This window comes from Mycolicibacterium llatzerense, from assembly GCF_000878195.1.
Classification (GTDB): domain Bacteria; phylum Actinomycetota; class Actinomycetes; order Mycobacteriales; family Mycobacteriaceae; genus Mycobacterium; species Mycobacterium llatzerense.
Genome location: NZ_JXST01000017.1, coordinates 1 through 56658 on the forward strand (window position 1 = coordinate 1; position 56658 = coordinate 56658).

Consider the following 56658-nt stretch of genomic DNA (forward strand, 5'->3'; position numbering starts at 1 on the left):
ATGCCCATCCGGCGCCGCACCCGCGCCCAGACCCAAGCCCAGCGCGTCGCCTACGAACGCGCCCTCAACGAAGCCGACCTCCAAGCGATAGCGGCCGGCCAAGAAGCCGCCGACCGACGCCACGCAGCCCGCGAAGCAGCCCGCGAGGCCGGCGAAAACGACAAACCACCACCGCACTGAACAAAACGGAATGCCCCTGAAAAATCACGACTTTCAGGGGTATTCGCGCGGGTTCAACTCGGCTTGCGGGCCAAACGGCAGCATTCGACCTGGAGCTCGGGAGCTGGTGGCAGCTACCCGAGCTCCAGTAGTGGAGCGAGTGACGGGATTCGAACCCGTGTGAACGGCTTTGCAGGCCGGTGCCTAGCCACTCAGCCACACCCGCACTGATGACCACAGTGCCAGCAGAGGCTGCGTGTGCCCATGGTTGGGATCGCGGTGATTACTACCCCTCGCAGCACTCCCCCACCGGCCGACCCACCACCGGGCCGCCCTGCGGCCAGCCGGCCGGCGAGTCCTCCCACGGCTCCTGACGTCCGTACGGGGTCAGATCCAGGAACGGATAGCCCACTGCCGAATGATCGAGCCCGCGCGCGTACGCCGAATAGGTATGGAACACCTCGTCGCCGCGGCGCAGAAAGACGCTCGCACCGGGCCAGTCTCCGCGCAGGTCATCGTCGGTCCAGCCGTCGGCGTACAGCTCGCCGAGCGACTTGTAGTTGTACTCGATCGGCGCCCGCGCCGGGTCGAGCGTCACGTGGAAGTCGTAGGTGAAGTCGCCGTCACGCGACGAGTACCACGGAAACGTCCAGCCGTGCTGGTCGCGGTACCGGGCGATGCTCGCGTAGGGCGCGCGAGACACGCACGCGAACGTGACACCCTTGCCGTGCAACAGCTTTCGATCCTCGTCGGTGAACGTCAGATCGGCCGCGGCGGTGCAGCTCGGGCAGCCGGCATCGATCGCGTCGACCCACATGAAGTGGTGGATGTAGAGCTGGCTGCGACCCTCGAACATGTCAAGCAAGCTGACGGCGCCGTCGGGTCCGTCGAACACGTAGTTCTTCTCCATCTTCACCATCGGCAGCCGACGGCGTTCGGCGTTGACCGCGTCGCGCAGATGTGTCGCCTCCCGTTCCCTGGCGAGGAGCTTCGTGCGAGCCCCGATCCATTCCTCCCGGGTTACGACATCGGGGTAAGCGGTTGGTTGCGCGGGCATGGCATCACTCCTCGTCAGATATCGGCTCCATAAGACAGACTTCGACTCCCGCCAAAAGTCATCGGAGCGCGTTAGTTTGTCCCCCATGGAATGGCTGGCAGATCCCGCCTTTTTCGGCGGGCCCGGGCAGGGCTCGCGGCAGATCATCGAACTCGTGGTCGCGTTCGGCCTGACCTCACTCATCGGACTGGAACGCGAAATCCAGGGCAAGAGCGCTGGTTTGCGCACACAGACCATCGTCGGCACGGCAGCGGCGCTGATCATGCTGGTGAGCAAGTACGGCTTCGGCGACGTGCTGACCCCAGGGCTGGTGGTCGTCGACCCGTCCCGCGTCGCGGCCCAGATCGTCTCGGGCATCGGCTTTCTCGGTGCGGGCATCATCATCGTGCGCCGGGGCTCGGTGCATGGACTGACCACCGCGGCCTCGGTGTGGGAGTCGGCGGCGATCGGCATGGCGGCCGGTGCCGGCTTGCTGCTGCTGGCCAGCGTGATGACCGGGATGCACCTGCTGATCATCGTGGGGTTCATGCCGTTGGCCCGGCGGCTGGCCTCGCGCCTGGGCGCGACCGTCCGGCTCCACATCACCTATGCAGACGACCGCGGTGTCCTACGGGACGTGTTGCAGGCGTGCGGCCGGCGTGACTGGCAGGTCACCGACTTGGAGACCGACCCCGCCGGCGAACCCCTCGAGGCGCCACCTGGCCACGTCGGTGTCCAGGTGACGCTGGCCGGTTCCGGGGTCATCGGGGCCGCCGCCGTGCTGGCTCAGGTCGAAGGGGTCATCGGTGTGCGTCAAATCACAGAAGATCCCGACTGACGCACGCGGAGGCGCGCCGGCACCCGATGTTCCTGTACGTTTCGCAGAACTAACGGGGTGACGGGACGTATGACGCGCGAATTGACTGATTCTGACTACTTGGCCGAGCTGGAGCCGGTAGCCGCCGACGCCCTCAACCAGCATCTGTCGAGGTCGGTGCACTGGTATCCGCATGATTACGTGCCGTGGGCCAATGGGAAGAACTTCGCAGCGGCAGGCGGCGAGGAGTGGGATCCCGAGCAGTCACAACTGAGCGAGCTGGCCAAAGCCGCCATGATCACCAACCTGCTCACCGAAGACAACCTGCCGTCCTACCACCGCGAAGCCATGACGCATTTGTCGCTGGACAGCGCGTGGGGCACCTGGGTCAACCGCTGGACCGCCGAAGAGAACCGGCACGGCATCGCCCTCCGCGACTATCTGGTGGTGAACCGAGGGGTTGACCCGGTGGCACTGGAGCAAGCCCGGATGGAGCACGTAGCCAACGGATTTGCGCCGACCGCCGAAGAGGAAGAAGCCATCGGCGCCGGGGTGCTGATGGCCATCGTGTATCCGACGTTCCAGGAGCTGGCCACCCGAGTCAGCCATCGCAACACCGGCAAGGTCTGCAACGACCCGGTGGCTGACCGGCTGCTGCAACGGGTGGCGGCCGATGAGAACCTGCACATGATCTTCTACCGCCAGATGAGTGCGGCAGCACTCGATCTGGCACCGGACCAGACCCTGCACTCGGTCGCCTCGGTGATCGAGAAGTTCCGGATGCCCGGCACAGGCATGCCGAACTTCCGGCGTTACGGCGTCCTGATGGCCAAGCACGGCATCTACGATCTGCGCCAGCATCTGGAGGAAGTCGTCCTGCCGCCGCTGCGCCAGTGGAAGATCTTCGATCGCACCGATTTCACCGCTCGCGGCGAGAAGCGCCGCGAAGAGCTGGCCGCCTACCTCGAGACCATGTCGAAGCAGGCCAGCAGGTTCGAGGAGCAACGCGACCGGCTGCTGGCACGGGAAGCTGCTCGCGCCGAGCAGCGCGATTCCGCCGTGGTGGGCTAGCTGCGGCTCCCCTGGCCGGCCCGATACGACGCCACACACCCCAGCGCAGCCAAGCCGGCGAATACCGCGAACAACCAACTGGCGCCGACTGCGTCGGGCCGATCTACCGTGTTGACGACGATGCCGGCCAGCCCGGCACCAAAAGCTCCGCAGATCAGCTGAACGGTGTTGATCGCTGCCGCGGCCACCGTCCCTTCCGCGGGATCGTCGACCCGGCCCATGGCCCACACCGACAGGTGGGGCCATGCCATGCCGACGCCGATCCCGGTGACCAGAAGCGACAGCGCCCAGACGCCGACAACTGCGGGTGAGGCGCCATCGACCTGGCTGAGCGCGGCAGCACCGAGTCCGATCCCCATCACCAACGGCGCCACCGCCACGATGCGCACCACCCGAGCGGGTGTGGTGACCGAGGCGCTGACGATCTCGCTGACCGTCCAGCCCACACTCAGCGCCACGGCGAGAAAGCCCGCCGTCAACGGCACCAGGCCGGCCAGGCGCTGGCCGTAGAGCGGCACGTACATATCGGCCATGGTGGCCGCCATCAGCACGCCCAGGGTCACATAGATCCACTTGAACGGGCCCGGCCCGTAAGCGGTCTGAGGCAGTACGCGCACGGACATCCGCCGGTCCACGACGACGAACACTCCGACCAGCGCGACGCCGCCGGCCAGCAGCACCACCATGAGCGGCACGCTGCGCTGGATGCCGGCGACGCTGATCGCCATGGCCGCCGATCCGAGAATCATCAACGACCACACCGGAATCCGCAGCGGCACGCGCACGTGGTCGGCGGACCTGCCCGGCAGACTCAACGGCACTAGGACCATCACCGCCACGGTCAGGATGGCCAGCGCGCCGAATGCCCAGCGCCACACACCCAACTGCGCGAACAAGCCCCCGGACGAGGGGCCGAGCAGTGTCCCGACACCCCACATCGCCGACACCAGCGCCGACGCCTTCGGCCAAAGCGATTGCGGCAGAGCCGTATTGATCACCGCGTAGCCCAGCCCGGCCAGCGTGCCGCCCGCAGCGCCCTGCACGACGCGCCCCGCCAGCATCACCTCCATGGTCGGTGCCAGGGCACACACGACGCTGCCGAGCGCAAAAACACTGAACCCCAACACATATGCCTGCCTCGGACCGAAGCGGGCCACCATGGCGCTGACCGTCGTCGCCGCCATCACCGACGCCACCAGGTACACCGTGGTGACCCAGGCATACAGCCGTCCGCCGCCGATGTCGGTTACCGCGCTGGGCAGCAGGCTGATGGTCAGGAACTCGTTGGTCGCGTACAGCGCAACACCGCCGGCCAGCACCGTCGACGCACCCAGATACTTGGGACCGAGCAGCTCCCGCCAGCTGCCTGCGGTCACGGTTCCGGCGTGCGTGTCGGTCACGTCGGCGACGCTAGAGGCTCAACCACGGTTGAGGTCAAGGAGCGGTCATTTCAGCCCGGCCGCATCCATCCCGCGCAGCTCCTTCTTCAGGTCGGCCACCTCGTCACGAATGCGGGCCGCGAGCTCGAACTGCAGATCCCGTGCCGCGTTCATCATCTGCGCGGTGAGGTCCTTGATCAGGTCCGCCAGCTCAGCCCGCGGCATGTTCGCGGTGTCGCGGCCCTCGACGATGCCTGCGCTGACTGCCCGCCCCGGCTCGCCCTGGGCCCGGCGACCACGGGAGGCGTTGCGGCCCGAACCGCCGATTTCGACGGTTTCGGTGTCTTCCGCCTCGCGGTACACCTGGTCGAGGATGTCGGCGATCTTCTTCCGCAGTGGCTGCGGGTCGATGCCGTTCTCCTCGTTGTAGGCGACCTGCTTGGCGCGGCGACGTTCGGTCTCCTCGATGGCCGCCTGCATGGAGTCGGTGATCTTGTCGGCGTACATGTGCACCTCGCCGGACACGTTGCGCGCCGCGCGGCCAATGGTCTGGATGAGGCTTCGCGCCGAGCGCAGGAAGCCCTCCTTGTCGGCGTCGAGGATCGCGACCAGCGACACCTCGGGCAGGTCCAGGCCCTCGCGGAGCAGGTTGATGCCGACCAGGACGTCATAGTCGCCCAGCCGCAGCTGACGCAGCAGTTCCACGCGGCGCAAGGTGTCCACCTCGGAATGCAGGTACCGCACCCGGATGCCCGTCTCGAGCAGATAGTCGGTGAGGTCCTCGGCCATCTTCTTGGTCAGGGTGGTGACCAGCACGCGCTCGTCGCGCTCGGTGCGCTTGCGGATTTCGCCGATGAGGTCGTCGATCTGGCCCTTGGTCGGTTTGACGACGATCTCGGGGTCGACCAGGCCCGTCGGCCGGATGACCTGCTCGACGAACTCGCCGCCGGACTGGGCCATCTCGTAGGAGCCGGGCGTCGCCGACAGGTACACCGTCTGCCCGATGCGGTCGGCGAACTCCTCCCAGGTCAGCGGCCGGTTATCGACTGCCGACGGCAGCCGGAAACCGAAGTCGACCAGGTTGCGCTTGCGAGACATGTCGCCCTCGTACATGGCGCCGATCTGCGGCACCGTGACGTGCGACTCGTCGATGACGAGCAGGAAGTCGTCCGGGAAGTAGTCCAGCAGCGTCGCCGGCGCCGAGCCCGCGGCGCGACCGTCGATGTGCCGCGAGTAGTTCTCGATGCCCGAGCAGAACCCGACCTGCTTCATCATCTCGACGTCGTAGTTGGTGCGCATCCGCAGCCGCTGCGCCTCCAGCAGCTTGCCCTGGCCCTCCAGCTGCGCCAGCCGCTCTTCCAGCTCCTGCTCGATGGTCGAGATCGCCATGGCCATCCGCTCGGGCCCGGCCACATAGTGGGTCGCCGGGAAGATACGCAGCGAATCGACCTTGCGCACCACGTCACCGGTCAGCGGGTGCAGGTAGTACAGCGCCTCGACCTCGTCGCCGAAGAACTCGACGCGCACCGCGAGTTCCTCGTAGGACGGGATGATCTCGAGAGTGTCGCCGCGCACCCGGAACGTGCCGCGGGTGAACGCCACGTCGTTGCGCTTGTACTGGATATCGACGAGCAGGCGCAGCAGACCGTCACGCGGCACGTCGTCGCCGACCTTCAGTTCGACGGACCGGTCCATGTACGACTGCGGGGTACCGAGGCCGTAGATGCACGACACCGACGCCACCACCACGACGTCGCGGCGTGACAGCAGGCTGGACGTCGCCGAGTGCCGCAGCCGCTCGACGTCGTCGTTGATCGAGCTGTCCTTCTCGATGTAGGTGTCCGTCTGGGCGATGTACGCCTCGGGCTGGTAGTAGTCGTAGTACGAGACGAAGTACTCAACGGCGTTGTGCGGCAACATCTCCCGCAACTCGTTGGCCAGCTGTGCGGCCAGCGTCTTGTTGGGCGCCATCACCAGCGTGGGACGCTGCAGCCGCTCGATCAACCAGGCGGTGGTCGCCGACTTGCCGGTACCGGTGGCGCCGAGCAGCACCACGTCACGCTCCCCCGCCCTGATGCGCCGTTCGAGATCCTCGATGGCCGCAGGCTGGTCGCCCGCCGGGTCATACGGGCTGACCACTTCGAACTTGTTGCCGGCCCGCACCATGGCGTCGACCGGCCGGTGCTCCGAGTGCGCGAGGACGGGGTATTCGGTCGCGAAGGCCATGGATACCAGGGTAGAGGCGGGCACCGACATCGTCCTCCGTGGCGTTTCGCCGACGCGATGACGCCACAAAACCGCCCATAGCATTGCCGCTGGTCAAGGTTCACACTGTAACCACGCAGCGATCTCTCAGCTGTCCGCCATTCAGGAATGAGGAATCGCCATGCAGACCACCCTGCGCACCACAATCGCGACAGCAACCGCCCTTATAGCGGCTTTTGCTCTCGCGGTGCCCGCCGTCGCCACGCCGAAGAATCCGACTCCGAAACCAATATCCGAAGCAAGGATCAAGTCCGAGTGCCAGGACCCTGATCTGGGTGGCGTCTACGGAACGACGATGGTCGGCAACGATCGCAAATCGACCTGCGACTACCTCTCCGGCGGCGAGTACTGCAGCGATGAGTACATCAACGGGGTGTTCCAGAACACCGTCTGCGGGCGCACGAACCCGACCGCACCCGGCGCCACGCGGCCCGCACCCGCTCAGGCGCCGAGTATCTCGTCCCCTTGACGCTCAGCACCATAGACTCAGGCTATCCACCCGCCAAAGCATGAAACGTTCAATCTGACCGCCGGCACGAATACCGATCCCAAGGGCATCGTGCGGGCTGTCGACGTGTACCGAGTCGAGCCGTGGGGCCTCTACATGGCGCGTCCCACCCCCGGCCGGCCGCAGTTCCACTACCTGGAGTCGTGGCTGCTGCCCTCGATCGGCCTGCGTGCCAGCATCTTCCATTTCAATCCCGGGCACGAGCGCGACCAGGACTTCTACCTCGACGTCGGCCGGTTCACCGCCGGCGAACGAGTCTGGACGTCCGAGGACCACTACCTGGACCTGGTGGTGCGGTCCGGGGTCGGCGTCGAACTGGAGGACGTCGACGAGCTACTCGACGCGGTACGTCACCACCTGGTGAGCACCGACGACGGTGAACGCGCCATCACCACAGCGACCGCCGCCATCGACGGGTTGGCCCGGCACGACTACCAGCTGGGTGATTGGCTAGCCAGTCTCGGTATGCCACTGACCTGGCGCAACAGGTAATGTCAACAACCATGACATCGATCAGGCGCGGACGGATGGCCGCGGCATCGCTGGCGTGCGCCACCGCAGTGGTCACGAGCACCCCCCTGTTTTTCGCCGCGACGTCGGCCGCAGACCCGGCGCCCCCCGCCCCGCCTGCACCGGCGGTTCCGGCCGGCGACAGCGCGCCGCCCAGCCCGGGGCCGCACAACGTCACCTATCGGGCCCGGATCGACGGGGTGTCCCGCGGCACGCTGGTGACCTACCGGCTCACCGATACCCAGCTCAATTCGGCGACGCCGTCACTGCTTCCCGGCGAGATGTTCGAGGCGTCCGCTGTCCTCAACTCCCCGGCGAACGCCGGTATGCAGGTGTCGATCCAGTGGCCGTACTCAGCCAGCCTGCACTGCGAGATCCTGGTCGACGACGAGATCGTGGCCCAGGCCGACCAGTTCGTCGCCCCGCGTCTGACACCGCAGCGCCAGGACCCCGGCTACGGCGTCCTGAGCTGTGGTTCCGTGACCGACTTCGATCCCAGCCAGCAGTACAGCGCCGAACTGCCCGGCACCCCCGCGACACCGGCACCGGCTGCTGCAGCGGCTGCGCGCTAAGGGCGCCAACCGGTTTCGTCAGCCCAGGCCCAGGCCCGTCGGTATGCGCCGGCGAGCCAGGGCTCCTTGGCGTCGGCGTATTCCCCGCTGGTGGCCGGCGCGGCGGCCATCGCGTCGTGCTTGAGGGCGAGGTACTCGAGGCGCTCTTCCGGGTTGGCGGCGATCCACGCCAGGAACAGCAACGCGAACTGCTGCCCGGGCCAACCGTCGACCCGGATGTGCACGTTCGTCGGTCGTCCGGGATCGGCCGAGGCGTGAAAACGCTTCTGCCACAGGGCCTTGTCGTCGGAATGGTCGAATTCGGCGACGGTGCTGCGGGCGTCGTCCTTCGCGACGTCATCGGTGATGTCCGCGTTCCGCGGGTAGCCGGCCGTCAACAGTAGGTCGGTGAGCTCGTCGGCCACCTCCAGCGACTGCACGGTCACCTGGATGTCGATGACGTCCTTGGCGTCCAGATCCGGCACCGCTGTCGACCCGATGTGATCGACCCGCACCGCCCGGTGCCCGCACGTGGTGCTCAGCCGGGCCACGATCCGGCTGGCCTGCTCGGGCCACGTCTCGTCATACGACACCACCGCCGGCGCGACGGTGGCCGGTACCCCGGATTGCACGTTGCGTGCGAACGGAACGATCCGCTGCTCCCACAGCTCACGGGCCTTGGCAGCCAGTTCCTCGGCACTGCCGTGGTTGTCCAGCCAGACGTCCGCTACGGCCTGCCGCTGTTCGATGGTCGCCTGCGCCGCGATCCGCGCGCGGGCGTCGTCCTCCGAGAAGCCGCGGTACTCGATCAGTCGCGCGACGCGCACATCTTCCTCGGCGTGCACCATCACGACCAACGGGAACAGTGGCGCCATCTGCGACTCGACGAGCAACGGAATGTCTTCCACCACAACAGAACCCACCGGCGCGGCGTCGATGAGCTCGGCACGGCGCTTGCCGACGAGCGGGTGCACGATGCCGTTGAGGGTCTTGCGCTTCTCCTCGTCGCTGAACGCCACCGCGGCCAGCGCCGGCCGGTTGAGCGAACCGTCAGGCAACAGGATGTCCTCGCCGAACGCCTTGACCAGGGCGGCCAGGCCCTCGGTGCCGGGCTCCACCACCTCACGGGCGATGACGTCGCCGTCGACGATGATGCCGCCCGCGGCCGCGAAGGTCGATGACACAGTGGATTTTCCGGCGCCGATGCCGCCGCTCAGTCCGATACGAAGCACCGGGACAGTCTGTCAGGGCGCTTTTGAATGAGATCAGGCACCCGCGAACGTGAAGTAGATCGCGAGTTTTCGCCGAATCTTCGCGATCGTCTTCACGTTCGAGGCCCGGAAACGACAAACGCCCCGACTCGCCAAGCGAGTCGGGGCGTTTGTTGAACTACTTAGGCGTTGCCGGCGAGCTTCTCGCGCAGCGCCGCCAGCTGGGCGTCGCTGGCCAGGGTGCCACCGGTCGACTCCTCGGAACGCGAGGACGAACCGCTGGTCGCCGGACGGGCAGCTGCCTCGGCGTCGGCCGCGGCGAACTTCTCCATCTGGGCGGTGTGCATCTTGTGGCGACGCTCGGCCTCGGCGTACCGGGCCTCCCACTCGTCACGCTGCTTCTCGAAGCCTTCCAGCCATTCGTTGCTGTCGGCGTCGAAGCCCTCGGGGAAGATGTAGTTGCCCTGCTCGTCGTAGCTGTCGGCCATGCCGTACTTCGACGGGTCGAACTCCTCGGTGTAGTCCTCGTTGGCCTGCTTGAGGCTCAGCGAGATGCGGCGACGCTCCAGGTCGATGTCGATGACCTTGACCATCGCGTCGTCGCCGACCTGGACCACCTGGTCCGGGACCTCGACGTGGCGCTCGGACAGCTCCGAGATGTGCACCAGGCCCTCGATGCCCTCTTCGACGCGGACGAACGCACCGAACGGCACCAGCTTGGTGACCTTGCCCGGGACGATCTGGCCGATCGCGTGGGTGCGGGCGAAGTGGCGCCACGGGTCTTCCTGAGTCGCCTTGAGCGACAGCGAAACCCGCTCGCGGTCCATGTCGACGTCGAGCACCTCGACGGTGACCTCGTCGCCCACCTGAACCACCTCGGACGGGTGATCGATGTGCTTCCAGGACAGCTCCGAGACGTGCACCAGGCCGTCCACGCCGCCCAGGTCGACGAACGCGCCGAAGTTGACGATCGAGGACACGACACCCTTGCGGATGGCGCCCTTGGTGAGCTGGTTGAGGAACTCGCTGCGAACCTCGGACTGGGTCTGCTCCAGCCAGGCACGACGCGACAGGACCACGTTGTTGCGGTTCTTGTCGAGCTCGATGATCTTGGCCTCGATCTCCTTGCCGATGTACGGCTGCAGATCGCGGACACGGCGCATCTCGACGAGCGATGCGGGCAGGAAGCCGCGCAGGCCGATGTCGAGGATCAGGCCGCCCTTGACGACCTCGATGACGGTGCCCTTGACGGCCTCGTCCTTCTCCTTGAGCTCCTCGATGGTGCCCCAGGCGCGCTCGTACTGAGCCCGCTTCTTGGACAGGATCAGGCGGCCTTCCTTGTCCTCCTTGGTGAGAACGAGGGCTTCGACCTCATCGCCCACGGAAACGACCTCGTTGGGGTCGACGTCGTGCTTGATGGAAAGTTCGCGAGAAGGAATGACACCTTCGGTCTTGTAACCGATGTCGAGCAGAACCTCATCGCGGTCCACCTTGACGATGGTCCCTTCGACGATGTCGCCATCGTTGAAGTACTTGATGGTCTTGTCGATAGCGGCGAGAAAGTCCTCGGCCGAGCCAATGTCGTTGATGGCTACTTGCGGCGAGGTGATGGAGGGACTTGGCATGTGTTGGGTGGCTCCGGACAGGTTGAATCGTAGGGACAGAATGGTTTGTGTTTCATGACGCGTCGCGGCGTTGCCGCCGGACGTTTCACACGCACCCGTAGCCCATGTGGACACAGGTACTTGTTGAGGGTACTAGACCCGTAGACGCAGGCCAAACGCGGTCTACTCCGCTGCAGGGGAATGTCGTTCCGGGCCGATATCCTGCGTGTCGTGTATCCCGCCCCGTCGCCTGTACCGCCGCCGTACCCGTATCTGGCGCCGATGCCGCGGCGAATCCGCAAGGTCGGTGCGCCGCTCGGCGTGATCATCGGACTCGGTGTGCTCGTCGGTTGCCTGCTGATTCTGACCACCCTCACCAACCCGATCGGCATGACCATCGGGTTCGTGCTGGCCAGCATCGCGACGGCGCTGGTCCTGCTGACCTACCTGTGGTTCGACCGGTGGGAGCCCGAGCCGCCGCGGCTGCTGATCTTCGCGTTCGTCTGGGGCGCCTCGATCAGCGTCGTCATCTCGGTGGCCCTGGAAACGATGTCGACACCCCTGCTGGGCAAGGACGGCTTCGCGGCGATGGCCATCGGCGCGCCGGTCATCGAAGAGGCGGCCAAGGGTGTGTTCCTGCTGCTGATGATGACGGGCCGGCGCCGCAACGAACTCAACTCGCTGACCGACTGCCTGGTCTATGCCGGTTTCGTGGCCGCGGGCTTCGCGTGGCTGGAGAACATCTTCTACATCGCCATGGGCGAGACGATCTCGCATTCGCTGCTGACCGCCGCGCTGCGGCTGATCATGGGCCCCTTCGCGCATCCGCTGTTCACCAGCATGACCGGCATCGGCGTGTACCTCGCGCTGCAGCACCGCGGCGCCGGTGCGAAGGTGCTGTACATCGGACTCGGCTACCTCGCCGCGGTGGTCATGCACATGTTGTGGAACGGCTCGACCGTCGTTGGCGCCGGGGCCTATTTCGCGGTCTACCTGTTCTGGATGGTGCCGATCTTCACGTTGGCCATCGTCACCGGGGTGCTGGGCCGCCGCCGCGAACAGCGGGTGGTCGCCGAGAAGCTGCCCGGGCTCGTCGCCTCCGGCCTGATCACCCCGAACGAGGCGACGTGGCTCGGCTCGATGCGCACCCGCAAGGGCGCGATCGCCGCCGCAGCACGGTTCGGCGGCGCCGCGGCCGGGAAATCGGTGAAGGAATTCGCCGTGCAAGTCGTCGACTTGGCGTTCGTTCGGGACCGCATCGACCGGGGCCTGGCCGACCAGCAGACCTATCAACTGCACGCCGAGGAGGCGTACTGGCTGACCGCCACCCGGGCGCAGGCCCCGGTGCTGCAGTGGTTGGCCAACTACCGGGCGGTGTGACTGGCATGCTCGCGCATCTTCTCGACGTCCTGCCGGCGTTCCTCGTCGCGTCGGTGATCCTGGCCGCGCTGCCTGGACCGGCGACGGCGCTGTTCCTGCACCGCTCGGTGCGCGACGGCCGCAAGGCCGGCCTGGCGGCCGTCGTCGGCAATGAGATCGGTATCTGCGGTTGGACGCTGGCCGGTGGCGGCGGACTGTCGATCCTGCTGACGGCCAACCACTGGCTGTCGTTGGCGCTACACGTCGTCGGGGCCGCGATCATGATCTGGCTCGGCATCAGTGCGTGGCGCAGCGCGAAACACCCCACCGACATGGCGGTGGCCCTGCCACCGCGCGGACGGACCCCGGCCGCGGCATTCCGCGCGGCGCTGGTGTCCATCGCGGCCAACCCGAAGGCCGCGGCCTTCGGCATCGTGGTGCTCCCCCAGTTCCTGCCGACCAGCGGCCCGGTGCTGCCGACGCTGCTGGTGCTCGCCGCCATCCAGCTGGTCATCGACACGTCGTGGTGCGTCGGCATCGTCCTCGCCGCGGATCGGGCCCGAAACGTCCTGAGCCGCACCCACATCCGTCAGCGCATCGAACGTGCCATGGGCGCGATCCTCGTCGCGCTGGGTCTGGGCCTGGCCGCCGACGCTTAGTGGGCGGCAGCATCCCAGCTGGTGCCGTAACCGACCGACACCTCGAGTGGCACGTCCAGTGGGTAGGCGCTGCCCATCTGTTCGCGCACCAGGGCCTCGAGCGTGTCCCGCTCGCCATCGGCCACTTCGAACAGCAACTCGTCGTGCACCTGCAGCAGGACCCGCGACTTCAGCCCGGCATCCTTCATGGCGCTGTCGACATTGATCATCGCGACCTTGATGATGTCGGCGGCGCTGCCCTGGATAGGTGCGTTGAGCGCGGCCCGCTCGGCGGCCTCGCGGACGTTGCGGTTGCTGCTGTCGAGTTCGGGCAGGTAGCGCCGGCGTCCGAGCACCGTCGAGGTGTACCCGTCCTTGCGGGCCTGTTCGACGACCGAGTGCAGATAGTCGCGCACCCCGCCGAACCGGTCGAAGTACTGGTCCATCTGCTGCTTGGCTTCTTCGGTCGAGATCTTGAGCTGCGACGCCAGCCCGTAGGCCGACAAGCCGTAGGCCAGGCCGTAGGACATGGCCTTGACCCGACGGCGCAGCTCAGCGGTCACCTCTTCGCTCGGCACACCGAAAGCGCGCGACGCGACGAAGGTGTGCAGGTCCTCGCCGGTATTAAAAGCTTCAATGAGGCCTTCGTCTTGTGACAGATGCGCCATGATGCGCATCTCGATCTGGCTGTAGTCGGCCGTCATGAGCTCGGTGAAGCCCTTGCCCACGACGAAGGCTTCGCGAATCTGCCGGCCGGCCTCGGTGCGGATCGGGATGTTCTGCAGATTCGGCTCGGTCGACGACAACCGGCCGGTGGCCGCGATGGTCTGGTTGAAGGTGGTGTGAATCCGGCCGTCCGATGCCACCGCGTTGAGCAGCCCGTCGACGGTGACCTTGAGCCGGGTAGCGTCGCGGTGCGCCAGCAGATGCTGCAGGAACGGATGCCCGGTCTTGTCCAGAAGTGATTGCAGCGCATCGGCATCCGTGGTGTAGCCGGTCTTGGTGCGCTTGGTCTTCGGCATCTCGAGCTTGTCGAACAGCACCACCTGGAGTTGCTTGGGCGAGCCCAGGTTGATCTGCTCACCGATTGCCGCATAGGCCGCCTCGGCGGCGTCGCGGATCTGGTCGGCGAACTGGCTCTGCAGGCGGCCGAGCAGTTCGATGTCGACGGCGATGCCCGCCTCTTCCATCTCGGCGAGTGCCCGCTGCACCGGCAGCTCCATCTGGCCGAGCAGCGCCAGCGAGTCGATCCGGGCGAGTTCCACATCCAGCGCGTCGGCCAGATCGCCGACGGCCGCAGCCCGGACGATCAGGGCCTGGATGGCTGCGTCGTCCACCTCATCGGGATCATCGAGCAGCGAAAGCTGTTGCTGTTCTTTGCCTTCCGCGCGCAGTTCCCGGCCCAGATAGCGGACCGACAGGTCGTCGAGGGCGAAGCTGCGCTGCCCGGGACGGACCAGGTAGGCGGCCAGCGCGGTGTCGGAGGTGACGCCGGCGAGCTGCCAGCCGCGGCCCAGCAGGTCATGCCACGCCAGCTTGGCCTCGTGCAGCGCCTTCGGCGGGCCGGGGTCGGCGAGCCAGGACGCCAGCGCGGCTTCGTCCTCGGCGTCCAGGCGCGCGGTGTCGATGTAGACGCCTTCACCGCTGGCCGACACGATGGCGACCGCGGTGGCATCCGCATCGAACGCCTTGTGCGTGCCGCCCACGGCCATGCCGAAGCGGCTGCCGTTGCTGTGCTCGGCGAGCCAGGCCGCCAGGGTGCCCGGCTCGAGCAGGCCGCCGCGCACGTCGAAGCCGAGTTCGACCTCGGGCTCCACCGGCGACAGGGTCTCGAACAACCGGTCACGCAGCACCCGGAATTCCAGGTCGTCGAACAGTTGGTGGATGCGGTCGCGGTCCCAGGGCTGCACCCGCAGCCCCTCCGGGGTGTGCGGCAGCGGTACGTCCTTGACCAGGTCGGTCAACTCGCGATTGAGGATGACGTTGGAGAGGTTGGCGCGCAGCGAGTCGCCGACCTTGCCTTTGACCTCGTCGACGTGGTCGACCAGAGCCTGCAGCGAACCGTACTGGTTGATCCATTTGGCCGCGGTCTTCTCGCCGACGCCGGGGATGCCGGGCAGGTTGTCGCTCGGGTCGCCGCGCAGGGCCGCGAAATCCGGGTACTGCGTCGGGGTGAGCCCGTACTTCTCGACGACCGCGTCCGGGGTGAAGCGGTGCAGGTCGCTGACGCCCTTCTTGGGGTACAGAACTGTGACGTCGTCGCTGACGAGCTGCAGCGAGTCGCGGTCGCCGGTGACGACCAGCACCCGGAAGTCCTCCGCCTGGGCCTGGGTGGCCAGCGTCGCGATCAGGTCGTCGGCCTCGAAACCCTCCTCGGCCAGCACCACGATGCCGAGCGCCCCCAGCACCTCTTTGGTGATGTCGATCTGGCCGCGGAACTCGTCGGGAGTGGCGGCACGCCCCTCCTTGTACTCCGGGTACTTCTCTTTACGGAAGGTCTTGCGGGACACGTCGAACGCGGCGGCGACGTGCGACGGCTTCTCGTCGCGCAGCAGGTTGATGAGCATGGCGGTGAAGCCGTAGACCGCGTTGGTGGTCAGCCCGCCCTGGGTCTTGAAGTTCTCGGCGGGCAGCGCGTAGAACGCCCGGAACGCCAGTGAATTGCCGTCCAGCAGCATCAACGTTGGCTTGGTGGTGGGCGGGGCGTCCGTTGCGATGGGGCTCACGGCCCTAACTCTATTCAGCCGCACCGACAGCCAGTAACCGCCGCGCCATGTTCACCAGCTCGCGGGCCGCGGGGCTCATCGGCCCGCCGGCCCGCCACGCGAACACCAGCCGCCCGCGCAGCGCCGGCATCAGCGTGATGAGGTGCAGATCGGCGCGTGACCGCACCATCGATTGCGGCAATACCGCGACCCCCAAACCCCGCGCGGCGAGGTCGGCCAGGGCATGCGGGGTGCTCGCCTCGAACGCGACGTGCACGTCGACGCCGCAGTCGGCGCAGGCCCGGTCGAACTGGTTCCGGATCCCGGCGCCGACGGGCAGCGCGATGACGGCGCGGCCGGCCAGGTCCTCCAGCCGCAGGGTGCGGCGACCGTGCCACGGATCATCGAGCGCGACCGCAGCCACGATCGGCTGGTCGGTGACCACCACGGCCGCGAGCCCGGACGGCAGTTCGGCGCCGACCGACACGATGGCCGCGTCCAACTGCCCGGTGCGGATGCCCTCGATCAGCGCGTCCGAATTGGCGGTGCTGAGCGTGATGTCGACGTGCGGGTGCGCCTCGTGGAACTGAGCCAGCAGGCTCGGCATGTCGACATCGTGCGCGGTGACCGTGCCGATGGTCACGGACCCCCGCACGAGGTCGCTGAGTTCGGCCACCGCCGTGCGCGCATCGGCGGCCGCGGCCAGGGCCGCCCGCGCGTGCGGCAACACCGCCTGCCCCGCCGCGGTCAGCTGAACCTCACGTCGAGCGCGATCGAACAACGGCTCCCCCAACTCGCGCTCCAGCTTGGCGATCTGCGCACTGACCGCGGGCTGCGCGACGTGGATGCGTTCGGCAGCCCGGGTGAAGTTGGCTTCCTCGGCAACCGCGACGAAGTACTCAAGCTGCCGTAGTTCCATAACTGATGATTATAGTTTGCGGACCATATCGGTATTGGACTTATAGTTCTGCCGCCCCGAGGCTGGACTCATGACACAGCTACTCATCGCCGGCGCCGGTATCGGCGGACTCACCACAGCCCTGACCCTGCACGCCCGGGGATTCGACGCGGTCGTTCTCGAGCGTGCGCACGACCTGCAGCCGCTCGGTGTCGGGATCAACCTGCTGCCGCACGCGGTGCGCGAACTCACCGCGCTCGGCCTAGGCGACCAGTTGAACGCGATGGCCGTGGCGCCGTCGTCGATCCGCTTCTACAGCCACCGCGGCGACCTGCTGTTCACCGAACCGCGGGGGCTCGCGGCGGGCGATGCCTACCCGCAGCTGTCGGTACACCGCGGCCGGCTGCAGATGATGCTGCTGGCCGCGGTGCGCGAACGCCTCGGCGACGGCGCGGTGCGCACCGGCAGCGGGATCACCGGATTCCGGCAGCGCGCCGACGGCGTCGTCGCGGAAACGACGGCCGGCTCGGTCGCCGGTGCAGCACTGATCGGCGCCGACGGCATCAATTCAGTGGTGCGCGCGGAGCTGCATCCGGGCTCCGACCCGTTGCTGTCATCGGGCATCACGATGTACCGCGGGGCCAGCGACATCACGCCGTTCCTGGACGGGCACACCATGGCAATCATCAAGGCCGACAACGGCGTTGATCTCATCACCTATCCCATCGGCGGCGGTCAGGTGAACTGGGTGCTGCAGGTCCCCACCGGGCAACCCGGCCCACTGCAGGGCGACGCAAAGTGGAACGCGCCCGCGAAGGCGAACGACGTCTTGCCGCACGTGTCCGACTGGGACCTGAACTGGCTCGGCGTGGACGCGCTGATCGGCCACAGCCCGGCGATGTTCAGTTACCCCATGGTCGACAAGGACCCGTTGCCGCACTGGGGCGACGGGCTGGTGACGCTGCTCGGCGACGCCGCTCACCCGATGTACCCCGTCGGGGCCAACGGTGCGTCGCAGTCGATCGTGGACGCACGCGTGCTCGCCGATGAACTGGCGACCCACGGCGTCGCCGGGTTGCGCAGCTACGAGCAGGCGCGGCGCACCGAGACCGCTGACGTGATCGCCGCCAATCGCGAGATGCACGTCGCGGGAGCGGCGCGGACCTCAACGGAATTGGCACGGGTCACCACGCAATACCGGACCGAGACCGCGACAAGCACGCGCAGCGGCCCAGCTGTTCGCGGATCAGCTCCGGCCGGTCGGTGATCGCCGCGATGTGCCCGTCCGGCCGTACCAGCACGTATGAGCCGGCGGGCACGTCGTAGTCAGCGCCCGGCGCCAGACGTAGCTGCGGGACACCGAAATCGACTGCCGCTCCGCCGAATTCGAGCACGGTCCAGTGCGGCCCACGGAACACGTCGAACAATCGGCGACCGTCCGACAACAGCCCGTCGGGCGCCCGGTCGCCGGCCTGTAGCACGCCCGGCCCGTGTCCGTCGCCCGCAAGCGGGCCGCCCCGGTAACTGATGTCCAACTGATGGATCGCCGACGGCGCCGGTCCGGTCGAACCGAAACCCTGACGATGCAGCGCACCACTGAGCTGCAGCACGTTCGCCGCGACCGGCATCCGTTCGGCCGCGTAGCTGTCCAACAGTTCGTCGGGCGCGCCGACCAGCACCGCAGCCAACTTCCAGCCGAGGTTGTAGGCGTCCTGCACCCCGGTGTTGACGCCCTGTCCCCCGGCCGGCGAATGGACGTGGGCGGCGTCGCCGGCCAGCAGCACCCGGCCCATCCGGAACTGTTGCGCCATCAGCAGATTCACGCGGTACTCCGAAATCCACCGCAGGTCCGACAGCACCACGTCTCGTCGCCCCGAGCGCTCGTGGAGTAGTTCCTGCATGCCGGCCAGGGTCAGTGCGGGCGGGTCCTCGCCCGGCGCCATGGTGACCACCAGTTGGTAGTGCTCGGTGCCAGGCAGGTTCCACAACGAGAACCGCTTGGACTGGTCGCCGTCGCCGGTGAGCAGGTGACAGCACCGGCCGTCGAGCCCGGTGGCCCGGACGTCGCCGACGATGATGCGTTCTTCGGTCAGCGCACCGCCGAGGAACTCGACGCCGGACACCTTGCGCACCGTGCTGCGACCGCCGTCGGCGCCGACGAGGTAGTCGGCACGGATGGGCCCTCGATCGGTCCGCACGATCACACCGTCGTCGTCTTGCTCGAAACCTGTTACCGCGGTGCTGAATTCGATGATCCCGCCGAGTTCAGCGAACCGCGCTGCCAGGATCTGGTCGGTGCGCCACTGCGGGATCAACCAGGTGAACGGATACGGCACCGCCGGGGTGGCCGCGAGTTCGGGCAGACCCAGCAGCTCGTAGATCGGCTTGGTCCAGACGACCTCTGCGCCGCGGTACAGCCGCATGGGCGGAAAGGCCTCGCCGGCCGCGAGCACAGCGCCGATCACACCAAGGTCGTCGAACACCTCGAGCGTGCGCGGCTGCAGCCCCTTGCCGCGCGAACCCGGGAACTGCGTCGGCGCCCGGTCCAGCACCCGGCACGCGACGCCACGCCGAGCCAGTTCGATGGCGAGGGTCAATCCCGTCGGGCCCGCGCCGGCGATCACCACTGTCATCGCGCACCGCCCAACAGTGGCAGTAGCACGTCATCGATGAGCCGCGCGCTGAAAGCGGCGTCGACAGGTCGGTCGAGATGCATCTGCCGCAAGATCAGCGCCTCGGCCACATCGTGGACCAGCTCGACGTCGGTGTCGGCCGCGATGTCCCCCCGCGCGATGGCGCGCTGCAGCGCGTCATGGAAGGGCGAGAGTTCTTCCTTGTCGAGATGCTGGCGGATGGCCTCCGCGAGTTGTTCGTCGTGGCGCATGAGCGTCGCGAGTTCGGCCGTCACCCGCGTCAACGGATCGGCGACATTCGCGGCGATTGCCTCCATGACCGCGAACAGGTCACTGCGCAACGCCCCGGTATCCGGCATCGACGCGTTCCGGGCGGCATCCGCGGCGTCAAGTGTCGCGCGGACGAGTTGAGCCTTGTTCGGCCAGCGGCGATAGATGGTCGCCTTGCTGGCGCCGGCTCGCACGGCCACCGCATCGGTGGTCAATGCCGCGTAACCCCGCTCCACGAGCAACTCGGCCGTCGCGGCCAGCACCGCCTGTTCCCGCTCAGCTCCTCGCACCATGGTCGAAGTGTACGAAACCGTTTCGTACACTTCAAGCGATTCAAGATGCTTTCCCGGTGTCCGGGACAGAACTGCAACACGTTTCAGTTTCTTCCGGTCGCCGGTTACTCTGAGCTGGTGCCAGGAGTGACGGACGCCGGGAGTCAGCCGGCAATCGAAGGTTGGTGGGACACCGACGAGAGCGGTGCGCCGCACCTCATCGGGGCCAAGTGCCCGCAGTGCGGGACATATGTCTTCCCGCCCCGCGCCAACAACTGCCCCAGCCCGGCTTGCGACAGTGACGTGCTTGAGCCCGTCGCGTTGTCGCGCCGCGGCACGGTATGGAGCTACACCGAAAACCGGTATCCCCCGCCGGCGCCGTACCCGGCGTCTGATCCGTTCGAGCCGTTCGCCATCGCCGCCGTCCAGCTGGAGGCCGAAGGCCTCATCGTGCTGGGCAAGGTCGTCGAGGGCACGCTCGCCGCGGACCTCAAGGTCGGCATGGAGATGGAACTGACGACGATGCCGCTGTACACCGATGCCGATGGCGTCGAGCGGACCACCTACGCCTGGGAGATCGCCAAATGAGCACTCCAGATCCCTTGTACATCCTCGGTGCGGGCATGCACCCGTGGGGCAAGTGGGGCCGTGACTTCACCGAGTACGGCGTCGTCGCCGCCCGCGCCGCGCTGGCCGAGGCCGGCCTGGACTGGCGTCAGATCCAGCTGGTCGCCGGTGCCGACACCATCCGCAACGGCTACCCCGGCTTCATCGCCGGTTCGACCTTCGCCCAGAAGCTGGGCTGGAACGGCGTGCCGGTCTCGTCGTCGTATGCCGCGTGTGCCAGCGGCTCGCAGGCCCTGCAGAGCGCCCGCGCGCACATCCTGGCCGGCTTCTGCGACGTCGCGCTGGTCATCGGCGCCGACACCACACCGAAGGGCGCCTTCGCCCCGGTCGGTGGCGAGCGCAAGAACGATCCCGACTGGCAGCGCTTCCACCTGCTGGGCGCCATGAACCCGGTGTACTTCGCCCTGCTGGCTCGCCGCCGCATGGACCTCTACGGCGCCACGTCCGAGGACTTCGCCCAGATCAAGGTGAAGAACTCCAAGCACGGTCTGAACAACCCGAATGCCCGCTACCACAAGGAAGCTTCGGTCGAGGACGTGCTGGCCAGCCCGGTCGTCTCCGACCCGCTGCGCCAGCTGGACATCTGCGCCACCTCGGACGGCGCCGCCGCGCTGATCGTGGCCAGCGCCGAATTCGCGCGCAAGCACCTCGGCTCGCTCGACGGCGTGCCGTCGGTGCGCGCGATCAGCACCGTCACCCCGCAGTACCCGCAGCACCTGCCCGAATTGCCGGACATCGCAACGGATTCCACCGCGGCCATCGCCGGACCGGACCGGGTGTTCAAGGACCAGATCCTCGATGCGGCGTACGCCGAGGCCGGCATCGGCCCCGACGACGTCAACCTCGCGGAGGTCTACGACCTGTCGACCGCTCTCGAGCTCGACTGGTACGAGCACCTCGGCCTGTGCGCCAAGGGCGAGGGCGAGCAGCTGCTGCGCTCCGGTGCCACCACCATCGGCGGCCGGGTACCGGTCAACGCGTCGGGTGGTCTGGCCTGCTTCGGTGAGGCCATCCCGGCCCAGGCCATCGCGCAGGTGTGTGAGCTGACCTGGCAGCTGAAGGGTCAAGCCACCGGCCGCCAGGTCGAAGGCGCCCGCGTGGGCGTGACCGCGAACCAGGGCCTGTTCGGCCACGGTTCGTCGGTGATCGTCGCGCGCTAGTTTTCCGGGCCGCCGAACGTGCAGAAAATCCCGAGGAATTTCCCATTCCCCGGGATTTTCTGCACGCTGGGGCAGTGATGATTTCGGTCCGCGTCAAGCCAGGCAGCCGCAAAGGGCCGTTGGTCGAGACCGACGACGACGGCACCTTGGTTGTCTACGTCCGTGAGCAGGCCGTGGACGGCAAGGCCAACACCGCGGTGATCCGGGTGCTCGCCGAGCATTTCGGGGTGCCGAAGTCGCGGGTGGAGTTGGTGTCCGGCGCCGCGGCCCGGATCAAGAGGTTCCGGGTCGACGAGTAGCGCGGGGATACTGCTGTCATGCTCCGCATCACCGCAGTCCTCGGCGATATCACCCAGCAGGATGTCGATGCGATCGTCAATGCCGCCAACAACGCCATGCGTGGCGGCGGTGGCGTCGACGGTGCGATTCACCGGGCCGGCGGACCGGCCGTGCTGCGGGACTGCATCGACCGCTTCCCCGACGGTCTGGCCACCGGTGACGCCGGCTGGACGACCGCCGGAGCGCTTCCGGCCCGTTGGGTGATCCACACCGTCGGGCCGAATTACCGCGCGGGCCAACGTGATCCGGAGTTGTTGCGGTCCTGCTACCGCCGCTGCATCGAAGTCGCCGACGAACTCGGCGCGCGCACCGTGGCCTTCCCGTTGATCAGTGCGGGCATCTACGGCTGGCCACTCCATGACGCAATGATGATTGCCGCTGAGACGGTTTCGTCGGCCACGACGATGGTCGAAGACGTCCGTTTGGTGGCGATCGACAAGGAGACATCCCGGAAGATCGAACAGCTCGTGATGTTCGCTACGCCCCTGCGGATATTGCAGGGTGTGCAGGCGCTACACATGCGTGGCTACCACCGCATTCGGCTCACGCCCGGGCTGAGTCCGTCCGGTGCGTATTGGCGGGTGAGCATCGAGCACGCCGATGGTTCCGGGAACGAAGCCGGCCAAAATCGAATCGGCTACTCCAGCTCAGCGGGATCCGACTTCCTCGGTCGCACCGTCGACCTCAGTGCCACTGCGGACACCGTCGCCGAGGTGATCCTGGGAGCACTGCCGACAGCCACCGCACGTGCCGACGACACCGACTATGCCGATTGGTTTGCCGGCTTGCTGGCCCGAGTCGAGGAACTCATCCAACTGCCCATCGCCTACGCCGACTTCCCGCTCAATACCGATGGTTGGGATGTCGGCGGCACCGTCTACCCACCTCCACCGCCTCCCCGAACGTGAAGAAAGTCGCGAGAATCCATCGACTTCTCGGGATCTTCTTCACGCTCGGCGCCAACGGGCTCCAACTCAGGCGACACCAAGGTAGGCCGCACGAATGCTGTTGTCCGACAACAGCTCGCGGGCCACGCCCTCGTGGGTGATCCGCCCGGTCTCCAGGATGTAGGCCCGGTCCGAACGGCTCAGCGCCTGCTGCGCGTTCTGCTCGACCAGCAGCACCGTGGTGCCCTGGGAATTGATCTCGGAGATGATGTGGAAGATCTGCGAGATCACTTTGGGCGCCAAGCCCATCGACGGCTCGTCGAGCAGCAGCACCCGCGGCCGCGCCATCAGCGCCCGGCCGATGGCCAGCATCTGCTGCTCCCCACCGGAGAGGGTCCCGCCGGCTTGCGAACGCCGCTCGGCCAGCCGCGGGAACGTCTCCAGCACCCAGTCGAGCCGCTCGCGATACTCGGCTTTCGAAGCGAACTTGCGTCCGTAGCAGCCCATTTCGAGGTTCTCGATGATCGTCATGCCCGGGAAGATGCCGCGTCCCTCCGGTGCCTGGATCAATCCGGCGGTCACCCGACGATGCGCCTTCATCTTCGAGATGTCCTCGCCGTCGAACCACACCGAACCCGACGACAACGGCAACAACCCCGACAGCGCGCGCATCATCGTGGTCTTGCCCGCGCCGTTCGACCCGAGCAGCGTGACCAGCTCGCCCTGGTGCACCTGCAGCGAAACCCCGTGCAGCGCCTGGATTCTGCCGTAATGCACCGAGACGTCCCGGACTTCCAGCAGGACCTGGTCAGAGTTCGTCATCGGGCACCCCCAGGTATGCGGCGATGACCTTCGGGTCCTCGCGAATCTCGGCCGGTAGGCCTTCGGCGATCTTGCGCCCGAACTCCAGCACCACGATGCGGTCGGTGACGCCCATGACCAGGCGCATGTCGTGTTCGATCAGCAGCACGGTGTAGCCGTCGTCCCGGATCGCCTGGATCAATTCGATCAGCGCGGACTTCTCGCTCGGGTTGAAGCCTGCGGCGGGCTCGTCCAGGCACAGCAGTTTCGGCTCGGTGGCCAGGGCCCGCGCGATCTCCAGTCGGCGCTGATCGCCGTAGGACAGGTTCCTGGCCTTCTCCTCGCCGCGGTGCGCGATCCCCACGAATTGCAGAAGCGCCGTGGCGCGTTCGATCGCGTCGCGCTCCTCCCGCCGGTGCCGCGCAGAACGCAGGAGCGCGCCGGGCACCGATGTCTTGTGCCGGGCGTCGGTGCCGACGACGACGTTCTCCAGCGCGGTCATCTCACCCCACAGCCGGATGTTCTGGAAGGTGCGAGCGATGCCACGCCGCGTGATCTCATGGCGCTTGATCTTGCCGAGCGGCGCGCCGTCGAACATCACCGAACCGGACGACGGCCGGTACACGCCGGTGATCGCGTTGAAGCAGGTCGTCTTGCCGGCACCGTTGGGACCGATGAGACCGAGAATCTCGCCGCGCCGGATATCGAACGTCACGGCATCGAGCGCGGTGAGCCCACCGAACTTGACAGTGAGATCAGTTGTCGCCAAGAGCTTTTCGCCCTCCGCGACCTGCACGTCGCGGTGCAGTGCGGCAAGTTCCTCGTCGGGTGCGGGCTCGATCGGGGCGCTCATGCCGCCGCCTTCGAATCGTCGGCATTGCGCAACAACCTGCGCGCGGACTTGCCGTACGCCAGCAGCTGCTGGCGTACCGGGAACAGACCCTGCGGACGGAAGATCATCAGTACCACCAGCGCCAGGCCGAAGAACAGGTATTTGAGGTCACCGAGGTTGATGCCGAGCAGGTGCACCCCGAGTAGCCGGTTGGGCAGATACACGATGATGAACGCGCCGATGATCACGCCGAGCTTGTTGCCCTGCCCGCCGAGTACCACGGCACACAGGAACAGCATCGAGTTGATGATGTTGAAGGTCGGCGGCGCGACGTACTGCACCTGGCCGGCATACAGCGCGCCTGACAGGCCACCGATGCCCGCGCCGATGACGAACGCCCAGAGCTTGAACTTGAAGGTGTTGACGCCCATCACTTCTGCAGCGTCCTCGTCCTCCCGGATGGCGACCCAGGCCCGGCCAACGCGACTGCGCTCCAGGTTGCCGACCAGCAGCAGGATGCCGATCATGAGGACCAGCCCGAGCCAGAACCACCAGGTGCCGTAGTTGGCATGGCCGGCGGAGTTGCCGCTGGAGAACACGCCGTTGGGGAGCCGGTCCGTCTCCCCCACCCGCGGATAGGCGATCTGGTTGAGGCCGCGCGCACCGTTGGTCAGGTCGGAGAGGTTGTCGGCCAGGAGCCGGATGATCTCGCCGAATCCCAGCGTGACGATCGCGAGGTAGTCGCCGCGCAGCCGCAGGGTCGGGATGCCCAGCACCAGACCGGCCAATGCGGTGACGGCCATGGCCAGCGGCACGCAGGCGAGCCAGGCCCAGTCCTTGTTGAGGAAACCGTCGACCCCGACCTGGTTCCACGGGCTGTCCGGGCTGGTCAGCAGCGCGACGGTGTAGGCGCCGACGGCGTAGAACCCGACATAGCCGAGGTCGAGCAATCCTGCTTGGCCCACAACCACATTGAGGCCGATCGCGATGATCGCCACCATCGCGAACTGCGCCATGGTGCCGCCGAAGCTGATGCCCGGGGTGTTGAGGAACGGCGGCGTGTACAGCGGCAGCAGCGCCACCACGGTGAACGCAAGCAGCCCGAAGACCCATTTCGCGGGCCGGCTCTGCTGATCCCACCACTGGCGCAACTGGTCGCCGGGGGCCAGCACGTACCGGCTCCGGCCGCGGGTGCGCTCGTCGCTCATGCTCGTGCCTTCCCGAGACTTTCACCGAGTATCCCGGTGGGACGGATCAGCAGCACCAGCACCAGGAGCACGAAGGCCACCACGTCGCGCCATTGGGTGCCGAAGAATGCCTGCCCGTAGTTCTCCATCACGCCGAGGATCAACCCGCCGAGCAGCGCGCCCCGCAGGTTGCCGATGCCGCCGAGCACCGCGGCCGAAAACGCCTTGATTCCCAACAGAAATCCGCCCGAGTAGATGATGCCCTGCGGCACCTTCAACGTGAAGAGCAGTGCGGCGGCGCCGGCCAGCAGGCCGCCGATGAGGAACGTGGTGAGAATGATGCGCTCGCGCGATACGCCCATGAGGGTGGCGGTCGCCGGGTCCTGGGCGACGGCCCGGATGCCGCGGCCGAACTTGGTGCGGTTGAGCGCGATGTCGGTCAGCAACGCCAGCACGACGGCGGCGACCACGATGACGATGGTGACGTTCGAGATGTTCGCAGAGAAGAGGGTGAACTGAGTCTTGGGCTGCACCAGGATGATCGGCTGTTGCGCATTGCTGCCGCCGAATCCTTTGAGAATCTTCGGCAACACGAAATGCACGAACTCCTGCAGGACGAACGACATGCCGATCGCGGTGATCAGGAACGTCAAACCGCGCGCATTGCGACGGCGCAGTGGCCGGTAGGCCACGACCTCCAGCCCGACGGCGGCAGCACCGGAGACCAGCATCGCGACGAGCATGGCAATGCCCAGATAGCAGATCGTCAACCCGACGCCCAGGCTGTAGGCATTACCGCTGGGCTTGAAGCCGAGGATGATCTGCAGCGCGAAGTACGCGCCGAACATGCCGAACATGAAGATTTCCGAGTGCGCGAAGTTGATGAGTCGCAGCACGCCGAACACCAGCGTGTAGCCGACGGCAACCAGGGCATAGATCGCACCCCACGACAACCCGTCAATCGTCAACTGCCAGAACCCGTTCAACAGGTTGTCGACATTGAAATTGATATTGGCCGCGGTGCACACGTAGGGGCCGACGCAGTCGGGTGTCATCGGGTGGCGGCTCCTCGGTTGTCGCGGTGGTGACTTGTCTGCGAACGAACGACGCGCCCGGCACGGGGTCCGGACGCGTCGTCGTCTGCAGGTTCCTACTGGACCTTGTAGATCCAGATCAGGTTGGTGGTCAGCTCACCCTTGTTGTTCCACTGGTACTTGCGGGCCACACCCTGGCCTTCGTACTTGGTGACGAAGTCCAGCAGCGCGGGCCGGGTGACCGCACCGGAGTCGATGCCCTTGACCAGGATGGTGCCCAGGTCGTAGCCCTCGGTGCTGTAGGTGCCGGGCTCCTGCCCGAACTTCTTGGTGTACTCCTCGGCGAACTGCTTGCTCGCCGGGCCGCACGGGCAGGACAGGATGGCGCCCTTGGTGGCCTCGCCGCCCTGCTTGACGAACTCGGGGTCCTTGGTGCCGTCGGCGCTGGCGAACGTCGCGGTCACGCCACCATCCTTGAGCTGCTGCGCGAACGTCGCGGCTTCGGCGTAGTACCCGCTGTAGAAGATCGCGTCCGGTGCCGCACCCTTGATCTGGGTGACGGCGGCCGAGAAGTCCTTGTCGCCCTTCTTGACCGAGATGTTGCACGCCGAATCGGCGACCGGTCCGAGCGTGGTGCGCACGGCGGTGGCCAGGCCCAGGCCGTAGTCGGTGCTGTCGTCGACGACGCAGACCTTCTTGTTCTTGAGCGTGTTCTTCAGGTAGTTCGCGACCGACGGACCCTGCACGCCGTCATTGGCCAGACCGCGGAAGAAGGTCTTCCAGCCGTTCTCGCTCAGCGTCACGTTGGTGGCCGAGGCGGTGGCGGCGACCAGGCCGGCCTGGTCGAAGACGGTGCCGGTGGCCTTCGTCTCGCCGGAGAAGGCCGGGCCGACCAGGCCGATGGTGAACTTGTCGTCGACGATCTGCGGTGCGATGCCCGTCGCCTTCTGCGGGTCGCCTTCGGTGTCGAAGGTCTTGAGCGTCACCTGGCAGCCCGGGTTGGCCGCGTTGTGCTTGTCGATGGCGAGCTGCACGCCGTCCTTGATGTTGATGCCGAGCGCGGCATCAGGACCGTTCAGGGCACCAGCCATGGCGATGGAGACCGGCGGGCAGGTCGCCTTGCCGTCGCCGGCGGGATCGGCGGGAGTCGCGCCCCCGGCGGCCTTGATCTCCGCGCCGTTCTCGTCGATCTGCACCTGCTCCACGATCTTGAGATTCGAGCCGGCGGCGCCGCTCTGCTTCGGTTCGGACTGGCTGCATCCCGCCACACCGAACACGATCAGACCGGCACTGCCGACTGCAAGAGCATTCCGAGCTACGCGACTGCGCACGCTTCACCTCCGGGTCATGGTTACGTGGCACCGGACGTGGCCCGACTCTTCGCAGGTAAGGCCCGATGTCCGCTACTTCGCGTAGACAGTAACCAACACGACGCGGCGATACGCGCTGTTGAGCGATGCTCGCCAACCTTGTGTCGAGCGGACCTGTGTAAATGCTGCGGCCCGAAACACAGAGTTAACGAGAGCCGGCGCCGCGACTCAGTCGGCTGACGGCTCTGTCGCTTCCGCGACCGGCGGATCCAGCGTCTCGACGACGACCTCGGCCACCCGCTTCATGGTGGTGCGACGGTCCATCGCCGCCCGCTGAATCCACTTGAACGCCTCGGGTTCGGACATGCCCTGCTTGGTCTGCAGGATGCCTTTGGCGCGCTCGACGAGCTTGCGGGTCTCCAGCCGGTCCGACAGTGAGAGGACTTCCTTCTCCAAGGCCCTCACCTCACCGAAGCGGCTGACCGCGACCTCGATGGCCGGCACCAGGTCCGTGATGGAGAACGGCTTGACCAGGTAGGCCATGGCACCCGCGTCACGGGCCCGTTCAACCAGCTCACGCTGAGAAAACGCAGTCAGGATCACGATGGGCGCGATGCGCTTGGCGGCGATCTCGGAGGCTGCGTCGATACCGTCGCGGCGCGGCATCTTCACGTCCATGATCACCAGGTCGGGCTTCAGCTTTTCGGCGAGCTCGACCGCTTCCTGCCCGTCGCCGGCCTCGCCGACGATCTCGTAGCCCTCCTCGCGGAGCATCTCCGCCAGGTCCAGCCGGATGAGCGCCTCATCCTCGGCCACGAGAACACGGCGTGGTGCGACGTCATCAGTTGTTGGCCCGGTCATCCCCACATTGTCGCGTGCGGAGCCCCGCAAGGCGACCTCGGGGCGCGGCGTGGCCGCCAGAATCACATCAACTATGGTGGTACACCGCACCGCCGAAACGCCCTCGTATCCCAACTGGCAGAGGAAACGGATTCAAAACCCGTGCAGTGTGAGTTCGAATCTCACCGAGGGCACCAAAACTCGCCGCTAAACTGCACGCATGGGGGCACTGCGAGTCACTGCGGATGGGCTGTTCGCCGTTGCCGGTCAACTCGAGCAGCATGCCCAAGCTCTGTCCGCGCACACCATCAGCGGTGCGCCGCTGCCTGCCGGCCAGTCCACCGCTGATGTCGTCGCCGAAATCCAGACCCGCGTTGATGCCGCATCCACCGCGCATGCCGAACGCATCTGGTCCGTCGCGTCCACACTGACCGCCGCCGGACGTGCCTATACCGAGTCCGACCGCTCAGCCTCGGCAGCATTGGCGGAATAGCCTCCATGGCCGAACTCGAACTGCCGACACTGGCACAGATCACCGATTGGGATGTTCAGCACCTGGTCGACGCCGCAGCGCAATGGACCAAGACTGCCGACCTGTGGGAGAACTCATTCCACGACGTCTGGCAGGGCACCCTGCGCCCCGGCGGCACCACGTGGGAAGGCAGCGCCGCGGAGAACGCACAGGACGTCGCCTGGCGTGATCTGGTCAAGGTCCGCGGGTCGGCCGACGCGCTGCGGACCGCCGCCAATATCGCCCACACCGGCGCGGCGTCGCTCTCTGATGTCAAACGACTGGCACTAAACGCAATTGACGAAGCACGCACCAACGAGTTCGCGGTCGCCGACGACCTGTCGGTGACCGAGGTCAGGTACCGGTTCGTGGCCAGGGAACGCGAGTCGCGCGAGTCGATCGCCGACGACCACACCGCCGACATCCGGCACCTCGCCGCGAATCTCGTTGCGCTGGACCGGGATATCGCGCACCGACTGCGGGCGACCATGTCCGGGATCGGCGCCCCGATCTATTCAGTGTGAGCGCCTCCCCGGCGCCTGAGACGCCGGGGAGGCCTCGCCCAGACCCGGGACTATGAGCCCTGGTGCTGGTGTGTCTTGCTGTCGGTCGACGAGTCCTTGCCACCGCCATCGCCGTTGGCCCGACCGGCCGGTTTTGCCGGTTCGTTCGCCGCAGCCGGGGTCTGCTTCTTGGCTTTGCCGGGCTTCTTGCCCGCCTTGCCCTTGGTACCCGCTTTGCCGCTGTCCGACTTGTCCTGCGTCGCACCATCTTTGGTCTGAGTCTTGGACTCGTTCGTCGCCGACGGCGTGGTGCCCGACTTGGGCGTGTCCGAACCGGACGAATCAGTCTGCGACGTTTCCGACTTCGGGGTCTCGGCCTTCGGGGTCTCGGCCTTCGGGGTCTCGGCCACCGCCGGGGTCTCGGCCTTCGTGTCGTCGACCTTGGGAGTCTCGGTCTTCGGGGTCTCGGTCTTCGGGGTCTCGGCCTTCGTGTCGTCGACCTTGGGGGTCTCCGTCTTGGGCTCCTCGGTCTTGGTGCCCTCGGTCTTGGTCTCCACAGCCTTCGGGTCGACAGCCCCGGCGGCTTCGTGCTCGGCGGCGTCAACCACCTTCACGTCGCCGGATTCCGACTTGTCGCCGGCCTTGGCATGCTCGGCAGTGTCTTTCGAACCGCCCACCTGAGACTTCAACTCCTTGGCGGCCAGGTTCGCGGCCGCGACGGTATCCGCACTGACCGAGGCTGCCGCAGGCGCCAGACTTGCGGTGGCATTCGCTTGCGCCGCAGCTGGTTTGAAGATTCCCGAGATCAGACTCTGGAACGCCTTGACGGCGTTGGCGAACGCGGTCTGCAACGAAGCAGTGAACGACGTGAACGCCTTCTGGAACTGAGCGAACGCCTTCTGGATCAATTCGGCCAGTGCCACGATCGGTGAGACGATGACGGGCGGCAGACCGATGGCGTCAGAGATCACCTTCACCGCCAGCTTGGCCGTCCAGTCGGCCTGGAAGATGCCGTAGCCGGTGTCCGTGCCTGGCACGCCATCGCGGGTGGTGTAGATGAACAACGGGCCGGTGTAGGTCAGCGCCCGCCAGGTGGTGATGAAGTCCTGGATGAAATCGGCCTGCTTCTGGTTGCTGGTCGGATCCACGACGCCGAGTTGGTCGAGCACGGTCTGGAAGCCGTACTCGGTGGCCCAGATCAGCTTTTGGCCGTCACCGTTCTGCACCATGATCGCCCGCATCTGCTGCACCTGGTACAGCGCCGAGAACGGGTTCAAGGCACCACCCTGGGAGAACTTCAACACCTGGTTGAACTCATACGGGTGGACCGAGATCGCGTCGAAAAAACCTTTGGCGCCAGCGGCATACATCGCCGCCAGGAAGGTTTGTGGAGACGCGGTCAAGCCGAAAAAGTCCTGAATCGGAGCCAGAGCACCCGCGATGACCGTGGAAGTGGGGTCCGCACCCACAGTCCCGTCGCCGCCCTTGAGCGTGGTGTAGACCGCCTTCAGGATTGCGGTGTATTTGACGGGATCCATCGGCTGGAAGAAGGTGGCGCTGTTGGGCTCGTTCCAGACTTCGTACGCGGAGATGACGTCGCCGTACCGGGTGGCAACCTGCTTCACGAAGTCGGCGTAGACGGCCGGATCGGGCGCACCCGCGCCGGGGATGGTGCCACTGGGCGCTGCCCACAGCGGCGTGTGGCTGACGACAGCCAGCACACCCATGTTGTGGGCGCGAGCGGCGTCCATCACGTTGTTCATCAGCTGCCAGTTGGCGTCGTTCGGCAGATCATTGGGACCTGTCATCTTGATCAACGCCCACGGCACGAAGACCCGGATGTTCTGCACCCCGATCGACTGCAGCTGGTCCAGCGTCTTGTTGATGTCCGCCGGCGACAGCCCATAGAGGCTCGAGTCGGCGATGCCGACGCTCGACGCCTCCGGATCGATCTCCGCGGTGGGTATGACGTCGATCGCCACCGACCGGGGCTGCGTCGGCGCCACGTGGCTGTACGCGCACAGGACGGCCAACGGCATGAATACGACAACGACTCTCAACATCAGAGCTCGGACCAGACGGTTCACCGCAGTCCCCTTTCCACCTGGTCATCGCCACTGATCGATGACGCGTAGGCAGTTAATTTACTGCGCCGACAACAACTAAAGGTGTCCAAATACGAAATCAGATTGAAATAATCCAGTCATGCGTATTAGGCAAATATAGAGCCAGGCTAAATACCTCTGGTATGTTCGCATGTAGCTAATCAATATCACTTTGCTAATTCGCCATAAGCAAGGATTTTGGCCTAGTTTTCCCAGTTCATATGCGCTAGATGACGATCGAGGTCACCATTCGACGCCATCGTCGAATATCTGGCAATTTTGATATTGATCCGCCTCGTACCTATTTTTCAGTTGCGGCGAAGGGCCGTCCAGTACCAACCAAAATCCCGGCCTCCGGGCCCCGGAAATGGCCAGAGCAACTGGCCATTATGGGTACCGCGGTGGCCTGATGTTTCGCCGTCAGCGGAGTATCCGCAGGCGAGCACCAAATCCGGCCCTGCGCGTCTACCCTTGACCCATGGCGATCATGGACGACGCTCGCCTCGCCGGTAGCGCCGCGACTCCGAACGCCGACCTGGTCGCTGCGGTGCGCCGCTCGGTGTGTGTGCCGACCGCGACTGTCCGTGAGTGCCTTCACCCCGACGCCGACATCCTGAGCCCGACCGTGGCCCGCAGCCGCCGAATCCTGACCCGCACCAGCCGCCTCGGCGCGATGCTCAGCGTCTTCTTCGCGTTCCAGGCCTTGTCCACGGGCCCGTACACGATGTGGATCGGCACGGTCAACCTGGCCAGCGCGGCGCTGTTCCTGATCGTGCCCAAGCTCTACCGGTTCGGCGAGCTGGTCGCGCCCGCGGCCTTCGTGCTCATCGCCTACACCACGGTCACCGTCGTGACCATCAACATCGGCACCGGCTCCGGCATCCTGCTGTATTTCGCCGTGGCCGGCGCGATCGCCCTGTTGATCGTGGGACTCGAACATCTGGCCTTTGCGGCCGTCGTCGCCGCGGTCGGCATCGTCGCCGCGACCATCCTGGAATTCACGATCCCGGCGCACACCGGGGCGCAGACCGAGTTGGAAAGCCGGGTGTCGTTCGTCATCACAGCGGTGTCCGCCTGCCTGATCGTGATGGCGACCGTCTGGTCCGTCCTGCGCGAGAACGCCATCGCCCAGCGCGCCATCCAAGCCGAGTATCTGCGGTCCGAGTCGCTGTTGGCGAACATCCTGCCTGAGTCCATCGCGCAACGACTCAAGGATCCGGCGCATACGGTGATCGCCGACAAATTCGACGACGCCTCAATCCTTTTCGCCGATATCGCCGGGTACACCCAGCGTGCCAGCGACACTGCCCCTGCCGATCTGGTCCAGTTCCTGGACACGCTGTATACCGATCTGGACGCACTGGTCGATCGGCACGGCCTGGAGAAGGTCAAGACCAGCGGTGACTCGTACATGGTGGTCAGCGGGATACCGCACGGGCGCGCCGATCACCTCGAGGCGCTGGCCTGTCTGGCTCTGGACTTCAACGACGCGGTGCGCGAACTGACCGACTCGAAGGGGCGCCCCGTCCCGGTCCGTATCGGCCTCGCCGCCGGCCCGGTGGTGGCCGGTGTCGTCGGTTCCCGCAAGTTCTTCTACGACGTCTGGGGCGACGCGGTCAACGTCGCGTCGCGGATGGAGAGCACCGACGTCGCCGGGCGAATCCAGGTGCCGCACAACGTGTATGAACGCCTCCAGCATGCCTACGAATTCGAGGAGCGCGGCGAGATCGACGTCAAGGGCAAGGGTGTGATGCACACCTGGTACCTGACCGGGCGACTGTCCGCGGCCGGCGCCTCGCGGGCCGACGGCGCTCAGTCCAGCCCGTGCTCGATGGCGTAACGCGCCGCTTCGACCCGATTGGCCACCTGCAGCTTGCGGAACGTCGCTTGCACGTGGTTCTCGACTGTGCGGTGGCTCAGAGTCAGACGTTCGGCAATCTGCTTGGCGGTCAAGCCTTTTGCCACGTAGCGGAGAATCTCGGTCTCCCGTTCCGTCAGGCCCGCTGCCGGGTCCGCGCCCGGCGCCTTGGCGATGCGCCGGTGCTCCCCCAGCACCAGCCCGGCGAGCCCTGGAGTGAACACCGCGCGCCCCTCGCCCGTCGCACGGACCGCGTCGGCCAGCTCTGCCTTGGAGGCGCTCTTCACCAGATATCCGGTGGCGCCGGCCTTTACCGCCTCCAGCACGTCGTCGCGCTCGTCGGAAGCCGACAGCACCAGTACCCGGCTGGCCGGTGACACCGCCAGCACCTGGGTGGTCGCCTCGACCCCGCTGCCGTCGGACAGACGCATGTCCATCACCACCACCTGGGGCTTGACCACCGCGGCCCGACGTCCCGCGGCCCCGACCCCGTCAGCGGTGGCCACCACGGTGAAACCCGAGTCCTCGAGATCGCGGGCTACTGCGTCGCGCCAGATCGGGTGGTCGTCGACCACCATGACCGTCAGATCGGACGGTTGCGGCTCAGGCATCGATGCCCTCCGTTCTCGGCACGGTCAGCTCCCACTCGGTGCCGGCTCCCGGCGACGTCGTCAGCTCGGCGGCACCGCCGAGCGATTCCAGCCGTCCCACAATGGATTTCGTCACGCCCATGTGCCCCTCCGCGGCCGCCTGCGCCAACCGTCCGTCGGCAATGCCCACCCCATCGTCGCGGATACTCACCACCACCTGGTCCCCCAAGTCTTCGACGAGGACGAAAGCCCGGGCCTCCGGACCCGCGTGCGCAGCCGTGTTGCCCAGCACGTTGGCCACCGCGGCATCGAGCTCGCCCGCCACGGCCGCGTCGAGCAGCACCGGGTCCGGCGGCACGCTCACCGCGACACGGTCCCCGGCGCGAGCCCGCAGCATTTCCCCGACGTCGACCAGACCACCCGTCGCCTCGTCCAGGCCGGAGCTGACCAGCCGGCGCAGCGCCCGTTCCTGCTCACCGGCCAGCTGCGCGAGTTCCGTTGTCTCACCGCCGATTTCCCGCCCCTTGCGGGCCACCAGTGCCAGTACCTGAATGGCCCCGTCGTGCACCTGCCGGGACAGCCGCTCACGCTCGGCGGTCGCCGCCGCCAATCGGATCGCGCGCTGCAGTTCAGCGTGGGCCCGGCGGGCGGTCTGGGCGGCCATCCCGACCGCGAGTCCCACCGCCAACTCGATGACAAGCGTCGCCTGCCGCCCCAGATTGGGGTCGAAGTAGCCCTTCAGCACCGCACCAGCCGCCGTCACCAACAGGCCGACGCCCATGCCCGCCACCGGCCCCAGCTGGATCGCCGCCGACAACGTCGCGTTGGTGGCCCACAACGTCGTCGGCCACGACTGGTTGCCGGCGATCCACGCCGGAGACGCCACCAGATCGGTCGACAACACCAGCAGCACCACCACCAGCACCTCGACCAGCACCCAGCCCGTCCGCCTGCCGAAGCCGCGCAGATAGGCCACCGCACACGCCACGCTCCAGGCCATGAGGACCCCGAACAGCGCCCACGTGACGGAGGGGTGCCGCAGATCGTCATTCACGGCGAGCTGAAAACCCAAGGCGTACAGGCAGCTGAGCAGCCGGAAGCCCTGCGCGGCCCGCCACAGCGGGGCGGCGGGGTCCGGCTCGGAAGCGAGGTGCACGGCCACTACATCACTTTGGACAGGAAGGCCTTCGTGCGTTCATGTTTCGGGTTGGCCATCACCTCACGCGGGGCGCCGCGCTCGACCACCACGCCGGCGTCCATGAACACCAGCTCGTCGGCGACCTCGCGCGCGAAGCCCATCTCGTGGGTGACCACCACCATCGTCATGCCCAGCTGGGCCAGATTCTTCATAACCGCGAGCACGTCCCCGACCAGCTCGGGGTCCAGAGCCGAGGTTGGCTCGTCGAACAGCATCAGTTTGGGCTCCATCGCCAGCGCACGGGCGATCGCAACCCGCTGTTGCTGGCCTCCGGACAACTGGGCCGGATACGCGTCGGCCTTGCTGGACAACCCGACCTGGTCGAGCAGTTCCCGCGCGCGGCTCAGCGCCACAGCGCGCTTGACGCCCTTGACATGGACCGGTGCCTCGACGATGTTCTCCAGCGCGGTCCGGTGCGGGAACAGATTGAAATGCTGGAACACCATGCCGACGTCGCGGCGCTGGCGGGCGGCTTCCCGGGGCGGGAGTTCATGCAGCTTGCCGCCGCGCTCGCGGTACCCGACCAGCTGCTCGTCGACGTACAGCCGTCCGGCGCTGACCTGCTCCAGGTGATTGATACACCGCAGGAACGTCGACTTGCCGGAACCGGAGGGACCGACGAGCACGAGAACCTGGCCACGCTCGACTTCCAGGGAGACGCCCTTGAGTACCTCCAAGGCACCAAAGTTCTTGCACACCTGCTCGGCGCGCACCATGAGGGTCATGCGGGCACACCCCCGTGGTCTCCCAGTTGTGCCCGGGCAAGGGCCTCAAGCTGTTTGGTCGTCAGCTTCCGCGACGCCCCCCGCGAGAAGTACCGCTCCAGGTAGAACTGCCCGACCATCAGCACGCTGGTGATGACCAGGTACCAGGTGGCGGCCACCAACAGCAGCGGAATGGGCTGGAAGAGCACCGCCGAGATGTCGCGGGTACGCGTGTAGAGCTCGAGGGTGTACGGCACGGCGGTGACCAGCGAGGTGGTCTTGAGCATGCTGATCAACTCGTTGCCGGTGGGCGGCACGATCACCCGCATCGCCTGCGGCAGGACCGTGCGCCGCATGGTCATCCACCACGACATGCCGAGGGCGACCGACGCCTCCGTCTGCCCCTCCGGGACGGAAATGATTCCGGCACGGATGATTTCGGCCATGTAGGCGGCTTCGTTGAGGCCCAGTCCGATGAACGCCATCTCGAACGCCAGCGACAGACCCTGCAGCTGGATGTGGAACAGCGACGGGCCGAACGGCACCCCGATCTGGATGTTCTGGTAGATCGACGGGAACAGGCCCCAGAACACCAGCTGCACGTACACCGGAGTACCGCGGAAAATCCACAGATAGCCCCACGCGACCGCCCGGAACACCGGGTTGGGCGACAGCCGCATCACGGCCAGGATGACGCCGAGCACCAACCCGATCGTCATCGCATAGATGGTGAGCTGCAACGTATTCCAGGCCGCCTCGGCCACCCGCTCGTCGAGCAGGTACTTGAGGTAGGTGTCCCACCCGTAGGCCTCGTTGGTGGCGGCACCGTAGACGAACAGGCCGGCGATGACGAGGATCGCGACGGCCCCCACCCACCGCCACGGGTGTCGTAGCGGCACCGCGTCGATGGCAGCAGGCCCGTGCGGGGCAGCCGCCGACTCAGCACTCGTCACGTCAGCTGGTGGCCCCGTTGACGACCGGCTTGTCGATCATCCCGGCCTGCACGCCCCAGCTGGTCGCGATCTGCTTGTAGGTGCCGTTGTCGATCAGGTGCTGCAGCGCCTGCAACAGCGACTGGGCCAACGGGGACCCCTTCTTGACCGGCCAGCCGTACGGCGACGAATTGAAGACCTCGCCCGCCTGCACCAGCTTGCCGCCCGTCTGCTTGATCGCCCACAGCGTCACCGGCGAATCAGCCGACATGGCGTCAGCCTGGCCGACGACGACCGCATTGGCGGCCTGGTCCTGGTTGTCGAACTTCACCACGTCGATGGGCGGCTTGCCGGCGTCGGTGCACGTCTTGGACTTGGCGGGCAGTTCCTCGGTGTCCTGCACCGTGGTCGACTCGACCGCCACCTTCTTGCCGCAGGCGTTGTTCGGGTCGATCTGGCCACCCGCGCGCTGCGCCCACAGGCTGCCGGCCGAGAAGTAGGTGACGAAGTCGACCTGCTGCTCACGCTGCTTGCTGTCGGTGAACGACGACATCCCGACGTTGTAGGTGCCGGCCTGGATCGCCGGGATGATCTTGGAGAAGTCCGATTCCTCCCGGTAGTCGACCGTCAGGCCGAGCGTCTGGGCGATGGCATTCATCAGGTCGACATCGAATCCGACGATCTTCCCGGTGCTCGAATCCTTGTACTCGTTGGGCGCGTACGGAAGGTTCACGCCGACGATCAGCTTGCCGCTGGACTTGATGGCCTCCGGCACGGTGTTGGCGATCGACTCGACCTTGGCGGCCGGAGCGGCCGACGAACTCGACGCGGGCGACGTGGATTCGGTGTTCTTCGTGCAGCCCGACAGCGCCAATGCGCTACTGGCAGCCACCACCACTGCAATGCGCCATGCTGTGCCCCGACGGGTCCGACTGACACCTGACACGTTGCCTCTTCCCTACTGCTTCACTCTGTACCGATCACACCTGCCATGACTTGGGAGCACCTTATCGGCACTGTGGTCATCAAGCGTGCCAATCGACGGTTGTCCACCGTGAAAAACAGGGTCGTCCGAACTCTGCGCAGCCCGCGTCAAATATGTGAGACTGCGTCAATGACCACGCAAACTCCGCCAAGTCTGTTGCAGCACCTGTGGAAATCCGCCCTCATCTCGGGCCTGCTCGCCGTAGCACTCGGTGCGGCCGTGTTGGCCTGGCCCGGCATCACCATCCTGGTGGCCGCGATCGCGTTCGGCGCCTACCTGCTCATCAGCGGCATCGGCCAGGTGGTGTTCGCCTTCAGCCTGCACATCTCGGCCGGTGGCCGGGTGCTGGCCTTCATCAGTGGCGCGGCATCCCTGGTGCTCGCCGTGCTGGCGTTCCGCCACATCGGCGATGCCGTACTGCTGCTGGCCATCTGGATCGGCATCGGCTTCATCTTCCGTGGGGTGGCCACCACCGTGTCGGCGATCAGCGACCCCACCCTTCCAGCCCGCGGCTGGAACATCTTCCTCGGCATCATCAGCCTGATCGCGGGCTTCGTCGTGCTGGGCTCGCCGATCGAGTCGATCGGCACGTTGGCACTGGTAACCGGCATCTGGCTGGTGGTCACCGGCGTCGCCGAAGTGATCACCGCGTTCGGAATCCGCAAGGGCGCCAAGGCTGTTGACAAGGCCATCGACGAGGCGACGACCAACGCCTGAGGCCGCTGACCGGAATGTGCTGTGTGGCCGGGCGCACGTGTGCGCCTGGCCACACAATTGCCTGTTCGGCAGGTCTAGACCACCACCCGCATGAACTACTACAGTAAGTCGTAGATCAATCCCTCCGGCTCGGGGCAGGCTCAATGGACGCACTGGACGTATCGAGGTGGCAGTTCGGGATCACCACCGTCTACCACTTCATCCTGGTCCCGCTGACCATCGGCCTCGCGCCGCTGTTGGCCGTCATGCAGACCATCTGGGTGGTGACCGGCAACCCGGCCTGGTATCGGCTCACCAAGTTCTTCGGCAAGCTGTTCCTGATCAACTTCGCCCTCGGCGTGGCCACGGGCATCGTGCAGGAATTCCAGTTCGGGATGAACTGGAGTGAGTACTCACGATTCGTCGGTGACGTGTTCGGCGCGCCCCTGGCGCTGGAGGGCCTGGCCGCATTCTTCTTCGAATCCACCTTCCTCGGCCTGTGGATCTTCGGCTGGACCAAACTGCCCCGACTGGTGCACCTGGCGTGTATCTGGATCGTCGCGTTCGGCGTGAACGCGTCGGCGTTCTTCATCATCTCGGCCAACTCGTTCATGCAGCATCCAGTTGGCGCGCACTACAATCCGGAGACCGGACGGGCAGAGCTCACCAGCATCTGGGAGCTGTTGACCAACAACACGGGCATCGCGGCGTTCACGCACACGGTCGGCGGCGCGATCCTGACGGCCTCGACCTTCGTCGCGGCGATCAGCGCCTGGTGGATGGTGCGCGGCGGCAACACCGAAGAATCGCGCACCATGTTCCGCCCGGCCGCCATGCTGGGCTGTTCCATCGCGCTGGTCGCAGCGGCCTCGCTCGGGCTAACCGGGGACTTCCAGGGCAAGCTGATGTTCGTCCAGCAGCCCATGAAGATGGCGTCGGCAGAATCGTTGTGCCACACCGAAACCGACCCGGACTTCTCGGTCCTGACCATCGGTACCCACAACAACTGCGACAGCGTCACGCACGTCATCGAGGTGCCGTACGTGCTGCCCTTCCTGGCCGAGAGCAAGTTCGAGGGCGTCCGATTGGAGGGCGTGCAGGACCTGCAGAAGGAATACGTCGCCAAGTACGGCCCGGGTGACTACCGACCCAACCTGTTCGTCACCTACTGGTCGTTCCGCATGATGATCGGATTGCTGGCCTTCCCAGGGCTTTTCGCGCTCACCACCCTGTGGTTGACGCGCAAGGGCCGAATCCCGACGCAGCGGTGGCTGAGCATCTTCGCACTGGTGACGCTGCCCATGCCGTTCCTGGCCAACAGCGCAGGCTGGGTCTTCACCGAGATGGGCCGCCAACCCTGGGTGGTCGCCAACAACCCGACCGGCGACCCGAACCTACATCTCACGATCCGGCAAGGCGTGTCAGACCACAGCGCGGGCACGGTCTGGATCTCCCTGATCACCTTCACCACGCTCTACGCGCTGCTGGCCGTCATCTGGTTCTGGCTGCTACGCCGCTACACGCTCGAGGGGCCACTCGAACACGACGCCGAACCGACACCACCCACCCCACCCGACAGCGACGACGTCGCCCCACTGTCGTTCGCGTACTAGGAAGGGGCAGCCATGACACTTCAGAACCTCTGGTTCGTCATCCTGGCCGTGCTCTTCCTGGGCTTCTTCGTCCTGGAGGGGTTCGACTTCGGCGTCGGCATGCTGATGGAGTTCTTCGGGCGCACCGACAGTGCTGTCAAAGGCGACCCGGAACAGCACCGCCGCGCCGCACTGAACACCATCGGACCGGTGTGGGACGGCAACGAGGTCTGGATCATCACCGCGGGCGCCGCGATGTTCGCGGCGTTCCCGGGCATGTACGCCACGCTGTTCTCGGGCCTCTACCTGCCACTGCTGGCCATCCTGGTCGGCATGATCGTGCGGGTCTGCGCCATCGAATGGCGCGGCAAGATCGACGATCCGCAGTGGCGCCGGCGGGCCGACATCGGCATCGCCATGGGCTCCTGGCTGCCCGCCGTGCTGTGGGGCGTGGCCTTCGCCTCCATCCTGCGCGGCCTCCCGGTCGACGCCCGCCATCAGATTCAGCTGTCGGCCGGCGACGTGCTCAACCCCTACTCGCTGCTCGGCGGCATCGCCACGGCCAGCCTGTTCGCATTCCACGGCGCGGTGTTCGTCACGCTCAAAACCGAAGGGGCCGTGCATGATGACGCGCGCCGCTTCGCCACCCGACTGACCGTTCCGGTGACCTTGATCGTCGCCGCGTTCGGCATCTGGACCCAGGTGGCCTACGGCGACGACGTGACCTGGATAGCACTGGGAATCGCTGTGGTGGCACAGCTTTCGGCCGTCCGGCTGGTGTGGACGCGCCGCGCCGACGGCTGGGCATTCGCGGCGACGGCGGCGGTCGTGGCCGCCGTGGTCGCGCTGCTGTTCGGCTGCCTGTATCCGAATCTCATTCCGTCCACCCTCGACCCGGCGTGGAGCCTGACCATCCACAACGCGTCGTCGTCGCGGTACACCCTCAAGGTGATGACCTGGGCCGCGCTGCTGCTCACGCCGCTGGTGATCGCCTACCAGGGCTGGACGTACTGGGTATTCCGGCAACGGATTTCGGCCGAGCACATCCCGGCTTCCATCGGGTTGTCCCGGAACGGCGGGCCGCACTGACCCGATCGTCGACCAATCCCCGCATGACCGCCGGTCTGCGGCGGCATCTGACAGCCACGGTCGGCAGCGGGGTCGTCATCACTGCCGCGGCGCTCGCCGCGGCAGTGCTCACCGCGCAGGTGGTGGCCGGGGTCATCACCACCGGCGCACCGCTGTCGCATTGGGCGCCAAAGCTGGCGGCGGTCGCCGCACTGTGGGCGGTGCGCGCCGGCGCCCAGTGGTGGCAGGCCCGGTTGAGCCAGCACGGCGCCACCGCGATGATCGCCGACCTCGATGCACAGGTGCTCACCGTCGTCGCCGCACTGCCGCCGCACCGTCGCCAGGCGGTGCACGACGAGGCCGCGATCCTGCTGACCCGCGGCCTGGACGGACTGCGGCCGTACTTCACCCGCTACCTGCCCGCCGTGGTCATGTCCGTGTTGCTGACGCCGGCGGCCGTGATCGTGATCGCCGCCTACGACCTGAAATCCGCGGCGGTCGTGCTGATCGCGCTGCCGCTGATCCCACTGTTCATGGTGCTGATCGGCGTCATGACAACCGAGCGGTCAGCGGCCGCACTGGCCGCCATGGCCACCCTGCAGTCGCGTCTGCTCGACCTCATCGCGGGCATTCCGACCCTGCGCGCCCTCGGCCGCGCCGAGGGCGCCGCGCCACGCATCACCGAACTGTCTGACGCACATCGGCATTCGGCCCTGGCCACGCTTCGTATCGCGTTCCTGTCGGCACTGGTCCTCGAATTGCTGGCGACGCTGGGGGTGGCGCTGGTCGCCGTCGGCGTCGGTCTGCGGCTGGTCAGCGGTGGGGTCACGCTGCCGGTCGCCCTGACCGTCCTGCTGCTGGCCCCCGAGGTGTTCTGGCCGCTGCGCCGCGTCGGCGTGGAATTTCATGCGGCCCAGGACGGCAAGGTCGCCTTCGGGCAGGCCTACCGCCTACTGGCAGCCGCCGGGCAACCCGAATCCGGCACCGCACGGATCGGGGCGCGGCCGACCATCGAGTTGGAGCAGGTCAGCATCGACGGCCGCGACGGGCCGGCGCCGCACCGGCTGACGCTGCGGGCCGCGCCCGGCGCGGTGACCGTGCTGACCGGGCCCAACGGCAGCGGGAAAAGCACGGCGCTGCAGGCGATTCTGGGGCTGACGCCGCCCGACGCAGGCCGGGTACTCATCGGAGATGACGCGCACCGACTCGACGTCGCCATGCTGGACCGGCAGCACTGGTGGCAACAGATCGGCTGGCTGCCCCAACGGCCGGTACTGGTTCCGGGCACCGTGCGGGAGAACCTGGAACTGCTCGGCACCCTCCCCGACCTCGACGGTGCCTGCGGCGCATCGGGATTCGACGAGGTGCTGGCCACGCTGCCCGCCGGACTGGACACCGTGCTGGGCCGCGGTGGCTCCGGGCTGTCGCTGGGCCAGCGGCAGCGGCTGGCGCTGGCCCGGGTCCTCGGCAGGCCCTGCCCGGTACTGCTGCTCGACGAACCGACCTCACATTTGGACGCCGAGCTGGAAGTCCAGGTACTGCACGCGATCCGGGCCCGCGCCGAGGCCGGCGCCACCGTCCTGGTCGTCGGACACCGCGACGCGGTGCTGGCCATCGGCGACGAGGTCGTCCAGGTGGGAGGTGCTTCCCGTGTCCACAGTTAGATTCGCGATCGCGTTGCTCCGACCCCGTCTCCCGCGTCTGGCGCTGGCGGTCTTCCTCGGGTCCGCGGCGCTCGGCAGCGCCCTCGCCCTGGCCGGGGTGTCGGCGTGGCTGATCACCCGGGCCTGGCAACAACCGCCGATTCTCCAGTTGTCCGTCGCGGTGGTGGCGGTTCGGCTGTTCGGCATTTCCCGTGGGGTACTGGGCTATTGCGAACGCCTGGCATCGCACGACGTGGCCCTACGGGCCGCCGGCCGGGCCCGCACCGAGCTGTACCGGCGCCTGTGCGCCGCACCACCGGCGACGGTGCTGCGCCTGAGCAGCGGCGAATTGGTCTCGCGCGCAGGCGCTTCCGTCGACGATCTGGCCGACACCCTGGTGCGCTCGGTGCTACCCATCGCCGTGGCGACGGTGCTTTCGACTGCCTCGGTGATCGTCATCGCCCTCATCTCCCCCGCCGCGGCCCTGGCCCTCGCGGCCGGGTTGGTGGTCGTCGGTGGGTGGGCGCCGTGGCAGGCGGCCCGCGCTGCGGAGGCTACCGAGCGCCTTGCCGCAGAACATCATTCAGACCGCGACGGGGCCGTCATGCTGGCCCTCGACCATGCCGCGGAACTGGCGGTGGCCGGCCGACTGACCGACGTCATCGCGCAGGCCACCGAGGACCACCGGCGCTGGGGCGACGCCGCCGACCGCGCCGCCCGACCCGCCGCCGTGGCCGCCGCGGTCCCGATCCTGGCCACCGGTGCGAGTGCCATCGCCGCGGTGCTGGCCGCCATCTCGCTGACCTCGACCGTCGCGCCCACCACGCTGGCGGTCCTCATGCTGCTGCCGCTGTCGGCGTTCGAGGCAACCGGCGCCCTGCCGGCCGCGGCGGTGCAGCTGACGCGGGCCCGCATCGCCATCGCGCGGCTGACCGGCATGCTGACCGACGATGCCGACGACCGCGTCCTCACGGCCGTCCCACCGCTCGAGCCGGCGGCCGGCGATCGAGTTGCCGTGCTGGGGGCCAGTGGCCGCGGCAAGACCACCTTGCTGTTGTCGACTGCCGACCGCTTCCGCGAAACCGATTCACCGGCAGGGTTTTTCGCCGAGGATGCGCACCTGTTCGACACCACGCTGCGCGACAACCTCCTGGTGGCCCGAGGCGATGCCACCGACGGTGAACTCACCACCGCCCTGGAACAGGTCGGCCTGGGTCCGTGGCTGGCGACGCTGCCCGACGGCCTGTCCACCCTGCTCGCCGGCGGGGCCGCCGCCGTATCGGCCGGCCAACGGCGCCGACTGCTGCTCGCCCGCGCCCTGCTGACCGACTTCCCCGTGGTGCTCCTCGACGAACCGACCGAACACCTCGACGCGGCGGACAGCGAGCGGTTACTCACCGAACTCCTCACTCCGGGTGCACTGTTCGGCGCCGACCGCGCGGTGGTGGTGGCCACCCACCATCTGCCGGCGAACCTGGACTGCAGGGTGCTGGACCTCAGCAACGGCGGGTACCCTGCGCAGTCATGAGCATGTATCCCGGTGGCGGGTATCCCCCGCCGCCACCGCCGCCGTACGCCAACGCGACATACGGGCCCTACACGGCGGCTCCGCGCAACGGCATGGGCACCACCGCGCTGGTGCTGGGCATAGTGGGACTACTGACCTCGTGGTCCGTGGTCGGTGGGCTGCTGTTCGGGCTCGGCGCCGTCGCGTGCGGCGTCATCGGTCGCAACCGGGTCAAAGAGGGACTCGCCGACAACGCCGTGGTGGCCGGCGCGGGCATCGCGCTGGGCGCACTGGCCACGGTCCTGGCGGTGGTGTTCGTCTTCGTGGTGATCGGCTTCTACCGCCAGGTCGGGTTCAGCGACTACACCAACTGCATGACGCGTGCCGGGCAGGACCAGAACGCGCAGAGCACCTGCGTCCAGGACTTCCGGAGCCGCATCGAGAAGGAGTTCGGCGTCAAGGTCGAGGGCTGAGACCGAAAGGCCTTAGCCCGGAAAGTGTTTGACGATGCCTTCCTGGGTCACCGTCGCCAGCACCTGGCCGGCCCGGTCGAAGAAGTGGCCGGACGCCAGACCCCGGGAGTCGGCCGCCACCGGCGACGTCGTCGAATACAGCACCCAGTCGTCGAACTTGATCGGCCGGTGGAACCAGACGGTGTGGTTCATGCTGACCGCGAAAATCCGGTCGTGGCCCCACGACAGCCCGTGGGTGGTGATGATCGAGTCCAACAGGGTCGTGTCCGACGAGTAAACCAGCGCCGCGGCGTGCAGCACCTGGTCGTCGGGCATGGCGCCCATCGTCTTGAGCCACACGCGATTGTGGTCGAGCTTGCCGCCCTTGTCGCGCATCACCCAGGCCGGGTCGTTGGTGTAGCGCCATTCGATCGGTTTGAGCGCCTCGACGAACAGCGGAACGGTCTCCTCGTAGCCCTTCAGCAGATCGTCAATCGTGGGCAGCGACAACGGATCCGGCACGGCAGGCGCCTTGACGCCATGCTCCAGGCTCCGTCCGCCGGCCAGGTGTGACACCAACGCCGTCGCCAGCAGCGTGTCGCCCTGCATGACGTCGACCCGGCGGTTGGCGAACCGCCGCTCGTCGCGCAGCCGGACCACCTTGAACTCCAGGTCCCGCTCCGGGTCGCCGCCGGCGATGAAGTGCGTCGTGATCGTCGTCGGCGGCAGCTTCGGCGGCACGGTGTGACTGGCGGCGACGAACGCCTGCGCCATCATCTGACCGCCGAAGGTACGGACCGGGTTCCGGCTGGGATGACCACCGGTGAAGGTGTCGTCATCGACCCGGGCGACGTCGAGAACCTTGAGCAGTTCCTCGAAATCAGCTGTCGTCACGTGTCGCTCCCGCTAGTGGTCTTCCTCCCCGATCCGGTGCACGTGGATCAGGTTGGTCGAGCCTACTGTGCCCGGCGGCGCGCCCGCGACGATGACCACCAGGTCACCGCGCTTGTAGCGGTCCAGCTCCAGCAGCGCCTTGTCGACCTCCTGGATCATGCCGTCGGTGCTGTCCATCTGCGGGACGATGAACGTCTCGGTCCCCCAGGTCAGCGCCAGCTGGCTGCGCACCTCCGGCAGGTCGGTGAACGCCAGCAGCGGCAGCGGGGTGTGCAGGCGGGACAGCCGGCGCACGGTGTCGCCGGACTGGGTGAACGCGACCAGCGCCTTGGCGTCCAGTCGCTCCCCGATGTCGCGGGCTGCGTAAGAGATGACGCCGCGTTTGGTGCGCGGCACGTGGGTCAACGGCGGCGCGTCCGTGGAGTTCGCTTCGACGGCTTTCACGATGCGCGCCATGGTCCGCACGGCCTCGAGCGCGTACTTGCCGACCGAGGTCTCACCGGAGAGCATCACGGCGTCGGCGCCGTCGAGAATCGCATTGGCGACGTCGGAGGCCTCGGCCCGGGTGGGCCGGGAGTTCTCGATCATCGACTCCAGCATCTGAGTGGCCACGATGACGGGCTTGGCGTTCTCCCTGGCCATCTGGATGGCGCGCTTCTGCACCAACGGCACTTCCTCGAGCGGCAGTTCGACGCCCAGGTCACCGCGCGCGACCATGACGGCGTCGAAGGCCAGCACGATGGCCTCGAGGTTGTCGACGGCCTCGGGCTTCTCCAGCTTGGCGATCACCGGCACCCGGCGGCCCACCTCGTCCATCACCTCGTGCACGAGTTCGATGTCGGCCGGCGACCGGACGAACGACAGCGCGATGAGGTCGACGCCGAGTTTCAGGGCGAACTTCAGGTCGGCGATGTCCTTCTCGGACAAGGCCGGCACGGACACGTTCATCCCGGGCAGGGACAGGCCCTTGTTGTTGCTGACCCGCCCGCCTTCAGTGACGGTACAGACCACGTCATTGCCGTCGACCTCGGTGACCGTCAGTCCGATGTTGCCGTCATCGACGAGCAGGCGGTCGCCGGCGACGGCATCATTGGCGAGCTGCTTGTAGGTGGTCGACACGCGGTCGTGGGTGCCCTCGCACTCATCCACGGTGATCCGCACCGTCTCGCCGGCGCGCCACTCGGTGGGTCCGTCAGCGAAGCGGCCGAGCCGAATCTTGGGGCCCTGCAGATCGGCCAGGATGCCGACCGCGCGGCCCGCGGCGTCGGAAGCCTGACGAACCCGCTTGTACGCCACCGCGTGGTCAGCGTGCTCGCCGTGACTGAAGTTCAGCCGCGCCACATCCATCCCAGCTTCCACCAGCGCCCTGACGGTCTCATCGGTGGAGGTAGCCGGGCCCAGGGTACAGACGATCTTTCCGCGCCTATTCACAGTGCATGAGCATAGTGGATCGATTCAGATAACGGTCCGCCGGGAGCGCCGGCGGCACGTCAATATCAGTCGAACAGGGAGTTGCGACGTGGTGTCCGCGGCCGGCTGCTACGGCTGGCTGAACGTCGGCACCAGCGGGAATCCCGGCAGATTGCGGACCACCGTCCACACCACCATCGTCACCAGCGCGGTCACCAGCGGAGGCGCCACCGACAGCCGTCGTCGCCAGCACACGACCAGCCACGCCACCAGCAACGGCAATCCGACGAGCGCGAAGACGTTGTCGACCACCGCGGCCGAGAAGTCGCCGTGCAACACGTCGTGGGTCATGCGCAGCCCGCCGCACAGCGGACAGTTCCATCCGGTGAGCGCTTTGAACGGGCACGGGGGAAATCCGAATCCGGGCCGGTGCGGATCGGCCAGGCCGACGTACGTCAGCGCGGCCAGCGTCACGCCCCCGGTGCCGGCGACCGCCGCCACGCGCGCGACCCTGCCTGACGTCATCAGTCCATGATGCCCGGCCCGAACACTGATCGCCGATTTACGCCGTTCGGCTGATGCTCTGCGAGTCCCCGCAACGGACAGTGGACGGACCGACCAGGAGGGAGGGGTGGCGCATGGCCACCAAGACCGGATTTCGCGTCGGCACGTCGGATGTCATCCTGGCGGCCCGTCCCACCGTCGACGCCTTGACCCGAGCCAACTACCTCGGCGCGGTCGCAACCGGCGTCGACTCGTTCTGGGTACCCGACCACCTCAACCAACTCTTCCCCCGCTCGCTGTGGCAGCCGAAATACTGCGGCGTCACCAAGCTGATCCCGACGTTGGACGCCAGCTTGGAGCCGTGGACCATGTTGGGGCACATCGCCGCCCGCAATCGAGTCGGTCGACTGCGGCTCGGCGTGGGCGTGACCGACACCGGCCGGCGGAACCCCGCCGTCACCGCCCAAGCTGCCGCGACGCTGCACCTGCTCACCCGTGGGCGGGCAATCCTGGGCATCGGACCCGGAGAACGGGAAGGCAACGAACCGTACGGGGTGGACTGGTCAAAGCCGGTCGCCCGCTTCGAGGAAGCAATGGCCACAATCCGCGCGCTCTGGGATTCGGGCGGCGAACTGGTCAACCGCGACTCGCCGTATTTCCCTTTGCGCAACGCGGTATTCGAGCTACCGCCCTACCGTGGAAAGTGGCCCGAGATCTGGATCGCGGCCCATGGTCAACGCATGCTTCGCGCCGCTGGACGCTACGGTGACGCCTACTTTCCGGCATTCCCACACCGACCGAAGGACTATGCCCAGCGGCTGGAAGTCATTCGGACCGCAGCGTCAGACGCCGGGCGCGACCCCCTGACCGTCCTCCCTGCCGTCCTGCTGTTCGTGGTGACCGGCCGCAACAGGGACGACGTCGACGAGGCACTGGAATCAGAGATGCTCAAAACGTTCGCCCTCAACGCCAGCGATGAGGTGTTTGCCCGCCACGGTGCCGAACATCCCCTTGGGTCGGGCTTCTCCGGCGCGCAGGACATCCTGCCGCATGGCATTGACGAAGAAACGGCGCTATCCCACGTTGCCGCGGTCCCGCCGTCGCTGATGCGAGAAATTTTCCTCAATGGCACCCCGCACGAGGTCATCGAGCAGGCGGCGCAGTGGCGTGACTGCGGCGTCCGCTACCTGGTGGTGGCCCACGTCAGCTTCATGCAGCGCAGCCTGCGGAAAGGCCTGATCTCAATCCAGCCGTACAACCAGATCATCCGAGGACTCAAGAAGCTCTGATGGCGAGCGGACGTCGGTGACCCCTCGACACCGACGTTCGCCGCGAACCAGCGACAATATTGCCGTATTGTAATGGTTCGGGCAAACGCAGTGTGGGCTTATTGGCGCAACTGACCGTGCCGGATCAACTCATTCACCGAGTGTTCCCACCTGGCCAGTTCCGGGTCAGAGGTGAACGACGCGGGCAGATGCCGGTCCAGGTGCCGGCGCAAGACGATCGAGCCCAGTGTCAGGATCAATGGGTTCAGTCCGGCCCAGACCGGATCGAGGCCGTCCACCGCATCGCCGGACTCGACCATGCGCTCCCACCGCTCGATGCCACTGCGGGCCATGGCATCGAATAGCGCTATGCCACTGGGGGTTTCAGAGGCCACCGCCCTGCCGAGATAGTCCATGACCACCAGGTGCTCGGTGAGCAGACAGTGCACCGCCCTGCCGATCGCTTCCACCGAATCGGGACCCGGGCTCTTCAAAGCGGCGAACATGGTGCTGCTGATGAGGTTCATGGCCACGCCATCGACGGCTTTGATCAACCCGTCCTTGGTGCCGAAATGGTGCTGCACCAGCCCGACCGACACACCGGCGGTATCGGCCACCATCTGCAGCGTCGCATCCGACGTGCCCCGCTGCGCAAACACCTGCAGCGCAGCATTGAGGATGCGGTCCTGCCGAGACTGCTGCAGCTGCGCTCCGTCGGCTATGTCATCCACAGGGGACATCCAACCACCGCAAACACGAAAATGACCGGTGAGTCAGGAACATACCGATCGCATGAATGTCCAGCTTGCGCGCACTTTCGCAGCGGTAATAATGTGAGGCCCCCGTTGACCCTGCACCTACGGCGTCCGGCACTCGCACTTTCGCGCCCACACTTCAGGACCAACGACGAGGGCTGGCCTCAGCCCTGACGACGCCACCAACGACGACGAGGCGCCGGCGGCTCCCACACGGGAACCCCAACTGGCTCAACCTTTTCGGTGGCTGCCACCTTCGGCTCAGCTTCTTCGACCGGCTCATCGGCCGGTTCATCGTCGGAATCGGCTTCTTCGGCAGCCTCGTCGGCGACTTCTTCGGACTCATCTGCGCCGTCTTCGCCGTCGGCGTCAGCTTCGGGCTCTTCGTCGGCGGCAGGTTCGTCGGCGGAATCGGCTTCTTCGGCAGCCTCGTCGGCGTCCTCGTCGGCGTCCTCGCCGGAATCCTCAGCCGTTTCAGCCTCGACAGCTTCATCCTCCGCTACAACGTCCTCCGCGACCGCAGCGTCTTCGCTCTCGACCGCGTCAGAGTCGTCGGATTCTGCTGCCTCCGCCTCGGGATCCACTACCCCGGTCTCGTCGGCGGCTTCGTCCTCGTCGGCGGCCAGCTCTTCGGCCTCAGTGTCGGATTCGTCCTCGTCCTCGACCTCGTCGGCATCGACTGGCTTCTCGACGGATTCGTCGACAGATTCCTCTACGGCTGCCTCGGCGTCGGCTGCGTCCTCGTCGACCGCGTCTTCGGCTTCGTCAGCCGACTCCTCCGCGTCGACGGCCTGCTCTGCGAGAGCCACGGTTTCGTCGGGTTGGGTCTCGACGGCGTCGGCCTCGTCGGCGACTTCCTCGGCGTCGTCCTCGCCACCGACAGCAGCACCGGCCGCAACAGCCACCGGCACGGCCAACAATGCGCCCTCGGCCTCGACGTCGGCCTCAGCCTCGGCTTCGTCGGCATGACGGCCACCGAGCGTCGCCGGATCCTCACGGCCCCGCGGCGCCACCATCATGTAGACCACCGCACCGATGAACACGAACGTCGAGGTGAACGAGTTGACCCGGATACCGGCGATCAGCGTGGCGGTGTCGCTGCGCATCAACTCGACGCCGAAGCGGCCGACGCAGTAGGCGGCGACGTACAACGCGAACAGTCGGCCATGGCCCAACTTGAAGCGGCGATCAGCCCAGAGCAGCAAGAACAAAACCAGGAGGTTCCACAGCAATTCGTAGAGGAACGTCGGGTGCACGACGTCGTAGACCTGCCCGGTCGAAACCCCGTTGAGCAGGTGCGGATTGACCACACCGGAGCCATCGCTGCGCTGGAAGATCTGCAGACCCCACGGCAGATCGGTCGGCCGGCCGTAGAGCTCCTGGTTGAAGTAGTTGCCCAAGCGGCCGATGGCCTGGGCCAGGATCACCCCGGGCGCGACGGCATCGCCGAACGCGGGCAACGGAATTCCGTGCCGGCGGCAGCCGATCCACGCGCCGACGCCGCCGAGTGCGACCGCACCCCAGATGCCCAGACCGCCGTCCCAGATTCGGACGGCACCGGCGATGCCCGCGCCGCCCTCGGCGAAGTAGGTACGCCAATCGGTCATCAAGTGGTACAGGCGACCACCGACGAGACCGAACGGCACCGTCCACAGCGCGATGTCGTAGATGACGCCCTGTTCACCGCCGCGCGCGACCCACCGGCGATCGCCGATGATCAGCGCCGCGATGATGCCGGTGATGATGCAGAGCGCATACGCCCGGATCGGTACCGGCCCCAAGTGCCAGACGCCCTGGGCCGGACTCGGGATGTATGCCAGCAACGATGTGGTCACGCGGGAACTTTCTGTCGCACTCCGTGGGCCAGTTCTTCGGACAACGCTCGGACCGCGGGTATGCCGCCGTCACCGAGCGCCGACACGAGCGCCGAGCCGACGATGACGCCGTCGGCGTAGGCCGCGATCTCGGCGGCCTGTTCCCTCGAACGCACGCCGAGGCCGACACCCACCGGGATGTCTGACACGGCCCGCACGCGGGCCACCAATTCCGGCGCCATGTTCGATACCGCATCGCGCGCACCCGTCACGCCCATGGTCGACGCGGCGTACACGAACCCGCGCGAGGCGGCCGCCGTGGCAGCCAGCCGCTCGGGCGTGGACGACGGCGCCACCAGGAAGATGCGGTCCAGGTTGTGTGCGTCGGACACGCTGAACCACTCGTCGGCCTCGTCAGGAATGAGGTCGGGGGTGATCAGACCGAGGCCGCCGGCCGACGCCAGGTCGCGTGCGAAGGCGTCAACGCCCCAGCGCAGCACCGGATTCCAGTAGGTCATGACGACAGCGTGACCGCCGGCGTTGCTGATCGCCTCGACGGCCCGCAGCGCATCGCGGACCCGCACCCCGCCTTGCAGAGCGGTGTTGGTGGCGGCCGCGATAACCGGCCCGTCCATCCCGGGATCGGAGTACGCAACACCGACTTCGATGATGTCGCAACCGGATTCGGTCATGGCCACCATCGCGTCGATCGAGGTCTGCACGTCCGGGTAGCCGGTCGGCAGGTACCCGATCAGTGCCGAACGCCCTTCGGCCCGGCACGATTCGAACAGTCCAGCCAGTCGGCTCATGACGCTTCCCCAGTCTCGCCGTCCAGTAGCCCGAACCACTTCGCCGCCGTCTCGACGTCCTTGTCGCCGCGGCCGGACAGGTTCACCACGATCACTGAACCCGGACCCAGTTCGCTACCAAGTTTCAAAGCACCCGCCACCGCGTGCGCCGACTCGATCGCCGGGATGATGCCCTCGGTGCGGCACAACAAGCCGAACGCTTCCATGGCCTCGGTATCGGTCACCGGCCGGTATTCGGCGCGACCGGTGTCCTTGAGGTAGGCGTGCTCGGGGCCGACGCCCGGGTAGTCCAAACCGGCTGAGATGGAATGCGATTCGATCGTCTGGCCGTCCTCGTCCTGCAGCAGGTAGGAGAACGAACCCTGGAACGCACCCGGCGATCCGCCGGCGAAAGTGGCTGCGTGCCTTCCGGTTTCGACGCCGTCGCCGGCCGCTTCGAAACCGACCAGCCGCACGCCAGGGTCGTCGATGAAGGCGTGGAAGACGCCGATGGCGTTCGAGCCACCGCCGACGCACGCGGTCACCGCGTCGGGCAGCCGGCCGGCCTGCTCCTGAATCTGGACACGCGCCTCCATACCGATGACGCGCTGGAAGTCGCGCACCATGACAGGGAACGGATGCGGTCCCGCCGCGGTGCCGAAACAGTAGTAGGTGTCGTCCGCGTTGGTGACCCAGTCACGGAAGGCTTCGTTGATGGCGTCCTTGAGGGTCGCCGAGCCTGCCTCGACCGACACCACGGTGCCGCCGAGCAGCCGCATCCGGGCCACGTTCAGCGCCTGCCGGGCGGTGTCGACCGCACCCATGTAGACGACGCATTCGAGGCCGAGCAGCGCGCAGGCCGTCGCGGTCGCGACGCCGTGCTGGCCGGCGCCGGTCTCGGCGATCACGCGGGTCTTGCCCATGCGTTTGGCCAGCAGCGCCTGTCCGAGCACGTTGTTGATCTTGTGAGAACCGGTGTGGTTCAGGTCTTCTCGTTTGAGGAACAGCCGCGCACCGCCGGCGTGGTCGGACAGCCGGGTCGCTTCGTACAGCGGCGACGGCCGGCCGGTGTAGTGCTGCTGCAGCCGGTCGAGTTCGTCGAGGAAGGTCTGGTCGGTGCGGACCTTGTCGTAGGCCGCGGTGACTTCTTCGATGACCGCCATCAGCGCCTCGGGCACCAGACGCCCGCCATAGGCACCGAAGTGCCCTTTGGCGTCCGGGTCGTGGCTTGTGGCTTCGGCGACCGCGGCGCTCATCCGCGGCAATTCAGTACCAGTGCGATCAGACATCAGAACTCAACTGCTCTTTGCGCAGGAGCCCACAATTCAGCGGGCTGGTTTCGGGCAGGACGGGTGCGTGCCGGCAGTCACCAGGTCTGCGACGGCACTACGGGGATCACCGCTGGTCACCAGGCCTTCACCGACCAGGACTGCGTCGGCGCCGGCACCGGCGTAGGCCAGCAGATCGGCGGTGCCACGCACCCCCGACTCGGCGATCCGGATGACGTTGCTCGGCAGGCCGGGCGCGATGCGGGCAAAGCAGTCGCGGTCGACCTCGAGGGTCTTGAGGTCCCGGGCGTTGACGCCGATGACCTTGGCACCGGCCTGCAGGGCCCGGTCCGCTTCTTCTTCGGTGTGCACCTCGACCAGCGCCGTCATCCCGAGGGACTCGGTCCGGTCGATCATCGAGGTCAGCACCGACTGCTCCAGCGCGGCGACAATCAGCAGCAGCATGTCAGCGCCGTGGGCCCGGGCCTCGTGAATCTGGTACGGGGTGACGATGAAGTCCTTGCGCAGCACCGGAATCGACACCGCGGCGCGCACGGCGTCCAGGTCGGCCAGCGAACCGCTGAAGCGACGCTCCTCGGTCAGCACGCTGATCACCCGGGCACCGCCGGACTCGTACGCCTTGGCCAGCTTGGCGGGATCGTCGATCTGCGCCAACGCACCCTTGCTGGGGCTGGCGCGCTTGACCTCGGCGATGACGCCGATGCCCGGCTCACGCAGCGCGGCGAGTGCATCCTTGGCCGTCGGCGCCTTCTTGGCCCGCTCCTTGACCTCGGTCAGACTCAGCGCGGCTTCGCGGGCGGCAACATCAGCGCGAACTCCCTCGATGATGGAGTCGAGCACGGTCCCCGAAGTCATAACGCGTCGCCGTCCTTCCGTGCCGGTTCGGCAAGCCAGATGATCACCTCGAAGGGTAGTCGCCGGGGCGGCGCAGACTGCCACCGGGCCACGCTCATTTGGTCCCCCCGTCGTTCTGGGTCGGGTCATGCCCCTCGTCGAGGGCATCCCAGATCATCCGTTCGGACATGCCGTCGGCAGCTTCTTCCTGCACCGCTTCGCGGCGCGCGCCCGGCGCGGCGTATTTCGAGGTGGCCGGGGCGGTCGCGCCGCGACCTGCCGAACGCATCAGCAGCACCGCTCCGACCAGCGTCAATACGGCGGCTGCCAGCGTCACGCCCGCGCCCCAGTAGTGCCGCTGCGTCCCCACCAGGAACATGACCGCGATCTGCGCCATGTCGGCGGCGCGCACCGAGATGTCGGTGACCGCCCACAGGCTGATGGCCAGGTATCCCATCCCGGCGCTCGCGACGGCGACCAGCAGCGCCAGCAGCCGCAGCGCCCAGCCCCGCACGGCCAGCGCCGCCACCGCGGCAGCGGCGGCCAGCAGCGCCAGCGGGATGAGGGCCGTCGACCAGGCCGAGCCGGACAGCGTCGTCGCCTTCGGCTGGCCGAGCCCGTCGAACGACGACACGTCGACCCAGGGCAGCCGGGAGGCGCCCCACAGCATCAGCGCGGCGACGAGCAGCAGCACCTGAGCGGTGCGGGTGGTCCTCACGGCTCGCTCAGCGTCTCGGCGGCCGCGATGGCGGCCAGGACGGCCTTGGCCTTGTTGGACGACTCGTTGTATTCGTAGGGCCCGTTGGAGTCCGCCACGACGCCGCCACCGGCCTGCACGTAGGCGGTGCCGCCGCGCATCAGGGCGGTGCGGATCGCGATGGCGAAATCAGCGTTGCCGGCGAAGTCGAGGTACCCGAGCACGCCGCCGTACAGGCCACGTCGGGTCAACTCGACCTCTTCGATGAGCTCCATGGCCCGGACCTTCGGCGCCCCCGACAGTGTTCCGGCCGGGAAGCACGCGGTGACGGCGTCGAGCGCGGTCTTGTCGTCGGCAAGGTGGCCGGTGACGGTGGAGACCAGGTGCATGACGTGGCTGTAGCGCTCGATGTGGCTGTAGTCCTCGACGCGAACGGTTCCCGGACGGCACACGCGGCCCAGATCGTTGCGGCCGAGATCGACCAGCATCAGGTGTTCGGAGCGTTCCTTGTCGTCGGCCAACAGCTCCTTTTCCAGCAGGATGTCGTCCTCCTCGGTGGCGCCGCGCCACCGCGTGCCGGCGATCGGGTGCGTGGTCGCCACCCCGTCCTTCACCGTGACGAGTGCCTCCGGGCTGGAGCCGACGACCGAGAAGTCAAGTCCACCTTCGGCATTGGGCACGTTGAGCAGATACATGTACGGGCTCGGGTTGGTCACCCGCAGCACCCGGTAGACGTCGATCGGATCGGCGTCGGTGTCCAGCTCGAACCGCTGCGACGGCACCACCTGGAACGCTTCGCCGGCCTCGATGTCGCCGACCAGCTTCTCGACGATGGCCGTGTACTCCTCGACCGTGCGCTGCTGGCGCGGCTGCGGCTGCGGGCGGCTGAAGACGGCGATGCTCGAGGGCAGCGGCTCCCCCAGCGCCTTGGTCATGACATCGAGGCGGGCGACGGCATCGTCGTAGGCCCAGTCGACACGCTCGTCGGTGCCGTTCCAGTTGACCGCGTTGGCGATGAGCGTGATGGTGCCCTCGTGATGGTCGACGGCAGCGATGTCCGTGGCCAGCAGCAGCACCATGTCGGGCAGCTTGAGGTCGTCTTTCGCAAGTTCAGGGAGCCGCTCCAGCCGGCGCACCATGTCGTAGGCGAAGTACCCG

52 protein-coding genes, 2 tRNA genes and 2 pseudogenes (1 of these 56 only partly in view) are annotated in these 56658 nt (G+C 67.0%); 24 read left to right on the forward strand and 32 right to left on the reverse strand.

The features are described 5' to 3' along the window. Positions 1-180, forward strand: a pseudogene (locus TL10_RS13280) (hypothetical protein); the annotation flags it as partial. 131 nt (positions 181-311) lie between these two features. Here the strand turns inward: TL10_RS13280 and TL10_RS13285 are convergent. Beyond that, positions 312-385, reverse strand: a tRNA-Cys gene (locus TL10_RS13285). Between the two features lie 60 nt (positions 386-445). Then, positions 446-1216, reverse strand: a complete 771-nt coding sequence (locus TL10_RS13290; RefSeq protein WP_043985995.1) for a DUF899 domain-containing protein — start codon at positions 1214-1216, stop codon at positions 446-448. An 85-nt stretch (positions 1217-1301) separates the two neighbouring features. On the opposite strand from TL10_RS13290, the gene TL10_RS13295 reads away from it, so the two are divergent. After that, the gene (locus tag TL10_RS13295; protein ID WP_043985996.1) at positions 1302-2033 is read left to right on the forward strand and encodes an MgtC/SapB family protein; all 732 of its coding nucleotides are present in this window, start codon (positions 1302-1304) and stop codon (positions 2031-2033) included. A 69-nt stretch (positions 2034-2102) separates the two neighbouring features. Beyond that, complete coding sequence (locus TL10_RS13300; protein WP_043399440.1) at positions 2103-3083, forward strand: acyl-ACP desaturase; 981 nt, start codon at positions 2103-2105, stop codon at positions 3081-3083. Here the strand turns inward: TL10_RS13300 and TL10_RS13305 are convergent. Both TL10_RS13305 and uvrB read right to left on the reverse strand, forming a co-directional pair. Then, on the reverse strand, positions 3080-4483 hold the full coding sequence (locus TL10_RS13305) for an MFS transporter (RefSeq protein WP_043985997.1): 1404 nt from the start codon (positions 4481-4483) through the stop codon (positions 3080-3082). The two genes, TL10_RS13300 and TL10_RS13305, sit on opposite strands and share 4 nt — an antisense overlap. 45 nt (positions 4484-4528) lie before the next feature. Further along, entirely contained in the window at positions 4529-6688 is a 2160-nt protein-coding gene (gene uvrB / locus TL10_RS13310; RefSeq protein ID WP_043985998.1) for an excinuclease ABC subunit UvrB, read from the reverse strand. A 160-nt stretch (positions 6689-6848) separates the two neighbouring features. On the opposite strand from uvrB, the gene TL10_RS13315 reads away from it, so the two are divergent. Genes TL10_RS13315 through TL10_RS13325 form a run of 3 tightly spaced genes read left to right on the forward strand, consistent with a single transcriptional unit; the run spans position 6849 to position 8317 of the window. Further along, a complete protein-coding gene (locus tag TL10_RS13315) occupies positions 6849-7196 on the forward strand; it encodes a hypothetical protein (RefSeq protein WP_131630739.1) in 348 nt (115 codons plus the stop codon). A gap of 24 nt (positions 7197-7220) precedes the next feature. After that, the gene (locus TL10_RS13320) at positions 7221-7727 is read left to right on the forward strand and encodes a ribonuclease FAU-1 family protein (RefSeq protein WP_082067938.1); all 507 of its coding nucleotides are present in this window, start codon (positions 7221-7223) and stop codon (positions 7725-7727) included. A gap of 11 nt (positions 7728-7738) precedes the next feature. Then, a complete protein-coding gene (locus tag TL10_RS13325) occupies positions 7739-8317 on the forward strand; it encodes a hypothetical protein (protein WP_043986001.1) in 579 nt (192 codons plus the stop codon). Here TL10_RS13325 and coaE read toward each other — a convergent pair. Both coaE and rpsA read right to left on the reverse strand, forming a co-directional pair. Beyond that, positions 8314-9528 (reverse strand): dephospho-CoA kinase, encoded by a 1215-nt coding sequence (gene coaE / locus TL10_RS13330; protein ID WP_043986002.1) that lies wholly within the window; start codon positions 9526-9528, stop codon positions 8314-8316. The two genes, TL10_RS13325 and coaE, sit on opposite strands and share 4 nt — an antisense overlap. Positions 9529-9689: 161 nt before the next feature. Continuing rightward, positions 9690-11132, reverse strand: coding sequence for a 30S ribosomal protein S1 (gene rpsA, locus TL10_RS13335; RefSeq protein ID WP_043399456.1), 1443 nt, complete (start codon positions 11130-11132; stop codon positions 9690-9692). Between the two features lie 180 nt (positions 11133-11312). Between rpsA and TL10_RS13340 the strand changes: the two genes are divergently transcribed. Beyond that, a complete protein-coding gene (locus tag TL10_RS13340; protein ID WP_043986003.1) occupies positions 11313-12491 on the forward strand; it encodes a PrsW family intramembrane metalloprotease in 1179 nt (392 codons plus the stop codon). 5 nt (positions 12492-12496) lie between these two features. Beyond that, positions 12497-13129, forward strand: a complete 633-nt coding sequence (locus TL10_RS13345) for a LysE family translocator (protein ID WP_043986004.1) — start codon at positions 12497-12499, stop codon at positions 13127-13129. Here the strand turns inward: TL10_RS13345 and polA are convergent. Both polA and TL10_RS13355 read right to left on the reverse strand, forming a co-directional pair. Further along, entirely contained in the window at positions 13126-15786 is a 2661-nt protein-coding gene (gene polA / locus TL10_RS13350) for a DNA polymerase I (protein WP_234711446.1), read from the reverse strand. The two genes, TL10_RS13345 and polA, sit on opposite strands and share 4 nt — an antisense overlap. 58 nt (positions 15787-15844) lie before the next feature. Then, positions 15845-16732, reverse strand: a complete 888-nt coding sequence (locus tag TL10_RS13355) for a LysR family transcriptional regulator (protein WP_043986005.1) — start codon at positions 16730-16732, stop codon at positions 15845-15847. A gap of 70 nt (positions 16733-16802) precedes the next feature. On the opposite strand from TL10_RS13355, the gene TL10_RS13360 reads away from it, so the two are divergent. Next, positions 16803-17978 carry an FAD-dependent monooxygenase gene (locus TL10_RS13360; RefSeq protein WP_043986006.1) on the forward strand — a complete coding sequence of 392 codons (1176 nt, stop codon included), beginning with the start codon at positions 16803-16805 and terminating at the stop codon, positions 17976-17978. On the opposite strand, the gene TL10_RS13365 is transcribed toward TL10_RS13360, so the two are convergent. Together TL10_RS13365 and TL10_RS13370 are read right to left on the reverse strand one after the other, a co-directional pair. Further along, a complete protein-coding gene (locus TL10_RS13365; RefSeq protein WP_043986007.1) occupies positions 17896-19344 on the reverse strand; it encodes an FAD-dependent monooxygenase in 1449 nt (482 codons plus the stop codon). The two genes, TL10_RS13360 and TL10_RS13365, sit on opposite strands and share 83 nt — an antisense overlap. Then, on the reverse strand, positions 19341-19907 hold the full coding sequence (locus tag TL10_RS13370) for a TetR/AcrR family transcriptional regulator (protein WP_043986060.1): 567 nt from the start codon (positions 19905-19907) through the stop codon (positions 19341-19343). Before TL10_RS13370 ends, TL10_RS13365 begins: the two co-directional genes overlap by 4 nt. A gap of 117 nt (positions 19908-20024) precedes the next feature. Between TL10_RS13370 and TL10_RS13375 the strand changes: the two genes are divergently transcribed. The 4 genes and pseudogenes from TL10_RS13375 to TL10_RS13390 form a co-directional block, all read left to right on the forward strand. Then, positions 20025-20474: a Zn-ribbon domain-containing OB-fold protein gene (locus TL10_RS13375; RefSeq protein ID WP_043398549.1), complete on the forward strand. Its 450-nt coding sequence runs from the start codon at positions 20025-20027 to the stop codon at positions 20472-20474. Further along, complete coding sequence (locus TL10_RS13380) at positions 20471-21673, forward strand: lipid-transfer protein (RefSeq protein WP_043398363.1); 1203 nt, start codon at positions 20471-20473, stop codon at positions 21671-21673. Before TL10_RS13375 ends, TL10_RS13380 begins: the two co-directional genes overlap by 4 nt. A 77-nt stretch (positions 21674-21750) precedes the next feature. Continuing rightward, entirely contained in the window at positions 21751-21972 is a 222-nt protein-coding gene (locus tag TL10_RS13385; protein WP_043398366.1) for a DUF167 domain-containing protein, read from the forward strand. Positions 21973-21990: 18 nt separating this feature from the next. Further along, positions 21991-22476, forward strand: a pseudogene (locus tag TL10_RS13390) (O-acetyl-ADP-ribose deacetylase); the annotation flags it as partial. A 510-nt stretch (positions 22477-22986) separates the two neighbouring features. Here TL10_RS13390 and TL10_RS13395 read toward each other — a convergent pair. The 6 genes from TL10_RS13395 to TL10_RS13420 form a co-directional block, all read right to left on the reverse strand. Beyond that, complete coding sequence (locus TL10_RS13395) at positions 22987-23721, reverse strand: ABC transporter ATP-binding protein (protein WP_043986008.1); 735 nt, start codon at positions 23719-23721, stop codon at positions 22987-22989. Continuing rightward, positions 23708-24553, reverse strand: a complete 846-nt coding sequence (locus tag TL10_RS13400) for an ABC transporter ATP-binding protein (protein WP_043398372.1) — start codon at positions 24551-24553, stop codon at positions 23708-23710. Before TL10_RS13400 ends, TL10_RS13395 begins: the two co-directional genes overlap by 14 nt. Further along, positions 24550-25740 carry a branched-chain amino acid ABC transporter permease gene (locus tag TL10_RS13405; RefSeq protein WP_043398375.1) on the reverse strand — a complete coding sequence of 397 codons (1191 nt, stop codon included), beginning with the start codon at positions 25738-25740 and terminating at the stop codon, positions 24550-24552. The genes TL10_RS13400 and TL10_RS13405 overlap by 4 nt, the downstream gene beginning before the upstream one ends. Then, positions 25737-26774 carry a branched-chain amino acid ABC transporter permease gene (locus tag TL10_RS13410; RefSeq protein ID WP_043986009.1) on the reverse strand — a complete coding sequence of 346 codons (1038 nt, stop codon included), beginning with the start codon at positions 26772-26774 and terminating at the stop codon, positions 25737-25739. The genes TL10_RS13405 and TL10_RS13410 overlap by 4 nt, the downstream gene beginning before the upstream one ends. 95 nt (positions 26775-26869) lie before the next feature. Then, entirely contained in the window at positions 26870-28084 is a 1215-nt protein-coding gene (locus tag TL10_RS13415; RefSeq protein ID WP_043986010.1) for a branched-chain amino acid ABC transporter substrate-binding protein, read from the reverse strand. A 207-nt stretch (positions 28085-28291) separates the two neighbouring features. Further along, positions 28292-28924, reverse strand: coding sequence for a two-component system response regulator PdtaR (locus tag TL10_RS13420; RefSeq protein WP_043986062.1), 633 nt, complete (start codon positions 28922-28924; stop codon positions 28292-28294). A 99-nt stretch (positions 28925-29023) separates the two neighbouring features. Between TL10_RS13420 and TL10_RS13425 the strand changes: the two genes are divergently transcribed. From TL10_RS13425 to TL10_RS13435, 3 genes are all read left to right on the forward strand, one after another. Then, positions 29024-29100: transfer RNA gene (locus TL10_RS13425), tRNA-Leu, on the forward strand. Positions 29101-29123: 23 nt separating this feature from the next. Then, positions 29124-29396 (forward strand): hypothetical protein, encoded by a 273-nt coding sequence (locus tag TL10_RS13430; RefSeq protein WP_043398383.1) that lies wholly within the window; start codon positions 29124-29126, stop codon positions 29394-29396. A 5-nt stretch (positions 29397-29401) separates the two neighbouring features. Further along, positions 29402-29938, forward strand: a complete 537-nt coding sequence (locus tag TL10_RS13435) for a hypothetical protein (protein ID WP_043398386.1) — start codon at positions 29402-29404, stop codon at positions 29936-29938. A gap of 50 nt (positions 29939-29988) precedes the next feature. On the opposite strand, the gene TL10_RS29630 is transcribed toward TL10_RS13435, so the two are convergent. After that, a complete protein-coding gene (locus TL10_RS29630; protein ID WP_131630740.1) occupies positions 29989-31980 on the reverse strand; it encodes a cellulase family glycosylhydrolase in 1992 nt (663 codons plus the stop codon). 520 nt (positions 31981-32500) lie between these two features. Here TL10_RS29630 and TL10_RS13445 point away from each other — a divergent pair. Further along, complete coding sequence (locus TL10_RS13445; protein ID WP_082067939.1) at positions 32501-33862, forward strand: adenylate/guanylate cyclase domain-containing protein; 1362 nt, start codon at positions 32501-32503, stop codon at positions 33860-33862. On the opposite strand, the gene TL10_RS13450 is transcribed toward TL10_RS13445, so the two are convergent. The 5 genes from TL10_RS13450 to TL10_RS13470 are packed head-to-tail and all read right to left on the reverse strand — an operon-like array spanning position 33835 to position 38250. Next, complete coding sequence (locus tag TL10_RS13450) at positions 33835-34491, reverse strand: response regulator (RefSeq protein ID WP_043986012.1); 657 nt, start codon at positions 34489-34491, stop codon at positions 33835-33837. The genes TL10_RS13445 and TL10_RS13450 overlap by 28 nt on opposite strands. After that, positions 34484-35632: a MacS family sensor histidine kinase gene (macS, locus tag TL10_RS13455; protein WP_043986014.1), complete on the reverse strand. Its 1149-nt coding sequence runs from the start codon at positions 35630-35632 to the stop codon at positions 34484-34486. Before macS ends, TL10_RS13450 begins: the two co-directional genes overlap by 8 nt. Then, positions 35632-36384 carry an amino acid ABC transporter ATP-binding protein gene (locus TL10_RS13460; RefSeq protein WP_043986065.1) on the reverse strand — a complete coding sequence of 251 codons (753 nt, stop codon included), beginning with the start codon at positions 36382-36384 and terminating at the stop codon, positions 35632-35634. Before TL10_RS13460 ends, macS begins: the two co-directional genes overlap by 1 nt. Positions 36385-36389: 5 nt before the next feature. After that, positions 36390-37325: an amino acid ABC transporter permease gene (locus TL10_RS13465; protein ID WP_043398391.1), complete on the reverse strand. Its 936-nt coding sequence runs from the start codon at positions 37323-37325 to the stop codon at positions 36390-36392. A gap of 1 nt (position 37326) precedes the next feature. Beyond that, positions 37327-38250: an ABC transporter substrate-binding protein gene (locus TL10_RS13470; RefSeq protein WP_043398393.1), complete on the reverse strand. Its 924-nt coding sequence runs from the start codon at positions 38248-38250 to the stop codon at positions 37327-37329. Positions 38251-38418: 168 nt separating this feature from the next. Here TL10_RS13470 and TL10_RS13475 point away from each other — a divergent pair, with 168 nt between their 5' ends. The 6 genes from TL10_RS13475 to TL10_RS13500 all read left to right on the forward strand — a co-directional run bounded on the left by TL10_RS13475 (position 38419) and on the right by TL10_RS13500 (position 45268). Continuing rightward, positions 38419-39006 carry an HdeD family acid-resistance protein gene (locus tag TL10_RS13475; protein ID WP_192830231.1) on the forward strand — a complete coding sequence of 196 codons (588 nt, stop codon included), beginning with the start codon at positions 38419-38421 and terminating at the stop codon, positions 39004-39006. Positions 39007-39149: 143 nt separating this feature from the next. Beyond that, positions 39150-40598 carry a cytochrome ubiquinol oxidase subunit I gene (locus tag TL10_RS13480; RefSeq protein WP_043986015.1) on the forward strand — a complete coding sequence of 483 codons (1449 nt, stop codon included), beginning with the start codon at positions 39150-39152 and terminating at the stop codon, positions 40596-40598. Between the two features lie 12 nt (positions 40599-40610). Beyond that, positions 40611-41666 carry a cytochrome d ubiquinol oxidase subunit II gene (gene cydB, locus TL10_RS13485; protein ID WP_043986016.1) on the forward strand — a complete coding sequence of 352 codons (1056 nt, stop codon included), beginning with the start codon at positions 40611-40613 and terminating at the stop codon, positions 41664-41666. A gap of 23 nt (positions 41667-41689) precedes the next feature. After that, positions 41690-43309 carry a thiol reductant ABC exporter subunit CydD gene (gene cydD / locus TL10_RS13490; protein ID WP_043986017.1) on the forward strand — a complete coding sequence of 540 codons (1620 nt, stop codon included), beginning with the start codon at positions 41690-41692 and terminating at the stop codon, positions 43307-43309. Then, positions 43296-44816, forward strand: a complete 1521-nt coding sequence (locus tag TL10_RS13495) for an ATP-binding cassette domain-containing protein (protein WP_043986018.1) — start codon at positions 43296-43298, stop codon at positions 44814-44816. Before cydD ends, TL10_RS13495 begins: the two co-directional genes overlap by 14 nt. After that, entirely contained in the window at positions 44813-45268 is a 456-nt protein-coding gene (locus tag TL10_RS13500; protein ID WP_043986019.1) for a DUF4190 domain-containing protein, read from the forward strand. Before TL10_RS13495 ends, TL10_RS13500 begins: the two co-directional genes overlap by 4 nt. A gap of 12 nt (positions 45269-45280) precedes the next feature. Here the strand turns inward: TL10_RS13500 and TL10_RS13505 are convergent, their stop codons facing one another. The 3 genes from TL10_RS13505 to TL10_RS13515 form a co-directional block, all read right to left on the reverse strand. Then, entirely contained in the window at positions 45281-46141 is an 861-nt protein-coding gene (locus TL10_RS13505) for an acyl-CoA thioesterase II (protein ID WP_043986020.1), read from the reverse strand. 12 nt (positions 46142-46153) lie between these two features. Next, entirely contained in the window at positions 46154-47572 is a 1419-nt protein-coding gene (gene pyk / locus TL10_RS13510) for a pyruvate kinase (RefSeq protein ID WP_043398409.1), read from the reverse strand. Positions 47573-47680: 108 nt separating this feature from the next. Next, positions 47681-48076: a DUF2752 domain-containing protein gene (locus TL10_RS13515; RefSeq protein WP_043398412.1), complete on the reverse strand. Its 396-nt coding sequence runs from the start codon at positions 48074-48076 to the stop codon at positions 47681-47683. 113 nt (positions 48077-48189) lie between these two features. Here TL10_RS13515 and TL10_RS13520 point away from each other — a divergent pair, with 113 nt between their 5' ends. Further along, positions 48190-49344: an LLM class flavin-dependent oxidoreductase gene (locus tag TL10_RS13520; protein ID WP_043986022.1), complete on the forward strand. Its 1155-nt coding sequence runs from the start codon at positions 48190-48192 to the stop codon at positions 49342-49344. A 98-nt stretch (positions 49345-49442) separates the two neighbouring features. On the opposite strand, the gene TL10_RS13525 is transcribed toward TL10_RS13520, so the two are convergent. From TL10_RS13525 to TL10_RS13555, 7 genes are all read right to left on the reverse strand, one after another. Continuing rightward, positions 49443-50063, reverse strand: coding sequence for a TetR/AcrR family transcriptional regulator (locus tag TL10_RS13525; RefSeq protein WP_043986023.1), 621 nt, complete (start codon positions 50061-50063; stop codon positions 49443-49445). 179 nt (positions 50064-50242) lie between these two features. Continuing rightward, positions 50243-51913, reverse strand: a complete 1671-nt coding sequence (gene lgt / locus TL10_RS13530) for a prolipoprotein diacylglyceryl transferase (RefSeq protein WP_043986024.1) — start codon at positions 51911-51913, stop codon at positions 50243-50245. Then, positions 51910-52701, reverse strand: a complete 792-nt coding sequence (trpA, locus tag TL10_RS13535) for a tryptophan synthase subunit alpha (protein ID WP_043398424.1) — start codon at positions 52699-52701, stop codon at positions 51910-51912. The genes lgt and trpA overlap by 4 nt, the downstream gene beginning before the upstream one ends. Next, on the reverse strand, positions 52698-53969 hold the full coding sequence (trpB, locus tag TL10_RS13540) for a tryptophan synthase subunit beta (protein ID WP_043398427.1): 1272 nt from the start codon (positions 53967-53969) through the stop codon (positions 52698-52700). Before trpB ends, trpA begins: the two co-directional genes overlap by 4 nt. A gap of 36 nt (positions 53970-54005) precedes the next feature. After that, on the reverse strand, positions 54006-54824 hold the full coding sequence (gene trpC, locus TL10_RS13545; RefSeq protein WP_043398431.1) for an indole-3-glycerol phosphate synthase TrpC: 819 nt from the start codon (positions 54822-54824) through the stop codon (positions 54006-54008). Positions 54825-54918: 94 nt separating this feature from the next. Further along, entirely contained in the window at positions 54919-55521 is a 603-nt protein-coding gene (locus tag TL10_RS13550) for a TIGR02234 family membrane protein (RefSeq protein ID WP_043398433.1), read from the reverse strand. Continuing rightward, on the reverse strand, positions 55518-56658 hold the 3' portion of the coding sequence (locus tag TL10_RS13555; protein ID WP_043398572.1) for an anthranilate synthase component I. It continues 365 nt past the right edge of the window; only the last 1141 of its 1506 coding nucleotides appear in the window; the start codon falls outside the window, past its right edge; the stop codon is at positions 55518-55520. The genes TL10_RS13550 and TL10_RS13555 overlap by 4 nt, the downstream gene beginning before the upstream one ends.

Excerpts from the sequence above, each read along its gene's own strand:
- TL10_RS13290 (WP_043985995.1), bottom strand. The coding sequence starts at position 1,216 with ATGCCCGCGCAACCAACCGCTTACCCCGATGTCGTAACCCGGGAGGAA.
- TL10_RS13295 (WP_043985996.1), top strand. The coding sequence starts at position 1,302 with ATGGAATGGCTGGCAGATCCCGCCTTTTTCGGCGGGCCCGGGCAGGGC.
- TL10_RS13300 (WP_043399440.1), top strand. The coding sequence starts at position 2,103 with ATGACGCGCGAATTGACTGATTCTGACTACTTGGCCGAGCTGGAGCCG.
- uvrB (WP_043985998.1), bottom strand. The coding sequence starts at position 6,688 with ATGGCCTTCGCGACCGAATACCCCGTCCTCGCGCACTCGGAGCACCGG.
- TL10_RS13315 (WP_131630739.1), top strand. The coding sequence starts at position 6,849 with ATGCAGACCACCCTGCGCACCACAATCGCGACAGCAACCGCCCTTATA.
- TL10_RS13325 (WP_043986001.1), top strand. The coding sequence starts at position 7,739 with ATGACATCGATCAGGCGCGGACGGATGGCCGCGGCATCGCTGGCGTGC.
- rpsA (WP_043399456.1), bottom strand. The coding sequence starts at position 11,132 with ATGCCAAGTCCCTCCATCACCTCGCCGCAAGTAGCCATCAACGACATT.
- TL10_RS13340 (WP_043986003.1), top strand. The coding sequence starts at position 11,313 with ATGTCGTTCCGGGCCGATATCCTGCGTGTCGTGTATCCCGCCCCGTCG.
- TL10_RS13345 (WP_043986004.1), top strand. The coding sequence starts at position 12,497 with ATGCTCGCGCATCTTCTCGACGTCCTGCCGGCGTTCCTCGTCGCGTCG.
- polA (WP_234711446.1), bottom strand. The coding sequence starts at position 15,786 with ATGCTGCTGGACGGCAATTCACTGGCGTTCCGGGCGTTCTACGCGCTG.
- TL10_RS13355 (WP_043986005.1), bottom strand. The coding sequence starts at position 16,732 with ATGGAACTACGGCAGCTTGAGTACTTCGTCGCGGTTGCCGAGGAAGCC.
- TL10_RS13360 (WP_043986006.1), top strand. The coding sequence starts at position 16,803 with ATGACACAGCTACTCATCGCCGGCGCCGGTATCGGCGGACTCACCACA.
- TL10_RS13365 (WP_043986007.1), bottom strand. The coding sequence starts at position 19,344 with ATGACAGTGGTGATCGCCGGCGCGGGCCCGACGGGATTGACCCTCGCC.
- TL10_RS13370 (WP_043986060.1), bottom strand. The coding sequence starts at position 19,907 with ATGGTGCGAGGAGCTGAGCGGGAACAGGCGGTGCTGGCCGCGACGGCC.
- TL10_RS13380 (WP_043398363.1), top strand. The coding sequence starts at position 20,471 with ATGAGCACTCCAGATCCCTTGTACATCCTCGGTGCGGGCATGCACCCG.
- TL10_RS13385 (WP_043398366.1), top strand. The coding sequence starts at position 21,751 with ATGATTTCGGTCCGCGTCAAGCCAGGCAGCCGCAAAGGGCCGTTGGTC.
- TL10_RS13395 (WP_043986008.1), bottom strand. The coding sequence starts at position 23,721 with ATGACGAACTCTGACCAGGTCCTGCTGGAAGTCCGGGACGTCTCGGTG.
- TL10_RS13400 (WP_043398372.1), bottom strand. The coding sequence starts at position 24,553 with ATGAGCGCCCCGATCGAGCCCGCACCCGACGAGGAACTTGCCGCACTG.
- TL10_RS13405 (WP_043398375.1), bottom strand. The coding sequence starts at position 25,740 with ATGAGCGACGAGCGCACCCGCGGCCGGAGCCGGTACGTGCTGGCCCCC.
- TL10_RS13410 (WP_043986009.1), bottom strand. The coding sequence starts at position 26,774 with ATGACACCCGACTGCGTCGGCCCCTACGTGTGCACCGCGGCCAATATC.
- TL10_RS13420 (WP_043986062.1), bottom strand. The coding sequence starts at position 28,924 with ATGACCGGGCCAACAACTGATGACGTCGCACCACGCCGTGTTCTCGTG.
- TL10_RS13430 (WP_043398383.1), top strand. The coding sequence starts at position 29,124 with ATGGGGGCACTGCGAGTCACTGCGGATGGGCTGTTCGCCGTTGCCGGT.
- TL10_RS13435 (WP_043398386.1), top strand. The coding sequence starts at position 29,402 with ATGGCCGAACTCGAACTGCCGACACTGGCACAGATCACCGATTGGGAT.
- TL10_RS29630 (WP_131630740.1), bottom strand. The coding sequence starts at position 31,980 with ATGTTGAGAGTCGTTGTCGTATTCATGCCGTTGGCCGTCCTGTGCGCG.
- TL10_RS13445 (WP_082067939.1), top strand. The coding sequence starts at position 32,501 with ATGGCGATCATGGACGACGCTCGCCTCGCCGGTAGCGCCGCGACTCCG.
- TL10_RS13450 (WP_043986012.1), bottom strand. The coding sequence starts at position 34,491 with ATGCCTGAGCCGCAACCGTCCGATCTGACGGTCATGGTGGTCGACGAC.
- TL10_RS13460 (WP_043986065.1), bottom strand. The coding sequence starts at position 36,384 with ATGGTGCGCGCCGAGCAGGTGTGCAAGAACTTTGGTGCCTTGGAGGTA.
- TL10_RS13475 (WP_192830231.1), top strand. The coding sequence starts at position 38,419 with ATGACCACGCAAACTCCGCCAAGTCTGTTGCAGCACCTGTGGAAATCC.
- TL10_RS13480 (WP_043986015.1), top strand. The coding sequence starts at position 39,150 with ATGGACGCACTGGACGTATCGAGGTGGCAGTTCGGGATCACCACCGTC.
- cydB (WP_043986016.1), top strand. The coding sequence starts at position 40,611 with ATGACACTTCAGAACCTCTGGTTCGTCATCCTGGCCGTGCTCTTCCTG.
- cydD (WP_043986017.1), top strand. The coding sequence starts at position 41,690 with ATGACCGCCGGTCTGCGGCGGCATCTGACAGCCACGGTCGGCAGCGGG.
- TL10_RS13500 (WP_043986019.1), top strand. The coding sequence starts at position 44,813 with ATGAGCATGTATCCCGGTGGCGGGTATCCCCCGCCGCCACCGCCGCCG.
- TL10_RS13515 (WP_043398412.1), bottom strand. The coding sequence starts at position 48,076 with ATGACGTCAGGCAGGGTCGCGCGCGTGGCGGCGGTCGCCGGCACCGGG.
- TL10_RS13520 (WP_043986022.1), top strand. The coding sequence starts at position 48,190 with ATGGCCACCAAGACCGGATTTCGCGTCGGCACGTCGGATGTCATCCTG.
- TL10_RS13525 (WP_043986023.1), bottom strand. The coding sequence starts at position 50,063 with ATGTCCCCTGTGGATGACATAGCCGACGGAGCGCAGCTGCAGCAGTCT.
- trpA (WP_043398424.1), bottom strand. The coding sequence starts at position 52,701 with ATGAGCCGACTGGCTGGACTGTTCGAATCGTGCCGGGCCGAAGGGCGT.
- trpB (WP_043398427.1), bottom strand. The coding sequence starts at position 53,969 with ATGTCTGATCGCACTGGTACTGAATTGCCGCGGATGAGCGCCGCGGTC.
- trpC (WP_043398431.1), bottom strand. The coding sequence starts at position 54,824 with ATGACTTCGGGGACCGTGCTCGACTCCATCATCGAGGGAGTTCGCGCT.